The following is a 57,671-nucleotide window of genomic DNA, read 5'->3' as shown; positions in this document are numbered from 1 at the left end:
CCTTTAGCTCACCCTTTTCAATGGCTTCCATGGCAGCTAAGAGTATGGCAATCTTGGGCAGGCTGGCGGCATACATCATATGATCTCCATTGATGCTTGCAAACTTAAAATTTTCTGGATTGCTTAAATCTACCACGCCAACGGCCATCTTTTTCTCCCGAATCAATCGCTCCCAATCCGGATTGCTTTTTACCTGCGCCTCTAAACTGTATTGCAACTCGGAATCTAACAACTCTTCCAATGGTGTTATTTGCCCCTGCCCTAATAGGATCGGCAAGTCATTTTGTGCCCATATAGGTACAACACAAAAACAGGCAACAACAAAGAGGAAAAGTTGTTTCATTTCTACAAAGAATTACAAATCATTGGTTCTTCATTGTTTATATCCATTGGTATTGTTCCATTTTTTAAAGGTGGTTTATGGGCTTTATCTGTGTGCTATTTTCGTTACCTGATTCCTAATGAAATAGTTCTTTTAGTGGAAGCATTTAGATGGATACACTAAACCCTTTTATCTATGGCGTAAAGGTATTTATCGCAAAACAGCAGACAAAACCAAGGCGTGTCAAATATATCCATTTTTTGCTTCGCATACTGTTAATTTTTGAACGCAATAGAAACAGCGAAACCACACCCTATAACGCAAAACGACTTTGAATATGATATTAATTGTTAAATTTATTTTGATTGAATACTGAAATAGGGAAATAAAAATTGCTGTTAGCCGCAAAATCGCACTTTTATTATATTGTAGACATGCTTCCTTTATGATTCTTTGTACACCATAATACCCTTTTTGAAAAGTGTAAAAAGAAAGTGGGTGGTGTGCTTCTTTTTTGATAATTTTATGCTCCCGATCATTTTGACAGAGCACACATTTTCGACTCAGAAGAAAGCGTTTACTAGCACCTAAACATTATGCATAAAAACTACGCGGTTCGTATACTACCTTTAGCTCTTTTGCTTGTTTTTCAAAGCTGTGAAAAAATTGAACCTCCAACGGCTTTAGGCCCTTTGCCATCGCAACGGCAATTAGCATGGCACAATCTGGAGTATTATGGCTTTATCCATTTTAACATGAACACCTTTACCAATATGGAATGGGGTCTGGGTGGGGAATCGCCCACATTGTTCAATCCATCCGAATTAGATCCACGCCAATGGGCAAGGGTGGCCAAAGAAGCGGGTATGAAAGGAATTATCATTACCGCAAAACACCATGACGGATTTTGTTTATGGCCTTCCCAATACACCGAACACTCGGTAAAAAACGCCCCTTGGAAAGAAGGAAAAGGAGATGTCCTCAAGGAATTGGCAGCAGCCTGTGCCGAATACGGTCTTAAAATGGGCGTGTATCTATCTCCTTGGGATCGCAATCATGCCGACTATGGCAAACCAGAATATGTAACCTATTTTCACAATCAACTGCGCGAACTTCTGACCCAATACGGCCCCATTTTTGAAGTATGGTTTGATGGTGCCAATGGAGGTTCCGGGTATTATGGCGGTGCCAATGAAACACGAAAAATAGATAATAAAACCTACTATCAATGGGATAAGACGATCCAAATAGTTAGAGAACTGCAACCTGAAGCCGTTATTTTTGGCGATGGAGGCCCCGACGTACGTTGGGTAGGCAATGAAGAAGGCTGGGCAAATGAAACCAATTGGAGTCTTTTGCGGAGAGACGAAGTGTATCCGGGATGGCCTAAGTACGTAGAATTGCGCTCGGGCCATGAAGATGGCACGCATTGGGTGCCGGCAGAATGCGACGTTTCTATACGTCCGGGCTGGTACTATCATCCGTCTGAGGATCATCAAGTAAAATCCCTTTCAAAACTTATTGATATCTACTATAACTCAGTGGGGCGAAATAGCGCTTTGTTGTTAAACCTTCCGGTAGACACAAGGGGATTGGTACATGAAACCGATGTGCAACAACTCATGGCTTTGAAAACGCAATTAGATGCTGATTTTAAAATTAATATCGCTGCAAATCAAAATATCACCACCACAAATGTTAGAGGTAACAGTGACACATTTAGTGGAGCACGTGCCATAGATGGCAACAAAACTACCTTTTGGGCTACCGACGACACCATAAACGAGGCTACAATTACCCTTTCCTTTGACGCACCAACCGAGGTAAATCGGATCGTACTTCAGGAACATATCCCTTTAGGTCAGCGAATTCAAGGTTTTACGGTAGAGGCGCTCGTAGATGCGGTATGGGAACACATAGATCGGCAAACCACTATAGGCTATAAGCGTATATTGCGATTCCCAACAGTAAAGGCATCTAAAATTCGTGTGGCCATCACTGCCTCCAAAGGGGCTCCTACCCTATCCAATATCGAATTGTTCCGCGCACCGAATTTATTGACTTCGCCCGAAATTAATCGAAACAAAGATGGCTTTGTTGATATCCGGGTTCCCGATGACAAGATTGCGGTACATTATACCTTAGACGGCAGTACACCCACCACCTCATCTTCAAAATACACGACGCCCATTTTACTAGAAAATCCGACGGTATTAAAAACCAATGCGGTAGACACAGAAAGCCAAAGACAAACCGACGTTACGGCAACGTATTTTGATATTCCAAAAAAGGATTGGAAGGTTATAAAAGTATCTTCAGGTAATTTGGAAGAAGCATATGCGTTGATAGATGAAAACCCCAACACCTACTGGGCAACAGCTGAAAATGAAAAAGTACCTCAGGAAATTGTGATCGATCTTGGCAAAGCACACAACCTAAAGGGTTTCACCTATTGGCCCATTCAAGAACGCTATCCATTTGGCATCATCACGGATTATGCATTTTCTGTAAGCACAGACCTAAATTCTTGGAAATTGGTTGCAGGAGGAGAGTTTGGCAATATTACGAACAATCCTATACAACAATCCATTCTATTTAATGCAGTGCAAGGGCGCTATATAAAATTAAAGGGCGTAAAGGTACATGGCTCCGATTTTAGAACTTCTTTTGGAGAAATTGGGGTAATTACCCTACCATAGGAATTCTAGATTGATTTCTGGGATTGTTGTGCTGCAATTGCTTAAATATGCCGTACTATGAATACCAAAAAGGGGCATACGAAACCAGAAAGTAATCAAAAAATTTTTATTAAAAATTCTTGAAACTGACTATCCCCAAGGCACACCATAGGGGTATACTTCTACTGCGCTCTGTACGGGTTTCGCCAGTTTCATTTTGGCCTTAGGGCCAAAACCGAAATTTTGTATTTTACCTCACCCGGAACTGCCTTTTTGCAGTTCCGACCTCTCCAAAGGAGCCATAAATAGGAAACCCTGACCCTAAGGTCGGGAAATCCTTAGATTGAAAAGCTAAAAATTGCAATCAAGACGAGTTCTCTTTTGCGAAAAAGTGTAAAAGCAAAGAGGTTACCGTAAAAAATTGCCCTACTTTCCTTATATTTAAACAAATCAGAATGATTTTTTGGCATAAAACAGCGGTAAGCAGGATCTATATTCGCTATGAAAATCTTCGGAATTAACAGAAATAATCCAATGTAACGTACTGAATACTAGATCCTTTAATGGCTTAGCACTTTAAAACACCCAAAATAAAATAGGTAATCTAAATTAAATGATGCGCATGAAAAATATCCTTTTGGCCTTTGGCATCTTGGTTTTGTCAAGCCAACTAAGCTGGTCTCAAAAAAAGCGATCTGCAAAAGAAATTGAAAAACTGAAGTCTGAAGTGGCTGCCGTTGTAGCATCTCAGGAAAAACAGACACAAGTGATGATCGATAAAATTTTCAGTTTTGCAGAGCTCGGATTTCAAGAATACGAATCGTACACCTATCTTACCAACATCCTTCGCAAAAACGGCTTTGAAATAGACAGTGCAGTTTCCGGCATACCCACGGCTTGGTTTGCCAAATGGAGCAATGGCAACGGACCGGTAATTGCCTTAGGAAGCGATGTGGACTGTATTCCTAAAGCATCGCAATATCCCGGGGTAGCCTATCACAAACCCATGGTAGACGGTGCTCCGGGACACGGAGAAGGCCATAATTCCGGGATTCCGCTCAACATTACTGCTGCATTGGCGCTTCAACAACTCATGGAACGCGAATCTATAACAGGTACTTTGGTTATTTGGCCCGGTATTGCAGAAGAGTTGGTAGCCGCCAAAGCTTGGTATACTCGGGACGGATTATTTAAGGATATCGATATATGTATTTTTACCCATGTGAGTAGTAATTTAGAAGTTTCGTGGGGGCAAGCACAAGGTACAGGACTCATTTCCGTTGAATACACCTTTGAAGGCGAAGCTGCACATTCTGCCGGATCTCCATGGCGTGGTCGCAGTGCTTTGGATGCCGCTGAACTCATGAATGTAGGCTGGAACTACAAAAGGGAGCACTTACATCCCCTAAAAAGATCGCATTCCATTTTTACCGATGCGGGAGACCAGCCCAACGTTGTTCCGTCCAAAGCCTCTATTTGGTATTATTTCCGGGATGTAACCTATGAAGGTATTATGGAGATGTACAATGAGGCTAATAAAGTGGCTGAAGGAGCTGCGCTAATGACCAATACCGATGTAAAATCTAAAATATTGGGTACCGCATGGCCGCGTCATTTTAATAAAGTTATTGCCGAAAATATGTATGAAAACATTAAAAAAGTGGGCTTACCTACTTGGTCCGAGGCCGATCAACAATTAGCCAAAGCGGTACAGCGAGAAGTAAAATCGAAGGATACCACAGGTCTAAGTTCGGAATTGAAGCCCTTAGGTATTCCGTCCGAAGAAATTAAAAGTGGCGGCTCCGATGATATTGGCGATGTATCGTGGACCGTGCCCACAGTAACCCTACGATTTCCTTCTAATATTCCCGGATTACAAGGACATCACTGGAGCAATGCTATTGCCATGGCGACCCCCATTGCGCATAAAGGAGCAACCGCCGGCGCCAAGGTCGTAGCCATGACGGTTATGGATTTATTTCTAAAACCAGAACTCATCACAAAGGCATGGGATTACTTTACTACTGTTCAGCTAAAGGAAACCAAATACCAACCTATGATTTCCACTAGTGATGCACCCCCAACCTACCTGAATACCGACATCCAAAAGCAATTTAGACCTCAGCTAGAAAAATTGTATTACGATGAAACAAAATACGACACGTATTTGCAACAATTGGATATTGCCTATCCTACCTTAAGAGATTAATACAACAAACTAAAAATGATAAACCGACCTTTAAACCAAAAAAAACACCTAAACATGAACATCTGTTGATAAAAAAAAGCCCTAAAAGGGCTTTTTAAAAATGAATTGAGTTGAGTTTAAGAGAAATGTAATTTTAAATCTTGTAATAGTGCGTAATACACGGGGCTGCAAAATTCGGCAACGCCCCCATTCGTAGTAGAATCCCAGTCCGAAGTCCACAACACAAAAGCCGTATCATTTTCAGAAACCGAATACACGGTTACTTTCCCCACATAGCCAGAAACATTGTCTTTAGAAACCGCTCCCGGACCATCATCAATACTATATGTAAACGTTTTTGCTTCTTCGTTAAATGAAAGCAATGTCTCTTCAAAGGCATCGTTTAAGATGCGCCTTGCGCCAACTTCTGTCGCAGCCTTATCGCCAACGACGGTTACTTTGGATACCACATTTTTACTCCAAGATAAATCGTGAAAATCTTTTAAAACATCCCAAACCCTATCGGCTGGAGCATTTATTACCACCGAGTTATAACATCCCATAGATTTATATTCTTTATAATTTATATTATTTTAAGCACTGTAAAATGCTGATTCGTTTCTCTTTACCCTCAAGTAAGGCAATCCTCATTGTTACCAACAGTCATTAGATATACTTGAAGACATGAGACCCAAAATAATGGTCGAGCTATTTGTGTGTACCTTACAAAAAAACTTAAAATGGACGATGTCTATATTGTTTTGGAATAACTTAAACCTCAAAACCAGGCCTATAGGTTCTCCCAACAAACTGATTGGCTTCTTCCTGATTGGTAATGCGCATATTTTCACCGTCCCATAAAAGTTTCTTACGGGCAAAAAACTCCATGTTACCCTCACTGTTTTCACGTCGCAACATATAACTTCGAATGGCCAAATTCCCCATCAATACAGTCTCTGTCATAGGGCCTGCATAATCGAAAGACGAGGTTAGTCCAAGATGCTCCGGACTGTTAAACCCAGCCTTACAGGCATCTACCCATTTTATCTGGTGACCGTATTCGGGAATTGTATTATCCTCTACCTCCGGACCGAAATCCGTAGATCCATCATTGAGATACAACTTAGGCATGAGCGGAGAACTATCGTTTATATTGGTTGAGATGATGCCCTTTTCGCCAATTATCAATACTCCATTATTGCTGTTAGTACCTCCAATGTTATGATCGGCAGGAATAATTTCGGGGTGAGAAGGACGAATACCGCCGTCACTCCAAGTCATTTCTATGGGGGATTGACTTTTTTCGGTTGCGCCAAAATGTAACGTTATAAAGGAAGAATTTGGACAACCTTCCGGATGATAATCAGGAGTCCACATTTTGGTGTACACCGTACCCACACTACATTCTGCATCGGTAGGATATTTTAACCCCAATGTTCGAAAAGGAATATCGATAAGATGGCAGCCTACATCGCCCAAAGCGCCTGTGCCATAGTCCCACCAACCCCGCCAATTAAACGGATGTAAATTGGGTGTAAAAGGGATTTCTTTGGCGGGGCCGAGCCATAAATTCCAATCCAAATCTTTTGGCTTTAGTGCCGGATCGGGTGCTTGCATCGCAAATCCTTGAGGCCACACAGGTCGATTGGTCCACACTTGTACTTTCGATATTTTACCCAATACCCCCGAATCTACCCAATTTTGTACCATTGCCAAAAGTGGGTTAGAGCCCCCTTGATTCCCCATTTGGGTTACGATCTTATTTTTTCGAGCCATTTCGGTAAGCAAGCGCGCTTCTCGAATATTATGCGTCATGGGTTTTTGCACATACACATGTTTTCCTCTTTCCATGGCATATGCCGCGGCAGGCCCATGCACATGGTCCGGTGTAGAAATAGTCACAGCGTCGATATCCTTTTCTTTGTCAAGCATTTCCCGATAATCGCTATATAATTTTGCCTTCGGGAAGCGAGTAACGGAGGTAGCCGCCGAACCCGAAAAATCAACATCGCAAAGGGCAACTACCCGTTCGCGCCCATTAACCGACGCATTGGCAATGTCGCTGGCTCCCTTACCACCTGCGCCAATAGCAGCCAAATTTAATTGGTCACTAGGTGCCGTATACCCTACACCTCCTAATACATGACGGGGCACAAGGACAATGGACGAGGCTATAGCGCCTTTTTTAATAAATTCTCTTCGGGAATTCCTACGAGATAAACTACTTTTTTTCATGGTTTATGAGATTTTAGACGTGTAAAAGGGGGTGCTATTTTGGGTTGCAAACAAAGGTGTAACGTTTGTGATCCTGAGTTTGATGTTCCAATTGCTTCGTATTTTTATTAAAAAATTCACAGTCCGTAAGATACGGTTTCTTTTGATTTTTAGAGGTAGAAATGATACGAAATCAAGAATGTGCTATTTTCTTGGATCACTGCCCAACAAACTTTTATCAAAAAGTTTATAAATGCGGGTATATTCATCGACCCAACTACTTGGTTCCACAAATCCATGCCGTTCTAGCGGGTAAATGGCCATTTCCCAATTCTCCTTACCGAGTTCAATCAAACGTTGCGATAGCCGTACCATATCCTGAAAATGCACATTGTCGTCAATCATTCCATGCAAAATAAGTAAATCGCCTTTAAGCCCCTCCGCAAAATAAATCGGCGAACTTCTCCGGTACGCCAAACTGTCGGTTACCGGGGTGTTTAAAATCCGAGCCGTATAGCCATGATTATACGCGGCCCAGTCGCCTACAGAGCGTATGGCACCTCCTGCTTTAAAAGTATCCGGAGCGGTAAACAATGCCATCAAGGTAATAAAGCCCCCATAAGAACCGCCGTAAATACCAATTTTGTTTTTATCAATACCATACTCGCTTACCAATAATTTAGCACCATCTACCTGATCAGACAAATCTTTTCCACCCATATGGCGATAAATTCCGGTGCGCCAATCTGCACCGTAGCCTGCGCTACCACGATAATCAATATCTAATACGGTATATCCATTATCTACAAGCAAGTTATGGAACATATATTCCCGGTAGTAGCTACTCCACCATTTATGCGCATTTTGCAAATAGCCAGCGCCGTGGACAAAAATTACCGCTGCGCCATTTTTTACCTCTGTTTTGGGTTGATATAGACGAGCATATACTTCGGCGTCGTCCGCTGCCTTAAAGGTGATAATTTCCGGATCTTTCCATTTATAATTCTCAAAAGCGTCTGTAGTAGAGCGCGTAATCCTTGAGGGTAATTTATCTGATTTCGAGAACATAGGGTTCGGTTGCACGTACAACTCTGTTGGCTGATTTGCGTATGAGTATAGAAACGCCATGTGCCGCTCATCCGGAGATAAGGTAACATCGTTATTACCAGTCATCGAAGTAAGTTGGGTTACTTTTCCGCCTAGAATTGGCATACTGTAAAACTGGCGATCTCCCGGATGTAATTGGTTTGCCGTAAAATACCACCTTTTTTTATCGTTTGAAATGAACGGATTATAGATCTCAAAGGCACCTGATGTAAGTGCTTTTTCTTTTTTTGTTACGAGATCTAGAGTATATAAATGAGCATAGCCGGTTTTTTCTGATTGATACCATATACTGTTATCATCTGGCATCCACCCTAAATTGCCGCCTTGAGAACGCCCAATTCCGGGGCCAGCGATCCAAGCTTCATTGTGTTGGCGGTTTAGGTTGGTAATACTTCCGTTGGTGACATCTAACAAAACAATCCATCGATCTTTATAATCATTACTGCGAATCTCTAAGATGGAATTTTTGCCGTCGGCACTCCAAACCGGACCGGATATAGAACCGATTCGACACTCATTTTTATAGGGTTTATCGGGATATTCCTTGGTGTATTCCGGAATATAATCCAAGCCTTCCAAACTGTCTAACACCACAGGATAAACCGTTCTATGAGCAAGGTCGTATATAAACATTTGGTACTTCGAGGGCTCATCACCCACCTTAGAGCGGGTGTTTTCATTTTCCGTATACCCGGATTCGGTGACATAGTGCGGCATCATCGTTCGTGCTATTTTGGGACGTTCTACGGTGATGTAGGTCACATATTTCCCATCCGGACTAAGTTGCTGGCTGTCAATAGATTTTTCTTCTATATCGATTTCTAAAGGTCGCTTTTGTGCTATGCGTTCGGTTTGTTTCTTGGCTTTTTCGCTCTTGGCCTTGCGTTCGCGAAGTACATCAAACAAAGCCAATTGGTCTTGTCGCAGCCATTCATCTTTAGCGCTTTTTTTATCGCTTTCCGTCTTCTTATTTACAAAATGGGTGACTTGTTCCGTTGTGCCTTTAGCAATATCCCATGTGTATATATTGTCGCCTTTAGTATAAGCGACCTTTGTTTCTTGGTTCGTAAAGTGTGGACTGTGCTCCTTTTCTACTGTTTTGGTAATTTGGGTAACTGCATTTGTAGCCTTTTCTAATAGGAAAATATCACCGTGTTTTTCGTATATTATTTTAGTTTTATTTTTACTGTACATCCTTTTGGAGGGTGGCAACTGCAAAACTGTTTCAAAGTCGAGTTTCTCCGTGGAAGCACTTTTTAAGGAATAAGCATACAATGAATCGCTGTCTGCGCCAACGGGATTCCAATTAAAATAAATAGCCGTTCCAGTAACCGACCAATAAGGTTCCGAAGGGAGATGACCTACAAAATCGTACCCCTTCATAATTTCCTTGATCGTTAGGGGCGAGCTATTGTTCTCTTGAGCGAACTGACAAAAGGTGCCTATAAAAAATATACCACTGTAAAGTAAAACTTGCTTCATATCTATTAAACTGTTTTAGACCTATAAGATGCCCGTAAATAAGAGAACAGCGCAGCATAGTTTGCGAATTAAAAACATATACGCGCATCTAAGGCAACGAAAATTGAAGATACGGATAAGATTTAAAAGATGGCAAGTGATTTTCAAAAGTTGCCCAAAAATAAAATAGGAGAAGGCGCATTAGGCAGGCACTATTACATTTTTTGACAAAAAAATAAATCCCTAACAATCATACGATTAATAGGGATTCCTGTACTCGAGGCGGGACTTGAAACCTTAGATTTGTACATTTTGTAAAGCGGTGGAAATACTTGTATAAATATCATATTTTATAGGGGTTCACAGGTTTTAACTAAAAAGGAGCAATCTAAAATAATCTAAAATAATCCATACAAATCTAAGTCAATCGTACAATAATCGTACAATTTTTTATAGTTTTGTTATGTTCAGATTTACACTATGGCCACTGTTAATTTTCTTTATCGTTCCAAAAAGGAACGTGCACCACTATCATTACGGCTACTTTATACCATAGATGGTATCGATTATGTTTGGGCTGCCAATTCAAAAGAGGAAGTTTCAAAGGAGTATTGGAAAAAGCGATTACAGGGAACAAAAGATAATAATATACTAACCTATCGAGCTGAGGTTAACATTAAACTGCAGTATTTAAGAGATCATATCTTAAAACACTTTCACAAAACAGATAAATCCAAAGTAGGCAAGCATTGGTTAATTCAAGTGGTGCATGAATATTATAACCCTCCACAGCCTGACTATGTGGATGAAAGGGTGCTTTATTGGATAAACCATATAATCAATACAGCTGCCACCAGGGAGAATGCAAAAAAGGGGATAGGTCTTAGTCAAAGCCGTATAAATTCTTATAACAACCTACTTAAAATATTCACCCGGTACCAAAAGAAAAATGAATACTTAATTCACCAGCTGGATAAGGCGTGGTTTGATTCTTTTAGAAGTTGGCTTTTAGAAAGTGAAAAATATTCCGTTACCTATACCAATAAAAAGGTTTCAGATTTAAAGACCGTTTGTAAGGAAGCAAAATCAAAAGTTGATGTTGCCAGAGATTTAGATAAGGTAAGTTCCAGCAAAGGCACTGCATACGATGAAGATATGGACGTAATATATCTTTCGTTTGAAGATTTAGAAAAAATTGAAAAAGCGGAATTGAATAATCCAGCCTTGGAAAATGCAAGAAAGTATCTCATTTTATCATGTTACACCGGACAAAGAGGTAAGGATTTAATTGATAGAATAATCCCGGATAACTTCAAAAAAAGAGGTGCCCATTACGTAATTAAATTCATTCAAAAGAAAGTAAATAAGTCCGTTACTATCCCTGTTTTGCCAAAGGTATTGGAGATTTACGAGAATGGACTGCCTTACAGGGTAAGTATTCAAAAACTGAATAAGCATTTCAAGACCGTTTGTAAATTGGCTGGTATTGATGAAATGATCATGGGAAGGCTAAGAGACAAGGAAACCGGTAGAGGCTTAAAAAAGTTACGGCCTAAATGGCAGTATATAGGCACTCACTCAGGCCGTAGAAGTTTTGCAAGCAATCATTATGGGAAATTGCCCACACCATTGATTATGGCTGTTACAAATCATAAAAAAGAATCTTCCTTTTTGACCTACCTAAATACTGACAATGAGGACCATGTAGACATGTTCATGGATTATTACGCCAAAATGGAACTAAAGGCAAAAAAGCAAAGTAATCTAACCGTGGTAAAGAATGCAGCCAATGGAAAATAGAAGTCTTAGGTCAATTCAATACATCGAACTAACTAAAATGGTTTCAGAGTTTTTTGAAATAATAGAAGATCCACGGAATATTTCTCCACCTGATTTTAATTATTTCTGTCAAGGAACGTTATCCAATGAAAATTTTGAAAATATTCAAAAAATAGATTTTGGTAGTTCATGGAACGGATATAAAAAATTAAGACCTTTAATTGTTAACTTACTTATTGGATGTGAGTATTTGAATTATGAAGAATTTCAAAATTTAAGTACTTATTACATTACACAATACAACTCATCACATAATTTTAGAGCACGGTATATTCTTCAAAATAATCCGATTGAAGAAAAGGAAAAGTATGAATTATATTCTGCATACACAGCATTCTTCTTTCATATTAAAACATCGATTCTAGATCAAATGAATGATACTTTTAAATCCAAAAAACCGGATTTAGATAATCTACCAGAACCAAAAAAAGAGTTTCATCAGAAAAAAACGGAAACATTTACCGAGGTAGGCATTTTATTTGCCCAAGGATTAATATTTCCGGATCCTTTCAAGAAAGAAAAATTTAAAAATAAGGTTGTTTTTGATAACATTGAATGGCATAAAGTCCTACCAATGGTAAAATACTTAGAGAATAAAACAAACTTGAAAAACCTATACCCTTACATAAATAATACGTTGAAGGGAACTGAAGAAAGCGATAAAAATTTACTTTTAATTCCTTCACAAATTAAAAAAGTAATGAAAGAATGTGTAATTCGGAGGCTATCTGTTACACATGAATTTAAAGCACTTCACGACAATTTATAAAATTAAACAGTAAAATAAACTGTTTAGCACTAATGTTCAATTTAAACTAAAGGACTTTTGACATATAATCAAAAATATATGTCATGTCCGGAAGTATTCAATTTGTAAACTTAGACCCAGAGGAGTTCATATCAGAACTTGACAAACGGTCCGAAAAAAGACTGGCCGAAATGGCCAAACATTTCGAACCGAAAAAACCCACAGAATATTTAACCAGATCGGAAGTAGCTGCACTTTTGAAAGTAAACGTGAGTTCGGTTCATAATTACACGAAGCGAAATCTATTGGTCGCTTATGGCCTTGCTGGTTCAGTACTTTACAAACGGTCGGAGGTAGAGGCTGCCTTAATTCAACTAAAAAAATAACAAATCAAAACTAAAAAATGATGGTAGTAGTAAAAGACGAATTTAAGAATAAACAGTTACTATTTAAGGATGACTATGCCATCCAAAAAAGGAAAAAGGAAGTAACGGTAGAGACTGTAGAGGCGTACAAGTCAATAATTGAAGCAGCCACTAACTTCTTAGGCTTTGACCTTTCACCTGCTCAGAAAAAGGAAGTAATTAGGGGTAAGTACCCCACAGTATTACGCCTACTAAAAATAAAAATGAACCTTCCAAATGCTACAGATGACGCAATTATTGGGTTGCACGGTCGGGACCCATTGCACCTCATAAAGTTGATGAACGAACACAGGAACGTGCGCACGTCTGATTTAGATAGTTTCGAGATTACGGAAAGTGACTTTTTGCCATCCTCAGAATTGAAAAAGGACATAGAGGCCTTTTATACATACTATACCCGTAATGAACGACAAAACATTGTACTAAAGCATGCCCAGACCATTTCGGATGCTATTAACAAAGCCCAGAATGAGAATATAGTTACCATTCCATCATTAAGCGATAGTGTACGGTTAGGCATACAAGCATCCGAAATCTATGGCATTCTCAAACCCATTATAAAAGGCGTACCTCATGGAAATGGTTATATGGCTGCACCGAATTGGGAAAATATTTATCAATTAAAGGAGTAAAACAAAAACACCGCTATGGCGTAGCGGTGTTGCTTTTTTGAATTGTTCAGATTCGAGGATATAAGAAAAGTGAACCCATATCCATAACCCAAAGGTACTAAAAAAAATTGTTGGACTTCTTAAAGATAATCGTTTTTGATAAGGATGAAGTACAGCAAATTTGGAACCATCCAGATCTTATCTGGTATGATCACCAGGAAAGGTTATCACATATCGATTACACCACGATTATTGTTAAGGAAACCAAGGAATTTAAGAAAATATTGTTCTGCTTACATAAAAACAAATTGGAGATTCTTTTTTCCGTTCACCGGTACTTTAACGATAATCTTCATAATGCTAATGACTTTCATGTTGATACTTGTATCAGCGTTTTACAGACGGTTTTTAGGAGATTTGGATTAGATGTATTAACAAGTGTGAAATTAGTTGGCATGGAATACGGAATCAATTTCAGAATGCAGAATTACGCCCCTAATGTAATACTCCATACCGAATATTGGAAACGGACTAAATTTTTAGCAGATGATGAGTTGGGATTTTCAAAGAAATCATATACCACAAAAAATAACGGTCGGGCAAATGGATATAAAATTATCAAATGGTATTCTAAAGGCGTACAGTTCCCTAAATTTTGCAGTAGGGATACAGTTAGGCTGGAGATTAAAACCCGCCAATCTCAATACATAAGTAAACTCGGTATTAACACAATAATGGATTTGATGAAACCTAGTGTATATCTGGAAATGAAGAAAGAACTTCTATTGGTAGGTTCGGAAATGTTGATTTTGGACCAGACCATAGATAAAAAGTTACTATCAGAAAATGAAAGGGAGTTTTTAAATCCATATACATGGACCGGCCATTTGAATGGATATAGAAATCAGTTTGTGAGAGAAAAAGAAAAGTATATGGATTTTCTCAATAGGATTGGTAAAAATGTACATTCACTTTTACTTCAAAATATTAAGCAAAAATTAGATGAATTATTTAAACCACAGGTTGTAAAAGGTGCAGATTTGCCACCTAAAAATTTAGCTTCAAAACAAGCCTTAAAAGGTGCAGATTTGCCACCTTATATAAAGCAAATTTGCACCTATACCGATCTATCAAAAATTAGGTGTAGAGTTACCGGTTTGACTCTCGAGCATGAAGGTACCATAAAGGCAAATGCATCTATCCCAAATTACATTAGAATTAAAACTTTGAGGTACCTACAAAAGAACGATCCTAAGACCTTTGAACGTTTAAGATTGGATTTGATACCAAGCAACCGCAGTCATGGCCCAAAGTATGAAAGGTCTATACTTTCTCACATGGCAAAGCAGGTACGAAATAGATTTTATAATGCAAATAAGGTTAAGAAAGTAGGCTACCTAGCCCGTGCCCAACCCAATGAACAACTTAACATGTATGAATTATTAGGTGTTTAGAAGTAATTGAAACGCCTAAAAAAACAAACGTTTCAAAAGAGGCGTTTTAACGAACGATTGAAATCAAATGACGTTGGGATATTGGTTTAAAATAAAACTATCGCAGATAAGGGATTAGGTGGCAATTAAGGTACTGTAGACGCTTTTTGAGCTGGTCGCAGTACGTTGCGAATTCCGTTTTTTATCCCCTTGACATAGATTTGATAAGTGCAACATCAAATGCAACACGAAAACCAAATGCAACACGAATTTTAACCCAAAAAAGATATGAAACTCACTAGAAAAAATTTTGCAACCGCCCTGGGCATCGACATGAATTTGTTACGAACCCACATACACCGGAAAAAGATAATTACATCCGGGAATTACATAGAAACCACGGAAAATGAAAAGTACATTTTACAGCAAACTAACGGCAAAGGTTTAGACCTTACTTCTTATAACAGTTCTCAGGATGAAAAAATCAGGGAAATGGCTGAGGTTGTTCTGGAAGCAATAGGTAAAAAACTGATCACCGGAATACATGCCATGATTGACAAAGAAGTAGCAGATATTAAAGAAAAGGCTAGAAAAGAAGTGCTTCAGCTGGTCAACAATAATCCGGAAATCACTTCCAATTTGGTGGTCATTGAATTGAGCGATGATCAAATAAAAATAGTTTCTCGAGAACAATTAAAAAATATGGAAGCAAATGCGATGGAGTTTGATGGTTTTTTTGGGTGGAGTGAAATAGGTACCATATCAGATATTTTAAAAAGATAAACTATGTACATTGAAAGTTTAAATATTTTGTACCAAGGGGAATTTCTGATAAGCGACATCGATGATTGTATTATCTATAGTTCCATGTCCATCCGCAGACATAACATTAAAAAAACATATTTCTATTTCAACGAATCAATTTATGACGAGTTTAAACGTGCCGTTTTCCTGAGCGCACATCTAACCCCCTGGGGAAAAGAGTTTTTAAAACTAAAGCAATCATTAGAATTCAATGATTACCTACTGTTAACCGCTTCCGGAAATAGGATGGAAATCTTATGTGAGAAACTCAGTATTCCCACGTTGGACAAAATAAAAGAAAACCAAACCAATCAAATGAAAATAGATTTTTTGAATTGTATAGATACCCCTTGCATCTATGTAGATGATAAAGTTGAGGTACTAAATCAAATCAGCAACAACCTTGTAAAAACCGTATTACACAGATAGTTATCAACAATCAAATTGTTAATAAAAATCGAAATCAAGTTTCAAATCGAAATCAAAACACGTCTAAAAAGTTATAATTTTATACTAAATGTTCAGAATATGGCAGCAACTATAAAAATACCTTCCACTTTTACCGCTGTGGACAAGTTCACGGACACCGTGCAAAAAATGGTAAACTCTACCAAAGGGTTTGCCACTACAGGTGTAGCAGCCATTAAAAGATTCGATACCAAAGTATCTGCCACTTTTAATAAAATGGGTCGTCTTTCCCAGCTCGCTTTAGGGCTTGGTATAGGTGCTATTTTCACTCAGGCAATACAAAACAATTTACAATACAATGATAGCCTTGCATCGCTATCTTCTATAACCGGTGCCACGGGAAATGATTTGGCTATTTTAGAAGGGCATGCAATGGATGCCGCCAAAGCCACAAAAATGGCCGCCAAAGATATCTTTTATGGCATGGACCTGATTGCATCTGCCAAACCCGAATTATTACAGACTCCGAAAGCACTCGCAGATATTACCAAAAATGCCATTATTCTAAGTAAGGCTGCAAAGATGGAGTTGGCAGATTCTGCGGATGCCTTAACCACTTCTTTAAACCACTTTGGATTAGGTGCAGAATATTCTAAGTATGCTATAGATCAGTTGGCAGCTGGTTCTATTTACGGAGCTTCCAAAATCCCACAGACAGCAGAAGCATTGAGTAAGTTCGGTACTATTGCAGCTGCTACCGGCACCAAATTAGATGAGTCTATTGCTTTGGTACAGTTAATATCTGGTTTTGAAAAAGGCAGTGAAGCAGGTACCAAGTTAAAAAACATATTAGCCATCATGGCCAGTTCCAAAATACTTCCCGCAGGGCAATTAAAAGCCTTAAAAAAGATGGGGGTGGATCTGGATATTGTCACAGATATTTCGCTTCCATTTAATAAAAGGTTAAAAGAGTTTGCCAAACTTGGAAAAAACAACGTTGCAGTATTGCAAGTTTTAGGTCGGGAAAATGCAGCTTTAGGTCAAGCCTTATTTAACAATGTAGATGGGTTTGATGCTATGTTGGCAAACATAAACAAATCCGGTACCGCTCAGGCTCAGGCTGCAATTAATACAGGATCTTTCGGAGAGCGGTTAATGGCAATTAAAAATCAATTTTTAAACTATACAACCGTCACTAATTCCAATAATAAATCATTAGATACTATGGGAAAGGCTATGGATTGGGTAGCCGAGAATATGGATATAGTGATAGAAAGCGCAGCCTTATTGTTAGGTGGTTTCATTGCTTTAAAAAGTGCAGTGGCTATCATAACAGCCATACAAGTGGTAACTAAAATATGGACCGTTGCCCAATGGGGTTTAAATGCTGCCATGAGCGCAAATCCTATCGTTGTGGCCATAGCTGCAATTTATGGATTGGTGGTATTAATAGATACGGCAATCCGGAAATATGATACTTGGGGGGCATCTATGTTACAGGTTTTAGGTCCGTTGGGATGGATAGTTAACATCATAATGAGTTTTAAAAGGCATTGGAGTAGTATAGAAGATGCTTTTACCAACGGTGGTATTTTTGCGGGAATTAAACGTATTGGAGAAGTTCTAGCTGATGGGATACTATACCCTATGGAACAAATACTAAAATTCATGTCAAAAATTCCATTGATTGGTAGGGTTACCAAAGGGCTGGATTTTATTTCCGGAATTAGGGAAAGGAATAATTTAAAATTAGATAGTGATTTCCCTGAAGATATTTCAAAAGAACCTATAGACAGCCCATCTCAAAATTTAGCCCAAAGCAACGCGAATTTGGAAAAGGCCGTATTAGGGGGCTCTTTAAATATCAATTTAAATGATCCGGGTCGAAATGTAAAAGACACCAATTCAGATACGAAGGGTCTACCTGTGTTAATTACTCACAATCAAGGCGGTTGGTAATGAAATATCCAGATAAAGACGAATTACAAGATTGTTTTTGCTACATGATCGTTAATGTAGGAACTGCATATTGGAATCATAAAACAAAGGCCTTATATCAATTTGATATGGATGGGAACATAACGGAAAATAGCACATCCGAAAAATGCCCAGGCAAGAATGTAAATTCATATGGAAATATCTATATAAGAATAAAAGATGGTTTTGCCTATGGTCTTCCAATGGCAGGTTTGGGAATAGATTCGTTAGGCCTTGCATCCCGAACCGCTTTTAAATAGCCCAGAAAACAATATTCAAATTGAACCGATAAAAAACTATAAAATGAGTCCCGAAATTTTAAAAATTCATAATTCAGAGCTGTATAATGAGGTTTTCAACCTTGGAGTAGAACAGGAGCGCATCCGGATAAACAGCTGGATTAATTCACCCATTACCAATAAATGGGAACTTAGAGACGGCATCATGTCCGGGTTAAGTTATACTGATGCAGCCGAAAGAGAGGTTAAAAACTTCTATGGCAATGTAGATGAACGTTTAGATTCAAAACTACCTGGTATTTCAAATTCAGAGAATCCCGAGCAAAAGGAAGATTATTATACGATGCTCGAGGCTCAGGAGTTTTATTCCGAAATAGACAAAAAATTTAAAGGTTAAAAAGTCTTCGATTGTCAATTGTTGTTTATTAGGATGCCCTCTAGAGCTGCGCTAGAGGGTTTTTTTATTTTTGTTGATTGTAGAGACAAGTTCGTTGAGGTCAGAAAATGACCGTATTGGATGGTTGGTACCATTATACTCAATAAATCCATTTGGCCCTTTAGATTCAAATAATTCAACTACTTCAACATCTAAAGCGTCCGCAATGTCCTTTATGCTTTGTATGGTGGGATTTCCATTGATAATCCGGCTAAGTGTTTCTTTTTTTATACCGAGCTTATCAGCTAATTCAAATTGTTTCATATCCTTTTTTCTAAGGAAATATTTAATCTTATTCTTTATCATTTTAAAAATTTTTATTGACCATATTATGTATATATAACATCACTAAAGATATATTAATTGATAATAAGTAAGCAATAATTTTCAAATAAATTATTATAAATGATATTTTAATGTATATTTGAAACATAAAAACAACATTAAATAATTAATTATGATACTAAAAACTAATCAAGCATTACACGAAATTGTTAAGAACGAAAGAAGTTCAGATTCTGTAATGGTGCTAAATCTGGAAAACCTATATGGCAAAGAGCGGACCATATTTAAAACCTCGATGGTAGTTAAAGAAGTGATACAGCAATTCCGATGGATAAATAAACTATCAGAAGGGATGCAGTCCAAAAAAAGATTGGATTCAAAAATACTTTACACGGTGCTACAATGTGTCGATGAAGAAAATACACTATCGTTCACGGATGCAATAACCTATTTTAAGCAATTGCGGGAATATGAAAACCTGAAAGATTATTTAACTCCCTGGTGTTCTGATTTGCCCTATATCCCATGTGAAACCAATATGGCCCTTTTAGGCATAGATTTAAGCCCTTTAAAAAATAATAAGTTGTATGATAGTGACATTGCCCGTGATGAGGTGGTAAACTTCTACTTAGACATACAGGATTCTATTTATGGTACCGGCAGTATCGCCGATTTTGTAAAAAGCGCAAAAACGAAAGTTGAGGGTTTCATTAATGATCACATGAACGGTTGGATGGTGAAATAATGACCTAAAAGAAGTCAATCGTACAATAATCGTACAAAACACAATAAAAAAACCCCGTAAAGTCAATATTTACGGGGTTTTACGTACTCGAGGCGGGACTTGAACCCGCACGGACTAATGTCCATTGGATTTTAAGTCCAACGTGTCTACCAATTCCACCACTCGAGCCTTAGACTTTGATGCTTCTTCTTTTCGAAAAACAAAAAACTCCACCCGTGGTGACTGAGCGGAGTCGACGTCGAGCGAAAAACGGGATTCGAACCCGCGACCTCAACCTTGGCAAGGTTGCGCTCTACCAACTGAGCTATTTTCGCATTAAATTATGTACAAGACCGTTTCACTAAAACCCCCAGTATTTCAGAAGTTTTTTTAATACTATAGGGCATCTTCTATGATGCGGATGCAAATTTAATACAATTCTCTAAAAAGCAAAGCAAATTTCGGTAAAAGCATGAAAAAATTATAAAGAACAACTTGCGAACCTTACAACTCTAAGGGCATACGGCTACGCTTTTTTCTTTTTGGTGAGTAATCGCTTTATTTCGTTCAGTTTCATTAACGCCTCTACGGGTGTTAAGGTATTGATGTCTAAATGGGTGATTTCTTCTTTAATTTGTTCCAATAAAGGGTCATCGAGATTAAAAAAGCTCAATTGCATTTCGTTCTGAGCCGAGTGAAGTTTATCTGTTAACTCGGCACTAGAATGCGATTTTTCGAGTTTTTTAAGGATTTTGTTCGCTTTGGATATGACTTGTTGTGGCATACCGGCCATTTTGGCTACGTGGATTCCAAAACTGTGTTCGCTACCACCGGCTACGAGTTTGCGAAGAAACAGCACATTGTCTTTCAATTCTTTTACGGACACATTATAGTTTTTGATCCGCTCCATGGTCGTGGCCATTTCATTAAGCTCGTGATAATGTGTAGCAAAAAGAGTTTTTGCCCGTGCCGGGTGTTCGTGCAAATATTCCGAAATAGCCCAAGCAATAGAAATACCGTCGTAGGTGCTGGTACCGCGTCCAATTTCATCAAGAAGCACAAGACTGCGTTCAGATAAATTATTTAAGATAGAGGCCGTTTCGTTCATTTCTACCATAAAAGTAGACTCGCCCATAGAGATGTTGTCGCTGGCACCTACACGGGTAAATATCTTGTCTATAACGCCAATTTTAGCACTTTCAGCAGGAACAAAACTTCCCATTTGCGCCATTAAAACTATGAGTGCCGTTTGCCGCAAAATAGCTGATTTACCACTCATGTTGGGACCAGTGATCATAATAATTTGCTGTTCCTCCCGATTTAAAAGAACATCATTGGCAATATAGGTTTCGCCCAAAGGCAACTGTTTCTCTATCACCGGATGCCTTCCATTTCGAATATACAATTCGGTAGAGTCATTTATTTCGGGCATTACATACCTGTTTTCTTTAGCAAGTTGGGCAAATCCACAAAGACAATCCAACTGTGCAATAAGCAACGCATTGTGTTGTACAGGGGCAATATATTCTTGCATCCAAACCAAGAGCTGAGAAAATAATTGCTGTTCTAATTCTAGAATACGCTCCTCGGCACCTAAAATTTTAGATTCGTATTCCTTTAGTTCTTCGGTAATATAACGCTCGGCATTCACTAAGGTCTGTTTGCGAATCCAATCTTCGGGAACCTTGTCTTTGTGGGTGTTTCGAACCTCAATATAATATCCAAAAACATTATTAGACGCAATTTTAAGTGAACTAATACCACTCCGCTGGGTTTCTCGTTCCAGCATTTTATTGAGGTAGTCTTTTCCTGAAAATGCGAGACCCCGAAGTTCATCTAAGGTTTCTGAATAGCCTTGGGCAATAGTAGTTCCTTTAAGCATATTTACAGGAGCCTCTTCATGGAGCATTTCTTTGATTTTAGCCCTAAGCAGGTCACAACTGTGCATTTGGTCCCCTAGCTGTTTTAGTGCCTCATTCAAGGTTTTAGAGGCGTGTTGCTTGATAGGCACAATGGCTTCCAATGAATTTTTGAGCTGAATAACTTCTTTTGGATTAATTTTACCGGTAGCTACTTTAGAAATCAACCGCTCGAGATCGCCAATTTGTTTGATATGATGCTGAAAAGTGTGAAGAAGTTGTTCTTCAGATTGCAAATGCGCAACAATATGATGCCTTCTTCGGATTTTTTCGATGTTTTTTAACGGGAGTGCCAGCCATCGCTTTAGCATGCGCCCACCCATAGGCGAAATCGATTTGTCTATAACGTCTAGAAGCGTAACTGCATTTGCATTGAACGCATGATATAACTCCAGGTTTTTTATGGTAAACCTATCCATCCAAATATATTCTTCCTCGGGGATTCGCTGTAAGGTGGCAATATGCTGCAATTGGCGGTGCTGCGTGTCAGAAAGATAATGCAGTACCACCCCAGATGCGATGACACCATGAGCAAGGTGATCTACTCCAAAGCCTTTTAAAGTTTTGGTTTTAAAATGCTTGGTTAAGGTTTCGTGAGTGTAATCTTCTTGAAAGACCCAATCTTCGATAAAAAAGGTGTGGAACTGCTTTCCGAAAACCTCCAAAAACTCCTTTTTATGGGATTTAGAAACCAACACCTCGTTGGGCGCAAAATTCTGCAATAATTTATCGACCTGTTCTTCGGTACCTTCTGAGGTTAAAAATTCTCCTGTAGAAATATCCAAAAAAGAAACACCAATGCGGTGCCGTCCAAAATGTACCGCACAAAGAAAATTATTGGTTTTAGAATGAAGAAGATCATCGTTGAGTGCCACACCAGGTGTAACCAATTCGGTTACGCCTCTTTTTACAATGGTTTTTGTTTGCTTGGGATCCTCTAACTGGTCGCAAATAGCCACACGCAGACCCGCCTTAACCAATTTGGGCAAATAGGTATTTATGGAATGGTGGGGAAAACCGGCGAGTTCAGTTCTATCGCCACCATTGTTTCTATGGGTAAGAATGATACCTAATATTTGTGATGCTTTAACGGCGTCTTCCCCAAAGGTCTCGTAAAAATCGCCCACTCTAAACAGCAAAAGCGCATCAGGATACTTGGTTTTGATGGTTTGATATTGCTGCATCAAAGGGGTTAGCTTTTTTGTTTTATCTGTTGGTTTCAAAAGCGATTTTATTACATTAATTTTGCGTAGCTATTACGCCTACTAAAGTATCAATTTTACACCGGAATTATCCCAATTGTTCATATTTTGGGGATAACTTTAGTATTTGGGTTGCCCCTAAAATGGAGGGGTAGGCGTTGCCAAAAAATAAGCATGGAGCGTAGAAAATTACACAATAACGAGCTAAACAGATTAAACGTAGATGCGTTTAAAGAAATAGACAAAACACCGGTGGTGGTTGTGCTGGATAATATACGCAGTTTACACAATATTGGCTCCGTTTTTAGAACCGCCGATGCTTTTTTAATTGAAAAAATTTATTTGTGCGGTATTACCGCAACACCGCCGCATAAAGACATTCATAAAACAGCATTGGGAGCCACCGAAAGCGTAGCTTGGGAATATCATAAAGACACATGCAATCTAGTGCACAAACTGAAGTCGGATGGGTATGTCGCCGTTGCCGTAGAGCAAACCCAAAACTCGATAAAGCTCAATGAATTTAAACGGGCAAACAATACCAAATATGCCCTCGTTTTTGGAAATGAAGTAAAAGGAGTTCACCAAAACGTGGTTTCGGTCTGCGATATGGTGCTCGAAATTCCACAGCAAGGCACAAAACACTCTCTAAATATCTCCGTAAGCGCAGGTATTGTTATTTGGGACTTTTGGGCGCAACATCAAGCCATAAAAAAACCATAAAAAAGACCCGACAGTTGCCGGGCCTCCGTTATAGTTTGAGTTAGTTAGTTCCGTTAAGGGTACGCAATTACGCAAAAGCTTTTCGAATTTGCAAGGATTTTGTGAAAATTATCTTAAATCTGTTGGTTAATCACAAATTTTTGCAGCTCATCCAAGATATACGTGTAGTCTTTTTCTTCTTCTATAAAGTCCAAATTACTAACATCCAAAATCAGAACATTTTTTTCGGGATAGCTTTTGATAAAATTCATATAACCATGTTGAATCTTTTCCAAGTAGGCTTCTTCAATATTTTGTTCGTAGGTTCGCCCTCTTTTTTTTATGTTTTCTAGCAGTCTAACCGTATTTTGGTGCAGGTATACATACATTTTGGGCACAACAACCTCCTTATACATAAAACCGAAAACCTTCCGATACAGGTTAAATTCTTCTTGTTGTAGCGTTATTTTTGCAAAAATGAGCGATTTATGTACGTCGTAATCACTGATCATAAAACTTTTAAAAAGATCATATTGTGCTGTATCATCCATAAATTGCTGATACCGATCGGCCAAAAACGACATTTCTAAAGGGAAGGCATAGCGCGCTTGGTCTTCGTAAAATTTTGGCAAAAATGGGTTGTCCGCAAAACGTTCTAACACCAATTTGGCATTAAAATCGGAAGCTATTTTTTTGGCTAGCGTCGTTTTACCCGCTCCAATATTGCCTTCAATAGCCATAAATTGCACTTGGGAGAAAAGTAGTTCTTGCGATTTAAAAAGTTTAAACGAAGCCTTGTTAAGTGCGCTTTTATCCCTGCATTCCTGCACTAAATTTCGTGTGTCTTTACGTAGTACCGGGTGGTAAAATTGGGGCGCAATATCCGTGAGTGGTCGCAACACAAAAGCTCGTAAATGCATTTGAGGATGTGGAATCTGGAGATCATCGCCTTTTAAGTGTAGGTTATCGTAATACAAAATATCGATATCTATGGTTCGGGGCTGATACCCACTTTCCAAGCTTCGTACACGTCCTAGTTGTTTTTCGATAAAAAGTACGGCAGATAGCACCTCTTCCGGTGATTTATGCGTTTCTAAGGAAATACAGGCGTTTAAAAAATCGTCTCCCGAGAAGCCCCAAGCCGGACTATCGTATACCGGTGATACTTTTTGCACAACCCCTAAATGCTCCTGCATCAACAAAATAGCTTTCTGCAAAAAAAAATGTTTGTGACCAAGATTACTTCCTAATGAAAAATATACCGTATGCATTTAGAACAAAATCAATCTGCAAAATAAAGAAAAGTAACGGACATGTGTGTGCCTCATCTAAAGGTAGTATTTAATTGTACGGTTTTTAAATCCTATTAAAGTTTGTATAGAAATTTTCGTAAAGCACTGTACAAGATCATTGCAATTGGTATCTTTGTGGGTTAAAATTAAAACCTGAAACCAAAATGAATTTTCTTAGAAATTTGGTGGCATCTATCCTTGGGTCTCTTATTGCCCTTGGCATCTTATTCTTTATGTTGTTTGTTCTAATCGCCTTAATAGGAAGTACGGAAGATAGCATTTCAATCAAAAATAATTCAGTGCTAACCTTACAGATAACAAAACCCTTAGAAGATTATGTAGGTAACGATGATACGGATCCTTTTTCTGGTTTTTTTAGTGAAAATCAAGGTTTAGACGACGTCTTACAGGCCATAAAAACAGCCAAAGAGGATAGCCACATAAAAGGCATAAGCATCGCTAATAATTTTATTTTGGCAGGGCTAGCGCAAACCCAAGCGATTCGCAAGGCCTTGGCCGATTTTAAGTCCTCTGGAAAATTTATCTATGCCTACAGCGATTTTTTTATGCAAAAAGATTATTACTTGGCTAGCGTTGCCGATGAAATTTACCTGAACGCGCAGGGTGCCGTTGATTTTAAAGGACTTTCTACAGAGGTCTTATTTTTTAAGGATCTTCAAGAAAAGAGTGGGGTTAAAATGGAAGTGATCCGTCATGGGAAATACAAAAGTGCCGTAGAGCCCTTTTTGGCCAACGAAATGAGCCAAGACAACCGCAACCAGATTCAAGCATTGCTAGCGTCTCTTTGGGAAACCATTGTTACCGATATTGCTGATAGTAGAGCTATTGCTGTGAGTGATTTGAATGCCATTGCCGACACTCTAGGCGGAAGAACTTCTAAATATGCGAACCTTTCGGGTTTGGTAGATGGTACCGTACACTTTGATGAGTATGAACTGTTTCTTAAGGATAAATTAGGATTGTCTATGGAAGAGGATATTTCCTATGTCGATCTATCTGCCTACATAAAAAATAACAAACAAAAAAAAGGAAGTTCAATAAAGGACAAAATTGCGATTGTATATGCCCAAGGTGAGATTTTTTACGGCGAAGGCAATGCTAAAATTATTGGTCAAGGCATCATGCTTAATGCGCTGAAAAAGGCGCGAGAAGACGACAATATAAAAGCCATAGTGTTGCGTGTAAATTCTCCGGGAGGCAGCGCATTGACCTCCGATATTATTTGGCGCGAAGTGGCACTTACCAAAGCAGTAAAACCTGTGGTAGTTTCTATGGGTGACGTAGCTGCCTCTGGTGGCTACTACATTGCCACAGGAGCCGACAAAATATTTGCGGAGCCCACCACTATTACCGGCTCTATAGGTGTTTTTGGAACAATCCCCAACGTTGCCGAATTATCCAAAAAAATAGGCGTCAATGCAGAACAGGTAGGCACCCACAAGAATTCTATAGACTATTCTCTTTTTGAGCCTATCACCGATGGCTTTAAAAATGTAGTACAAGAAAGTATTGCACAAACCTACCGCACCTTCCTCAGCAGAGTAGCCGAGGGTAGAGGAATTACAATGGAAGAAGCCGATGAGATAGCACAAGGAAGAGTTTGGAGTGGTACCGAGGCGAAAAGAATAGGATTGGTTGATGAACTTGGCGGCTTGGAGGATGCCTTAGGCGCTGCAGCCGAAATGGCAAATTTAGATGCTTACAGCATTAAGAATTTTCCAAAATACAAATCCGGATTTGAGCAACTAATGGAAAATCTCGAGGGTTCAAGGGCTACAATTATGCAGCGTTTCATTGAAGATGAAATAGGAATAGAAACCTACCATTTGCTTAAAGAAGTCAAATTTGCTTTGGAACAAAAAGGGATACAGGCGAGATTGCCTTTTGTCCTTTCCATTAAATAATACAGAGGTACACAACGTGCAGATCATGTAGTATTTGTTGTGCATTAGGCCTCAAAAAGCGCCATTAAATCCCTTTTATGACTCAAAAAGACCGAAAGCTCGCTTATTCGATATATTTGTTCTTAGGATCACTGTTTATCACTTCTTTAGTCGTATCTAATCTCATTTTTCAGAAATTTTTCTATTGGCAACCTTTCGGAGAAGTTCGTATTTTTGGTGCCTCGCTTTTTGAATTGTCGGTAGGCATCCTCCCCTATCCCATCACTTTTTTAATTACCGACCTAATATCCGAGATTTTTGGAAGAAGAAAAGCCAATCAGATAGTTACCGTAGGCATTTTTGGCTCTTTTTTTTCCATGGGTATTGTCTTGTTAGCAAATCGTGTTCCAGCCATACCTAACTCCCCAATAGGAGATGATTTATTCAACACTGTTTTTGCGCTTTCACCTATAGCGGTTTTGGCCTCGATGATTGCCTATTTATGTGCGCAATACGTAGATATTGCTATTTATCACTTTTGGAAAAAAGCTACCAAAGGTAAACTTCTTTGGCTGCGGAATAATTTCTCCACTTTTTTATCTCAATTTATAGATACCTTTACCGTAGTGGGGCTATTGTGTGTCTTTAAAGTGCTTCCGTGGTCTATGTTTTTCGGTTTGGTGGTCAGTGGTTTTATTTTTAAGATAATTATAGCATTTATAGACACCCCTTTCCTTTATTTCTTCGTATATCTGATACGAAAGCGTTTCCATTTGGCCATGGGTCAAGAAATAGAATTGGAAACATAATAATTGATTGTGTTTGCAGTTGTAAGTACTATGAAACGGTATGCACTAAGTATATGAGGAGCCCTTTGGTGTTCACCTCGCTTACAGCGCACGTATAGGCAACCAAAAAAAACAGGTACTATAAAACACTAAAAAATGAAAAAGAAAATAGGTATTACCCTTGGAGTTGTACTACTCTTAATAATCGGGGTGTTGGTAGCCGCTCCATTTTTTCTAAAAGGAAAAATAGCCGAGATCGTAAAGAACAAAGTAAATAGTAGTATCAATGCCACCTTTAATTTTGCAGAAGCAGACCTTAGCTTGTTTCGTTCTTTTCCCAATGCCACGCTCACATTAAACGAAATTTCTGTCCTTAATAAGGAACCTTTTCTAGGCGATACGCTTTTTGCGGCTAAAGAGGTGCGACTAAACCTTTCTATCAAGGAATTATTTAAAGGAGCTGAAGAGCCCATAGCTATTAAAAGTCTTATACTGGATGGGGCTTTGGTTCATATTAAGATTGATGCCCAAGAGAACGCCAATTATGATATTGCCATAGAAAGCGCCTCGGAGGGCGGTAATGCGGATTCTGATAGCAATTTCACCCTTTCTCTAAAAGAATATGCCATCTCTAATGCGCGTATAAACTACGATGATTTTTCTTCCGGAATGCATTTAGAGATTTCAGAAATGAACCACAGTGGTACGGGCGACCTCTCCTTAGAAAAATCTGAACTTAATACTACAACAAATGCCTTGGTATCGTTTGAAATGGACAGTACCAATTACCTCAATAAAAACAAGGTTCAATTAGATGCGGTTATTGGCATCGATTTAAATGAAAGCAAATACACGTTCTTAAAAAATGAAGCCGTGATAAACCAACTTCCGCTAGTTTTTGAAGGTTTTGTAAAATTGAATGATACCAATCAGGAAGTAGCTATTTCGTTTCAGACCCCTTCGTCTGACTTTAAGAATTTTTTGGCCGTGATGCCGGAGGCCTATTCTAAAAATATTTCGGACGTAAAAACTACGGGCAACTTTGCGGTATCAGGAGAATTTAAAGGCGTAGTAGACGACACACACATTCCGACCTTCAATATCAAAATTAACTCAGATAATGCCTCTTTTAAATATCCCGATCTGCCAAAATCGGTGACCAATGTATTTATAGATACCGAAATTACAAATACTACTGGCATTGTAGAAGACACCTATGTGGACATACGCCAGTTAACTTTTATGACCGATCAGGATAAATTTAGCATGACCTCTAAAATAAGAGATCTAATGGGAAACACCAAGGTAGATGCCCATATGGTGGGCAAAATGAATTTGGCCCATCTTGCCTCTGCCTATCCTGTGCCGCCAGATTTGAATTTAAAGGGGATTTTAAATGCCGATATTAAGACCGCTTTTGACATGGTTTCCATAGAGAAAAAGCAATATGAAAATACCAAAACCAGCGGTAAACTAGATTTGTCTGGTTTTGAATACAAATCGGCCGAAATGCCAAATACCGTACAGATACAAAAAATGGCGATGACATTTAATCCAAAAACCGTTACGCTTACTGAATTTGCAGGCGTTACCGGAAAGACCGATTTTCAAGCCACAGGCACCTTACAAAACCTATTGGGTTTTTTGTTTAATAATGAGGATGTAGAAGGCAATTTTGAGCTTGCATCTAACACATTTTCCGTGAGCGATTTTATGGTTGCCGATACCCAAAGTTCTGAATCTGCTGCTTCAACAACAGCTACCGAATCAATTAAAATACCTTCCTTTTTAGATGTTACCGTAAAAGCATCAGCCAATACGGTACACTACGATAATCTGACCCTTAAAAACGTTAGTGGCAATTTACGAATTAAAGATCAAAAGGCTGTTTTAACCGATATGACCTCGTCTATTTTTGATGGAAAACTATCCTTTAACGGCGAAGTGTCTACCAAAAATGAAACGCCGACATTTGCCATGAATTTGGGAATGAACGGTTTTGATATCGGAGAAACATTTAAGGCTTTAGCCTTGTTTGATGCCCTTGCGCCAGTGGCGGCTGCGCTCCAAGGAAGGTTAAATTCGGATATTGTGCTTTCTGGAAATTTAAACGAAGATTTTACACCTAATTTAGCCACCCTATCCGGAAATCTGTTGGCCGAATTACTGTCGACCGAATTAAATCCAAACCAGACAAAAATCATGTCCGAACTTAGCGGTAAATTAAATTTTATACAGTTAGACAAATTGAATCTCTCTGGCTTAAAGACGGCCCTGAGCTTTGAAGACGGCCTAGTAAAAGTAAAACCTTTTACCCTTACCTATAAAGACATTGCCGTAAATATCTCCGGTAGCCACTCTTTTGACAAGAATTTAAATTATGCAGCCACTTTACACGTACCTTCTAAATATTTGGGCAATGAAGTAAATTCACTAATTGCCAAGATAGACGACAAATCCTTAGACAATTTAACGGTGCCTGTAACGGCCAATATTGGCGGACTGTATTCCAGTCCAACGGTTACTACCGATGTAACTTCCGGCATAAAGAACCTTACGGCTCAGTTGGTAGAAATAGAAAAACAAAAATTGCTAAACCAAGGTAAAGGAAAAGCCAATGAGTTAATTGGATCTATTTTGGCAGGGAAAACAACCGGTAATGATTCTACCACAACAAGTGGTTCGGTAAATGAAAGTGTAAAAGATGCTTTGGGCGGTCTTTTAGGGAACACTACACAACCTAAAGACACAACAACGGTAAAAAAAGACGCAACAATTCCGAAGGAAGATGCTGTTAAAGAGGCGGCTAAAGAAGTCTTGGGCGGCTTGTTCGGCAGTAAAAAAAAGAAAGAAACAACCACGACTACTAAAGATTCTGTGAATTAACGGTCAAGGAAACAAAGTACCCTTCATTGGCGCGAACATTAAAAACGGTATCGTCTTCAAAAATGAGGTATTGCCCCTTAATACCCTTTAAAGTGCCTTTATAAATTGGGTTTTTGTCCAAATTTAAACTTCGAATTTTTTGAGGATAGCGCAATACAGGAAACTCCAGATGTGTTTCTGTTCTGTGTGCCAAATAAAATTCCTCTGTTTCCGTAGGAAAATAGGGACGTAATTTGCTCCGCCAATCCGTAAGATCTTCATCTGCCACGGCATTAGTTAGCATTCTTCGCCAATTCGTTTTGTCGCTCACATGTGCCTTTAAAGCAACCTCTATCACTCCGGCGAGATACCGATTGGGTACTTCAGCGATTTCAAGCGCTTCATGGGCACCTTGATCTATCCATCTAGTAGGTATCTGTGATTTTCGGGTTACTCCTACTTTAACATTGCTTGAGTTGGCCAAGTACACCATATGTGGCTGTAATTGCATCCTCTTTTCATAATCTAAATCTCTATCGGCAATATCTAAATGCGCTGTACTTAGTTCGGGTCGCATAATCCAATCACCGGCAGAAGGAATATCAAAAAAACAAGATTTACAAAAGCCCTGACGAAAAATAGGCAAGTCCTTAGCACAATGAAGACATTGAAACTTTAAAAGTGTAATTTCCAATGATCTGTCTAGAACTTGATTGAGGTTTAAAAAATCGTTTTCAAAACTCAAATAATATTGTATAGGAGATCCTATTTCGGTTTGCATTTTTTGAAGTACTCCTTGATAGTGCATTAAAATAGTTTTTTGATGAAAATCAATTTGAAAATGGTAAATTTAAAGGCTATTTTTAGGTATTTTATTAAATGTTACCAACCTACTAATTCAGGCTAAAGATATTGAAAAATGCCCATAACCATCGTAAATTCCATAGCATCCTGGTTATTGAAAAAGCGCTACCATCAAATAGAGCTGTTTCTAAAGTACCCCGGGGAAGTTCAAGATGAGGTGTTGCATCAGCTCCTCACCATTGCTGAAGATACAGAAATAGGTAAAAAATACGACTTCGCCACGATTTCCAGCTATGAAATTTTTAAAAATCGTGTCCCAATTGTAACGTATGAAGAAATAGAACCACTCATAGAGCGCACGCGCCGAGGCGAACAAAACTTGTTTTGGCCCACAGCCATAAAATGGTTTGCCAAGAGTAGCGGCACTACGAATGCCAAAAGCAAATTTATACCTGTAAGTGCAGAAGCACTGGAAGATTGCCACTATAAGTCGGCAAAAGATTTACTGTGCCTTTATCTGAATAATAATGAGAATTCACAATTGTTTACGGGTAAAAGCTTACGCTTGGGCGGCAGCAAGGAGCTTTACGAAGACAATGGTTCTTTTTTCGGTGATCTTTCAGCCATTCTCATAGATAATATGCCCTTTTGGGCAGAATTAAGTAGTACTCCAAGCAACAAGGTGTCGTTGATGAGCGAATGGGAAGAAAAACTTAGAGCGATTATTAAAGAAAGTGCTCAGGAAAATGTAACCAGTTTGGCCGGGGTGCCTTCTTGGATGCTTGTACTTCTAAATAACGTACTAGAGGATTCGGGTAAGAGCCATCTTTTTCAGGTATGGGAAAATCTTGAGGTTTATTTTCATGGTGGGGTTAGCTTTAACCCATACAAAGCGCAATACAAAAAAATATTACCCCGAAAGAATTTTAACTATTACGAAATCTATAATGCTTCCGAAGGTTTTTTCGCCATTCAGGATCGAAATAATGCCGATGATCTATTGTTGATGTTAGATTACGGCATTTTCTACGAATTTATTCCCATGGATACCTACGGATTGCCCGAGCAGAAGAGTATTCCACTTTGGGAAGTGGCAGTAGGTACAAATTACGCTATTGTAATTACAACCAATGCCGGTTTATGGCGTTATAAAATTGGAGATACCGTTCGGTTTACTTCTGTAGCTCCCTACCGGCTTAAAATTACAGGAAGGACAAAGCATCATATCAATGTTTTTGGAGAGGAACTGATCATAGAAAATACAGATGAGGCTTTAAAAAGTGCCTGTTTACAGACCGGTGCAGAGATAAAAGATTACACCGTGGCTCCTATTTTTATGGTAGATCGAAAAAAGGGCTCGCATGAGTGGATTGTAGAATTTAGACGCCTTCCGGAACACAAAGATCATTTTGTATTCTTATTAGATAATGCACTAAAGTCCTTAAACTCAGATTATGAAGCCAAACGCTACAACAGCATTACCCTTACTATGCCCAAAATGCATATCGCTAGAGAAAACTTGTTCTATGATTGGCTAAAAAAGAAAAACAAACTCGGCGGACAGCACAAAATACCCAGATTATCTAATAAAAGGGAATACATCGACGAATTACTCCTATTAAACAAATAAATAGAGCCTTTTCAAAGATTCTTAAGATATTGCATGGCATAAGTTTAACCTACATGCTAAAAAATTAAGTATGGCAGAACGTTTAGTTATTCTATCAGATATGTGGGGCTCTAAAAAGGGGCTTTGGATTACGTCTTATCTGGGCTATTTACAGCAGTATTTTGATATCGTTTTTTACGATTGTCAACAATTAGCCAACATTACTCTTCCTGTAGACAGCTATGACAATGTGTGTAACGAATTTATAAACGGTGGTTTAGATACCGCGGTGACACATTTGTTGCGGCGAGAAACAGTCCCAAGTCATTACTTGGCGTTTTGCGCGGGAGGTACGATCGCATGGCGCGCCCATCTAAAAGGCTTACCCATGAAATCTTTGTTTGCGGTATCGGCTGGACGCATTGACGTTGAAAATCTAAAACCAAATTGCCCGGTGTCCTTACTCTTTGGCGCGTACGATGCGTATGTGCCATCTAACGAATGGATTACCCGCTTAGGAATAGACGTTGAGGTGGTTCCCGGTTTTGGACATGAATTATATACCGATGAGAAAATCATCAAAAAAGTATGTCAAAATCTATTGGGCGCAGTGATACAAAAGCAGTATCAAGTTTAAGATACTGCTTTTAGTTTTTTTAAGGTTACGAACGATAGTTTTTCTTCGGCGTACGGCTTGGTCACTTTAAATTCAGTTTCGCCGTTACTTGGCAACTCAAACATGGCATCGGTAAAAATAGCTTCGCATAGCGATCGGAGCCCTCTGGCACCAAGTTTATATTCTATTCCCTTTTGCACAATATAATCTAAGGCCTGTTCCGTAATCTTAAATTGAATACCATCCATTTCAAAGAGTTTTTCATACTGCTTTATTATGGCATTTTTAGGCTCTGTAAGTATAGCTCGTAAGGCTGATGCATCTAAAGGATTCATATAAGTCATTACGGGTAAACGACCAATGATTTCGGGTATAAGTCCAAAATCCTTTAAATCTTTAGGAACGATATATTGTAAGATATTAGAATTATCTACGCTATCTTCTGCCTTAGAGGCACTATAGCCCACAGCTTGAAGGTTTAGTCTTTTGGTAATGATACGTTCTATACCATCAAACGCACCGCCTGCAATAAAAAGGATGTTTTCGGTATTTACTTCAATAAATTTTTGATCGGGATGCTTTCGGCCTCCTTTTGGCGGTACATTTACCACCGTACCCTCTAATAATTTAAGCAACCCTTGTTGTACGCCTTCACCCGACACATCGCGGGTAATGGATGGATTATCGCTCTTGCGCGCAATTTTATCAATTTCATCTATAAAAACTATACCCCGTTCTGCTTTTTCCAAATTGTAATCTGCTGCCTGCAAGAGTCGGGTTAAGATGCTTTCTACGTCCTCACCTACATAGCCGGCCTCGGTTAAAACGGTAGCATCTACGATAGCCAAGGGTACATTCAGCATGCGGGCTATGGTCTTTGCCATTAAGGTTTTTCCTGTTCCCGTTTGCCCCACCATGACAATATTACTTTTCTGAATTTCAATATCGTCACCTTTAGTTTTGGTTTGTAACAATCGCTTGTAATGATTGTACACGGCTACAGCCATGACTTTTTTCGTTTTGTCTTGTCCTATAACGTAACCATCTAAAAACTCCTTAATCTCCATGGGCTTTTTTAAGACCAAATCCGAGCTTAAATCGTTGTTTTTAGACTGTTTAGACTCCTCGGAAACAATACCATGCGCCTGCTCTATGCAACGGTCGCATATATGGGCATCCAAACCTGCAATTAATAAATTAGTTTCCGGTTTTTTTCGTCCACAGAAGGAGCATTCTAAATTTTCTTTCGCCATTTTTTTCTGTTCTCTTTCCTTAGTTTCTCGGTCTATTTAAAGCCTTGAGATAGATAAAAAGGAAGGGGTGTAGTATCCTTTTACTTTTATTTATCTCTAACCAATATTTCATCGATCATACCGTAATTTTTAGCTTCTTCTGCCTTCATCCAATAATCGCGATCACTGTCTTCTGAAATTTTTTGAAAGGTCTGTCCGGAATGCGTCGCAATAATTTGGTACAATTCATCTTTTAGTTTTAGAATTTCGCGGGCGGTTATCTCAATGTCACTAGCCTGACCTTGCGCACCTCCTAAAGGTTGATGAATCATTACTCTGGAATGGGTTAGTCCACTGCGTTTGCCATGCGCCCCGGCACAAAGCAATACGGCTCCCATAGATGCTGCAATCCCGGTACAAATGGTAGCCACGTCGGGTTTTATAAATTGCATGGTGTCATAAATACCCAAACCGGCATACACACTACCCCCCGGGGAATTTATATAAATCTGAATGTCTTTATTTGCGTCTGTGCTTTCTAAAAAAAGCAGCTGGGCTTGCACAATATTGGCCACCTGATCGCTAATTCCGGTACCTAAAAATATAATACGATCCATCATTAATCTAGAAAAAACATCCATGGCAATGGCATTCATTTGCCGTTCTTCTATAATATTAGGAGTCATACCCATGGGATACATACTACTCATGATGCTGTCATAATGCAAACTGCTGACACCCCTGTGTTTGGTGGCGTAATTCTTAAATTCGATACCGTAATCCATGTTGAATGCTGTTTTTTAGATAAAAAAGATGCCGAAAAATATATTCTTCGGCATGTAAAGATAATTATTTTATTCTAGGTAGGCTACCCATATACTTCTTTAACGAAGTCGTCATAGGTAACTTCTTTTATTTTTAAATTGGCCTTCTCCTTGTAAAGATGAAGCAATTTTTGACTCATTAATTGCTCGGACAAACGTTTTACTTCATCCTCGTTGGCAAGTACGCGCGCAGCAATGGCTTCCAATTCCTTGTCTTCCGGATTTAGGTGACCAAATTGCATCATTTGCGACTTAATAAATCCTTTGGCATACTCCTTAAGCTCCTCAAATTGAAGCTGTACATTATTTTCTTGAATAATTTTACCTTCTATTAACTGATATCGCAACCCTTTTACCGATTTTTCATACTCCTCTGCAGCTTCCTCCTCTGTAAGTGGTTTTTCGCCCGTCATTTGAATCCATTTGGTTAAGAAACCGGTGGGCAGATCAAATTTGGTGTGTTCCAAAAAGTATTCCGTGATATCGTTTAAAAGTTTTTGATCGGATTGTTGTTCAAATTGTTTCTCGGAATCTGCTTTTATTTTTGCTTTTAGTTCTTCTTCGGTGGTGACCACATCCTTACCAAAAAGTTTGTCGAAAAGTTCTTGATCTAACGGGGCGGGTTCACGCTCGTTTACCTCTTCAATCGTAAATGTTACATCAACTTCCAGATTTTCTGCTTTTTCACGATCTATGCCCAAGGTGCTAGACAGCAAATAGTCTTCAGTGAGCAAATCTTTAGTAGCTAACACCACACGATCTCCTACCGCCTTGCCCACTAAAGCCTCAATGGCTTTTTTGTTTTTAACTTTTTCGAGTTCCAAAACCGTTTGGTGATCTATCCCTTCGTCTTCATTTTTAAAAACACCCTTAAGCTCGGCCTTCTCGCTTACCACAGAAGCACCGATTAGTTTTCCATATTGTTTTTGAATGCGAGCTACTTGCTCGTCAATCATTTTAGTATCGGCAATAATTTTATAGGACGTAATGGGTTTTTTGGTATGTAAGGCCACTTCAAAATTAGGAGCTAGTCCCAATTCAAACTCAAAAGCAAACTCCTCGCCATCCCAGTCAAAATTATCCTGCTGTTTGGGTAAAGGGTTTCCCAAAACGTCTAATTTTTCTTCCGTAAGATATTTGTTAAGATTGTCTTGCAACAATTTGTTTACCTCATCAACCAAGACCGCCTTTCCGTATTGCTTTTTGATAAGCCCCATGGGCACATGCCCTTTTCTAAACCCCGGAATATTGGCCTGTTTTTTATAATCTTTTAGAATGCGTTCTACCTTTTCCTGATAGTCGTCTTTGGTTACTGCCACCTTTACAACGGCATTTAACTCGTCTATTTGCTCCTTGGTGATGTTCATTTGGGTATCTTGTTTTGCATCTTTAAATGGGAGGCAAAAATAATACATTTTGGTAAGTCCGCCAAGTTTTTACCATAGGGAATCCGAAACCCAAACTTAGGCGTCTTTTCCATCTTTTAGCAAAGAGAATAAAATAGATTGAAGAAAAGACAACAATACGCTGAAGATTAGTGCCCACCATATTCCATTGACCTGAAAACCACTAACAAGGTTGTCTGCGAGCAAAATGATAATCGCATTGACAATTAGAAGAAATAACCCCAAAGTGAGTATAGTTACCGGCAAGGTTAAAATAACGAGTATGGGCTTTACCAGAAAATTTAGAACACTTAAAACTACGGCCACAATTATGGCACTAAGATAGGAATCTACCGCCACTCCAGGGAGCAGGTACGACAAAATTACCACGGCAATAGCACTAAGAAGCACGCGCAAAATGAGGTTCATAAGTTTCGTTTTAAATTGAGATTATACATTCGCATCATCCTACACGATTATAAAGGTATTCCATTTTTTCTTAGTTTACATAAAGTCCTGTAAAATCGAGAGGATTTACACCTGGTAAATTAGATCCGAATTTTTGATTGATCACGTCAATAAACGCATTGGCCAGTAACGCATATCCTCGGGGCGAAGGATGCACTCCGTCTAAGGAAAATCCTCCACCGGTACCAAAGGTAGCGCGTACCGTGCTCCCGTCAGATAAGGGCACTCCGGTATCGGCAACCAAAGTTAAAAAAGCATTGGCATCCACAAAGGCCAAATTAAATTGGGTGGCTAAGGCGCTTATCGTTTGGTTATAGGCAGCCGTGGCCGTAAGTACGGCTTGTTGCTCGCTAGGTGTTAGCACCCATTGATCTTCTAACGGAAACGTAATGCCATTAATTGCCAATTGACCTGCGGTAGCTGCCGGCAATCCCAATTGCTGTAAGGTAGCAAAAGCCGTTTCATTTAATTGCGCAATAACGGTCTGACTTGTTAATACAATTAAATCCTCTGCGGTAGCCTGCCTAGCCTGCCCATACAAAAACCCAAGTACCGCTGCCGTACCGGCATCTGCGCCACCTCCTTGTAGTACTGCGGTTATCTGTGCTGATAAGTTTGGCAGTGCATCATCTTTAATAACCAAAGCACTGGCGGCCGTCTCAGAAAAAGTGATGGATCGTTCCGGAACGCCCAAAAAGGCAAACACTTGATTTAACTGAGCAAAAGTGGCATTTAAGGTTGGTATTTGAGGACCAAAGGCCGGATTTGCAGGACTTAAAGGCGCAAAAGGAACTGTCGTAAAAAAGGGCAATTTGGTTACATTCGGGATATTGGCAACCACGCCATCCGCACCATTTGCAGTTAAGCTTTGCAGGAGTCCATTATACACATTGGCAAATACATTGGGATCGGTAATGTCGTTTCCACCATAGGTACTCGGATCTAAGTTCCCTGTTTGGTCTACTCCTGAACCACCCGAAAGGGCATAGCTAAGCACATCGTTATTGCCAATCCACAACGAGAAAAAAGTGGGATTTTGCGCAACTGCATCACCCAGTACAGTAGCATTTGGAGAGGATGCAAAACGGACATAAAACGGATTGGCCTGTCCTAGAGCTACTCCGGCCACATTGCCAAATCCGGGTGCTAGTAAATGAAAACTTTTAGCACCCGGTACGCCCATATTGTTAAAAGGACCCGTTAATATATTGCTAATCTCGGTGGTTCCCGTACCACTTACAGGTGTTGGTGCCGGGGATCCCGACGCAAAGTTCAAAAACAAGCGGTTGCCCAAAATGGGTTGGCCACCCAAGGTGGCACCCCCCAAATTATCGGCCATAAAAGGGATCGTAAAAGGCCCGCCGCCCACCAATGCAAAATTACCGGCTAACATATTGGGAAAGGAAGCGGTTTGTCCGTCTATAAAAAGAGCGTTATCCGAAAAACCAGCGGTTAGCGAATTGCCCACCGCTACGTAGTTTGAAAAGTTCGCAGAACCTGCCGTGAAATCTGTTGGTTCCGGGTTTGGATCCACAACAACCACATCATCATCGTCACTACAGGAAACAAATAAAAGTCCGAAAAGCGCCACATAGGCTACATATTTTTTCATTGAGTACTAGTTTGAGTTAGATAACGCTTCCGCAACTCGGAAAACCTTATTTTCAAAATTAAATAAAATTATGACACTTGCAATCTAAAGGCGAAAAAAATTATGCATGCATAATAAATAAGTGCTGATTTTTACGATTTCATAAATGACAACGACTTTTCAAAAAACTGTTTAGGGTTCTCTGCATGAAGCCAATGTCCGGCTTTTTCTATCGATTGCACCGTGGCGTTGGGAAAATGCCGTTTAATTTCCGGGTAATCTGTCTGAGTTACGTATTCAGATCTTTCACCAACAAGAAACAGGGTAGGTCCTTCGTAAACTGCCGTTCCCGAAATACCTTCTCCAATTTCTTCCATTTTGGTAGCCAAGACTTTTAGATTAAATCTAAATCCTAATTTCTCTTTACTAACCCAATACAAATTTTTTAAAAGAAATTGTCGCGTGCCCCAATCCGTGATATAGTTCCCCAACTGGGCATCTGCTTCATTTCTACTTGTAAGCGTATCCAAGTCCAATTGGTTAAGCGCATCTAAAATGACCTTGTGGTGTGGCGGATAATATTTAGGTGCCATGTCGGCCACCATTAATTTTTCTGTAAAATCCGGGAAGGTACACGCAAATTGCATCGCTGTTTTGCCTCCCATAGAATGGCCTAATACCATGGCTTTATTCAAGCCTTTATGTACCATATAGTTGTGCACGTCTTTGGCCAGCCACTCATAGGTAAATTCTTCCGATTTAAAACTTTTGCCATGGTTTCGCTGGTCTATCAGATGCACTTCAAAGCCCTCTTTGGCATATTGGTTTCCCAAGGTCTTCCAATTGTCTGCCATCCCCAAAAAACCATGCAGAATAAGCAAAGGTCTTCCGTTGCCTAAAACAGATGCGTGAACTATTTTCATGACTTTAATTTATGAAGGTACATTTGCACTACATTCTCTAAACCTAAATACAAAGCTTCGCAAATAAGGGCATGGCCTATAGAAACTTCCAAAAGGTTTGGAATTTGCGTTTTAAAGAAGTGTATATTTTCTAAACTTAAATCGTGTCCGGCATTAATCCCAAGCCCTAATTGATGTGCTAATTTCGCCGCCTCCACAAAAGGCGTAATGGCCTTTTCCTTATCGGCATGGTAGGCTTTGGCATAGGTTTCGGTATAGAGTTCGATGCGATCTGTACCAGTTTCAGCAGCTCCTTCAATCATGGCCAATTGTGGATCAACAAAGATAGACGTGCGTATGCCGTTGCCTTTAAAAACAGCTATAATCTCCTTTAAATAGGTCTTATTTTTTACGGTATCCCAACCGGCATTAGAGGTAATGGCATCTACGGCGTCTGGCACCAAGGTTACCTGCGTTGGTTTTACCTCCAAAACTAAATCTATAAACTGCGCTTGCGGATTGCCTTCTATATTAAATTCGGTAGTAACAATTCTTTTTAAATCTGTGGCATCTGCGTAGCGGATATGACGCTCGTCCGGTCTGGGATGTATAGTGATGCCTTGAGCACCAAAACGTTCAATATCCTGAGCTACTTTTAATACATCCGGCACATTTCCGCCACGGGCGTTCCGCAAGGTGGCTATTTTATTAATATTGACACTAAGTTGGGTCATTTTTTAAATTGTTATATTCCGATGCAAAAATACAAATAAGGCATACCTTTTGATATTTTAAATTAGTATTTTGCGTTATATTTCAGAAACATGCTTATTCAATCTCACATAGTTACGAACATTCCGATCTTTAAAGGATCAGATTCGCTTAAAAAAGTGATCCGATTCTTTAAAGGGAATGCCTATTCCCACGTGGCTGTAACCGAAGGAACGCATTTTTTAGGTCTTTTGAGCGTACAAGATTTGGAAAGTTTTGAAAGTGATAAAAAGGTAGCATCGCTTCGCTATCAATTTGAAACTTTTTTTGTGCGTGAAGAAAGTATGTGGTTGGATGTATTTGAAGCCTTTGCCCGAAATGAATGTAATATTTTGCCTGTTTTAGATAAAAATGATCTTTTTAAGGGGTATTATGACCTGTCTGAGGTCATTGATGATTTTATAGATACTCCTTTTTTTACCGAACCGGGTAGCATTGTGGTCGTAGAAAAAGGAATAAAAGATTATTCGTTCAGTGAAATAGCACAGATTGTAGAAAGCAATAACGTAAAACTATTGGGGGTTTTTATCACGGAAATACGAACCGATGCTGTCCAAATTACCCTAAAAGTGAGTGCTGCCAATTATAATGAGGTACTTCAATCCTTCCGACGCTACAAGTACACCATTATATTTGGTAACAACGACGATCAGTTCTTAGAAGATTTAAAACAACGGTCTGCTTATTTAGACAAATACCTTAACGTTTAGGGCCAATGAAGGTTGCAATTTACGGTCAAACTTATCAAAATGATGCGTTAGATCATGTCATGGAGTTTTTGAAAGAGGCGCAACAACATGGCATCGACGTTTTTTTTGAAGAAGATTTTTTACACTTTCTGCTTACAATTCAGGTTTTTGACACCTATCCCACTTTTAGCCTAACCCATGGCCTTGATACTTCCTTTGATATGTTTGTTAGTTTTGGTGGCGATGGCACAATTTTAAGGGCTATTACGTATATTAAAGACTTGGGCATTCCTATTGTAGGCGTAAATACGGGTCGGTTAGGGTTTTTATCTACCTTTAAGAAAGAAGAAGTACGCAAAGTTATTACAGAGTTTTTAGCAGGTGCGTACACTTTGGTAGACCGAAGTCTATTGCAAGTGAAAGCCGACCTTGCAGAACCCGATTTTGGAGCTTTAAATTTTGCCTTAAACGAAATTGCGGTTAGCCGCAAAGACACTACTTCGATGATTACGGTAGAAACTTACCTGAATGACGAGTATTTAACATCCTATTGGGCCGATGGTCTTATTGTAGCCACTCCAACCGGCTCTACCGGATATTCTTTAAGTTGCGGAGGCCCTGTAATTATGCCTACTGCAAAATCCTTAATTTTAACCCCAATTGCCCCGCATAATTTAAACGCCCGCCCTTTGGTTATAGACGACCAAACGGTAATTCGTCTCAAAGTTTCAGGTCGGGAAGATCATCATTTAGTTTCTTTAGATTCCAGAATTGCCGCATTAGAGAATGGAAAAGAAATTATCATAAAGAAAGCGGGGTTTACAGTGAAGATGATAGAATACACTTCCGGCAGTTTTCTTAAAACACTTCGAAACAAATTATTATGGGGCGAAGATCGCCGGAATTGATTGGTGATTGTAAACAATAAATAAGGCTAAAAGCTGTTTTACACATGGGGAATAGCATACCCAATATGCCCTCCCTAGAAATACTGGAATTGTTATATTTGCAAACTTTTGGCCTAAATGAGATGTATTTTTTTAATGCTTTTGCTATTCGTTTTTGGAAAAATGAATGCCCAAACCTATGAGGTTGGTATTTTTGCCGGTGGCACCAATAATATTGGGGATGTAGGCAGAATGAATTTTGTGCTCCCTTCCGGACCCGCAGTAGGGGCTTTGTTTAAATGGAATAAAAGCAAAAGATATGCGTGGCGCGGAAGTATTATTTATGGCGAATTTACGGCCGACGACACCAAATCTAACCTTTCTTCTAGAGTGCAGCGCGGTTTTGTTATGGACAATTCCGTATTAGAATTCTCTGCCGGACTAGAATTTAATTTTTTAGAGTACAATCTACACAAACTGGGGCCTGCGTTTTCGCCCTACCTCTACACCGGTTTCACCTATTTTAGATACGATTTTAATTATTTTGATGCCGCACAATTACAAGATTTAGATCAAAAAGATGGAAGTTTGGCCATTCCTATGGTGGTTGGCTTTAAAATTAGATTGAATACATTTTTTATTCTCGGTGCAGAAATTGGTGCTCGGTACACTTTTACTGATAATTTAGATGCTAGTAATCCGGAAAACTCTAACTTTGAGGATTTTAAATTCGGAAATATATTTAGCGACGATTGGTATGTTTTTTCAGGAATTACCCTAACCTACACTTTCGGTAAAAAGCCCTGCTACCAATGCTTTCAGTAAATTACCTCGGAGCAAGCCCAAGAGGCATGGAAAGGAATCTTTACATTACCTTTCGACGCAAGTACCGGAGCATTTAAATCTCGATTATCGAGTAAATAAGTATGAACACTATTGAAGCTTTAGACAAAAGCAAATTACCACATCATGTAGCCATCATCATGGATGGAAATGGCCGATGGGCCAAAAAAATGGGCAAAATGCGTGTGTTTGGCCATCAAAACGGCGTTACCGCAGTAAGGCAAACCGTAGAAAATTGTGCCAAAATGGGAATAAGATTCCTTACGCTATACACCTTTTCTACAGAAAACTGGAATAGACCCAAAAACGAAGTAGATACGTTAATGAAGCTGCTAGTAACTTCATTAAAAAAAGAACTACCGACCTTAAATGAAAACAATATTCAGCTGGACGCCATTGGGAATATTAACGTATTACCCAAAAAAGCCTTAGAAGAGCTTAAAGAAGTGATGGCTAAAACCGAAAAAAATTCGGGAATGACCCTAACACTGGCGCTTAGTTATGGGTCTAGAGAAGAATTAAAAAATGCCATTCAGCAAATTAGCATCAAAGTTAAAAATAATATAATTTCGCCCGATAATATTGACGAAACCATTATTAATGATCATCTTTACGCGCCAAAATTGCCAGATGTAGACCTATTAATACGGAGTGGTGGCGAACACAGAATCAGTAATTTTTTACTTTGGCAAATTGCATACGCCGAATTATATTTTATTGACGTATTTTGGCCCGATTTTAAGGAGCACCATTTGGTGGAGGCAATCATAAATTACCAGAACAGAGAACGACGATTTGGAAAAACTAGCGAACAACTTAACTAGCACTATGAAAAGGTTCATATGCTATGGACCAATAGTAACACTTTTATTCCTTTTACATATTAATTTTAGCGCCGCTCAAGACATCTCCTATGCAGATGGCCAAAAATATATTTTAGGAGGATTAACGGTTACCGGGCTTAAAAGCTATAATGAACAAACCGTAAAAACCTATACCGGTTTGCGCGAAGGACAACCCATAACACTGCCCGGGGAAGAAATCAGCGCCATCATTAACAAACTTTGGGGTCTAGAGTTGTTTAGCGATATCTCCTTTTACATCACCAATATTGAAGGGGAAAACGTGTTTCTAGAATTGAACATCATAGAACGCCCTACCCTTTCCAATGTAACTATTTACGGCGTAAAAAAAAGAAAGGTAGACGATATCATTAAGGATACTGACCTAAAAAAAGGTAAAAAAATTACAGAAAGCCTTATTGCCAACACTAAGAATTACCTTCAAAATAAATACAAGAAACAAGGTTACCTTAATGCCGCAGTAACGATTGCCACGGCAAAAGACACCGCCGAAACCAATGCCGAACGCATGGTGGTAAATGTAAAAAAAGGAGATAAGGTAAAAATAAAGGATATTGTCTTTGAAGGAAATGAAATGATATCTTCCAAAAAGTTGCGGAAGGCAATGAAGAAAACCAAGAAGAAGAAAATCTATCGGTTTTGGAAAAAATCCAAATTCATCCCCGAAGAGTATGAAAAAGATCTAAAGGCGGTGATGGACAAATATGCAGAAAACGGATACAGGGATGCGCGCATTATTTCGGATACCACAACCAATGTAAACCAAAATAATATCAAAATAAAAATAGCCATAGAGGAGGGTGAGAAATATTTCTTTGGGGATATCGATTTTGTAGGCAACACCGTATATACAGACAGGCAACTAAGCCAAGTGCTGGGTATAAAAAAAGGAGCTACGTACAACGGCGTATTACTGCGTAAGCGTATTGCGGACGATACCAAGCCAGATGGTGCCGACATTACCAATTTATATCAGAATAACGGTTATCTTTTTTCGAGCATCAACCCGGTGGAAGTTTCGGCAGAAAATAATACCATAGATTTTGAAATTCGTATCATAGAAGGAAAGGAAACTTTCTTAGATCATGTTATTGTAGCCGGAAACGACAAAACCAATGACCATGTTATTTTTAGGGAATTGCGTACCCGTCCCGGACAAAAATACAGTAAGGATAATATCATCAGAAGTATCCGAGAACTGGGTGCACTGGGCTTTTTTGATGCAGAACAAATAAAACCGGACATTCAAAACCCAAATCCCAACGAAGGTACGGTAGACTTAAAGTATGATTTGGTAGAATCAGGATCTAGCCAGATTGAGCTACAAGGTGGTTATGGCGGTGGTGGTTTTATTGGCACCTTAGGACTATCTTTTAATAATTTTTCTATTGGCAACATTTTTAAAGGAGAAGCGTACAAACCCGTACCAATGGGCGATGGCCAAACCTTTGCCATACGCTTGCAGGCCAGTAGAACCTTTAGAGTATTTAGTCTTAATTTTTCCGAACCCTGGTTGGGTGGTAAAAAACCCGTGCGGTTTAATATGTCCTTGTCTAGAACGCAACAGTTTGCTACACAATTTAGTCAAAATGGCCGGTTGGATATAAACAAAGATCAGCAGTTTTCTATAACGGGAATTTCTCTTGGTCTAGCGAAGCGTCTGCAATGGCCCGATGATTTCTTTACCCTATCGCATGCAGTGAGCTATCAACTGTATAACTTCCAAGATTTTAACTTAGGGCTATTCAATTTTGGGAACGGCAAATCCAATGCCCTGTCCTATACCATAGGCATATCTCGAAGATCTTCCGGACCCAACCCTATATTTCCTATGGGAGGCTCTAATTTTGAACTTACAGCGAAATTTACACCCCCATTTTCATCCTTCAACAACGTAGATCATAAAAGATTAAGAGCAATAAGTGAAGAATTAACTCCGCTAGCTGTCAACGGAACCATTACTGCGGTACAACAAGCTGAATTAGAGCGTGTAGAAGCAGAGCGTTTTAATTGGCTAGAATTCTATAAGGTAAAATTTAAAGGCGATTGGTACACCCAATTGGTAGATAAGTTGGTATTGCGCACCAACATAGAGTTTGCTTTTTTAGGAAATTACAATCAAGATATAGGCAATGTGCCCTTTGAACGTTTCTTTTTAGGGGGCGATGGCCTTGGAAATAATTTTACCTTAGACGGCAGGGAAACCATACAACTTAGAGGGTATGAAAACTCTTCCTTAACTCCGGTAGATCCGCTTACCGGAAGACAGGAAGGTGCCGTAGTCTATAATAAGTTCTCTATGGAAATGCGCTATCCCCTTACCTTAAAGCCGTCTGCATCTATTTTTGGGTTGGCTTTTTTAGAAGGTGGTAACTCCTTCAACAATTTTCAGTCCTTTAATCCGTTTGAATTAAAAAGATCGGCCGGATTAGGGTTGCGGATATTTATGCCAGCCTTTGGCCTTTTGGGCATCGATTTCGGATATGGTTTTGATGAAGATCTAAGACCACAATCTGCAGGACAAGGCCCAAGCGGTTGGCAAACCCACTTTATTATTGGGCAGCAATTTTAATCCATGACAGTTATTTTTATATGATTTTATTTTCAATCTATTCATTTTAAAATAATTAGTTATTTTGGCACGATATTTTCTATTGGTAAAAACGCAATAAAAATGGAATCAATATCAGCTTGGCATCGCAAACTTCCAAAAGGGAACATCGTTTTAGTGTGTGCGCTATTCCTATGCGCTTCGGGACTATTTGCCCAAAGAGGGGTTAGAATGGCGTACGTAGATATGGAGTATATCTTAGAAAATGTAGAGGAATATAGAGACGCTACCGCCCAATTAGAAAACAAAGTTCAGAAATGGAAGCTAGAGATTGAGCAAAAACAACAAGTGGTAGCGCAAATGAAAAAGGATTTGCAGGCCGAAAAAGTGCTTTTAACCGATGAGTTAATTGCAGAGCGAGAAGAAGAAATACAGGTGCAGGAAAAGGAAATGTTAGAATATCAACAAAACCGATTTGGTCCAAGAGGCGATTTGGTGATACAGAAACAGACCTTGATACAACCCATACAGGATCAAGTATTCAATGAAGTACAAAAAATTGGAGCAAATAAAAAGTATGATTTTATTTTTGATAAATCGGCAGATGTTGTAATGTTGTATTCTGAAAAAAGGCACGATATTAGCGATCAGGTTTTGAGAGGCATTTCCAGGACTAGAAAAATAAGTGCCCCAAACAAAAAAGCAGCGCCCCGAAGTAGGTTGGATGATTTTGAAGGAGACCCGGATGAGGATGCCATTAGCGATGCATTATTAGAAAGACAAGAAAAAGCTAAGGAAGCGGAAGCTGCCAGAATAAAGACAGCAGAAGAGAAACGATTGGAGCAATTACAACTGCGGGAGGAGCGCAAAAAAGCCTATGAGGAGCGCAGAAAAAAATTGCTCGATGAACGAGAGGCCAAAAGAAAAGAAAAACTACAAGAAAGAGAAACAAATAATAAGGATAATCCTATAAATAACTAAACATTAAAATTAACGCTCAACAATAATTAAACATCATGAAACACGTAAGAAGGATAGTAAGTGCTATTGTACTATTAGTAGCAACTACAGGTTTTGTAAATGCCCAAAGTAAAATTGCCCATATTAATGTGCAACAGTTGCTTTCGGAAATGCCGGAGATGAAAGCCGCGGAATCCGAACTAAAAAAATTGCAAGAAACCTACAGAGCCGATATTGAAGGCTCTATGACCGAATTGAAGAATAAATACACACAGTATCAAAATGAGGCTGCTTCTAAATCGGAAGAGGAAAATCAAAAACGTGCGGTAGAGTTGCAAGGTTTTGAGAAAAACATTCAAGAAGCACAGCAACGCGCACAACAAGAGTTGCAAAAAAAGCAGGGAGAACTCTTAGGTCCTATTAGTGAAAAGGCAAAAACAGCCATTGAAAAGGTAGCGGCTACATTGGGTTATGACTATGTGGTAGATTCTACCGAAGGTGGCGGTATTATTGTAGCCAAAGGAAAAGATATCTTACCCGATGTTAAAAAACAACTCGGTTTTTAGTAGCAATGCCCTAACGTATAAAAACCACTCTTCTCCGGAACGAGTGGTTTTTTTATGGCATTACAGCAATTTTAGAACACCGCATTGCTATTATTCCAATATATTAGGATATTTACACTCACAAAAGCAAGCGAAAAACAATCATGCATACCGGCCCTATTGGCATATTCGATTCGGGTATAGGAGGAACTACCATCTGGCGCGAAATTCGCAAAATCTTGCCGCATGAAGACACCCTGTATTTGGCAGACAGCCTACATGCACCTTACGGGGAAAAGAGTGCGGCAGAAATACTCCGGTTAAGTATTAAAAACACCGATTTTTTGTTAGAACGCGGCTGCAAACTCATTGTGGTGGCTTGCAATACCGCGACCACCAATGCCATCTCATTTTTGCGAGAAACCTATACGGTGCCCTTTATTGGCATAGAACCCGCCATTAAGCCGGCCGCCTTACGATCTTATGCTAAAAAAGTGGGGGTTTTGGCAACTAAGGGTACGTTAGCAAGTGATTTGTTTCACAGCACCGCTAAAAACCATGCCAGCGGTATTTCTATTATAGAAAAAGATGGCGCAGGTTTGGTTCCATTAATTGAGGCCGGAAAAATACATACCGAGGAGACAAAAAACGTATTGCAACAGTTGCTGCAGCCTATGATACAGCAAGGAATCGATTATTTGGTGCTCGGCTGTACCCATTATCCCTATTTAATTCCGGTTCTCAAAGAAATTCTTCCCCAAAATGTAGAAATCATAGATTCCGGCGCAGCGGTAGCAAAGCAAACCCATGCTATATTGCAACAGAAAGAACTGTTGAATCCTTCACAGAAAATGGGGCGATCTGTTTTTTATACCAATTTAGACCTTGCTATCTTAACGGCTTTTCTAAAAGAGGATCAACATCCTTTAGAAATAAGTAGGTGTCCGTTTTAGTACCGCCATCGCTTTCTAAAGGAAACAGACGTATACCTGTACTGTCTCTATTTTTTAGGCTTTTGAAAATAATTCCGTAACGCCATTTTACAACTAAGGCCTACACGACTTACCTACACTTAGAACCGGGTCTTTTTAGGTAACAAATTGTTATTTATCAGGCTGTTACGCACACAGAATACAATATAAGCCGCTAAAAAAAGTTATTATAAACCAACCATTTTTGTAATAGCATGCTTAAAAGGTCCATTTTAGTAGAAAAAAAGGCGGCAATAACCTGTAAAAATCAACAACTTGTTATTGAAACACAAGAACGGAGTGCCACAATCCCTATTGAAGATATTGGGTTTATTGTGATAGACCATCCGGAGACCTATATGAGTGTGCCGGCGCTGAACTTTCTTATCGAAAACAATACATCCATTATTCTTTGCAACAAGCTTCACATGCCTAGTGGCATGTTTTTGAATTTGAATAGCCATCATATTCAACAGCAATTGTTTCAATACCAAGTAGAGGCCAGCGCCCCGCTAAAGAAGAAACTATGGCAACAGACCATTAAGGAGAAAATAAAGAATCAAGGCGCACTGCTAGAACGTATTACGAATAAGAAAAATCAGTTCTCTTACTTATCCGAAAAAGTGCGTAGCGGAGACACTTCCAATATGGAAGGGGTGGCTGCCAGTGCCTATTGGAAAGATTTTTTTGATTTGCCTTTTAAAAGAGAACGTTTTGGAAATTATCCCAATAATTTTCTAAACTATGGGTATGCCATTCTTAGGGCCGCCACCGCCAGGGCACTTTCGGGTAGTGGCTTGCTAAATACACTAGGTATTCATCATAAAAGCAAATACAATGCCTTTGCACTTGCCGATGATATCATGGAACCGTATAGGCCCTTAGTAGATGAGTTGGTATATGCTTTAATGGAAACACATGACGCACAAGAACTGAACACTACTATAAAATCTGAACTATTGAACCTGCTCACTAGAACCGTCTATTTTAAAGATGAAAAAAGTCCTTTAATGGTAGGGTTGCAAAAAACCGCCAGTTCTTTGCAGCAGTGCTTTACCGGCGAACGAAAGAAGATTAAGTACGCTCAATTATGGAATTAAACGGATACAGGATCATGTGGTTATTTGTTTTTTTTGATTTGCCCACCGAAACGGCTACCGACCGAAAAAATGCCGCGGGTTTTAGAAAAGATCTATTAAAAGATGGTTTCACCATGATGCAGTACTCGGTGTATATGCGGCATTGCGCCAGCAGCGAAAGTGCCGACGTGCATGAAAAACGAATTCATCGTTTGCTACCGCCTTTGGGGAAAGTTAGCATACTGCGCATTACCGACAAACAATTTGGCAATATTCTTAATTTCTGGGGCAGGCTCGAAGTTCCTAAAGAACCGCAACCCACCCAACTGGAATTATTTTAAGCCTCCTAGAATTTAAAACCAAAAAAATGCTTCAATCTAGCCTTATCACTGCTAAAAAGAAGCATTTTTTATCACGATATGTTCCTTTAGTTTGCTAGATACCAGCAGGAAACAAGCCAACTGATATCGTGAATTCTAATGCTTCGACTGCGCTCGGCACAAGTCTTTAATCAAATCGAGTATAGCGAGATTCACAAACACACCGCTAAAAAATAAAATGAAGTGTTTGTAAACCACAACGCTCAAAACCAAAAAATGCTTCAATCTAGCCTTATCACTGCTAAAAAGAAGCATTTTTTATCACGATATGGTCCTTTAGTTTGCTAGATACCAGCAGGAAACAAGCGAACTGATATCGTGTTTTCTAATGCTTCGACTGCGCTCAGCACAAGTCTTTAATCAAATCGAGTATAGCGAGATTCACAAACACACCGCTAAAAAATAAAATGAAGTGTTTGTAAACCACAACGCTCAAAACCAAAAAATGCTTCAATCTAGCCTTATCACTGCTAAAAAGAAGCATTTTTTATCACGATATGTTCCTTTAGTTTACTGACTACCAGAAGACAACACGCCAACTGATATCGTGAATTCTAATCTTTAATCAAACCACAACTCCCCTGCATCTTTGATGCCCCAACGACCCGATATCGTGAATTCTAATCTTTAATCAAACCACAACTTTAATATTCGTTTCAAACGGGGTGTAAGTGATATCGTGAATTCTAATCTTTAATCAAACCACAACCGAAAAGTCGCCTATTAAATGGTGCTGGCCGATATCGTGAATTCTAATCTTTAATCAAACCACAACCAAAGGATATATGGCTTTTAGAGAAATTAGATATCGTGAATTCTAATCTTTAATCAAACCACAACCGCGAAAAGGAAAAGATGGAGTGGGAGCGTGATATCGTGAATTCTAATCTTTAATCAAACCACAACTTTCTGGAGGTGGATAAGATCCAGCTTCGAGATATCGTGAATTCTAATCTTTAATCAAACCACAACTTACAGCGTACTTTAATGTATCCTCCTTTGGATATCGTGAATTCTAATCTTTAATCAAACCACAACTACGCTGCTATGATTCCGTCTTCTCGTTTGATATCGTGAATTCTAATCTTTAATCAAACCACAACCCCAGCTTTGCGATCTTTTGCCTACGTACCGATATCGTGAATTCTAATCTTTAATCAAACCACAACAGAGAGATGAGCAGGAAACAACGATCGAAAGATATCGTGAATTCTAATCTTTAATCAAACCACAACAGTCCGGCTTCTTTGAGCATTTTAATTTGGATATCGTGAATTCTAATCTTTAATCAAACCACAACACGTACGTGGTTAGGTCTAGTATTCTTCCGGATATCGTGAATTCTAATCTTTAATCAAACCACAACTTGATGTATCTTGCCATGCCATTTGTTCTGATATCGTGAATTCTAATCTTTAATCAAACCACAACTTGCACCGTACTTTAATGTATCCTCCTTTGGATATCGTGAATTCTAATCTTTAATCAAACCACAACGGTATTGCATTTAAATCGAATGTTACTTGTGATATCGTGAATTCTAATCTTTAATCAAACCACAACACACATTCAAATACCTCGATGAAAGAGGCGGATATCGTGAATTCTAATCTTTAATCAAACCACAACGTACATTACGCTCTGCGTTCTCGGTCTCCCGATATCGTGAATTCTAATCTTTAATCAAACCACAACAAGCTGCGTCTCGGTGTAAGCTTCCCGGAGGATATCGTGAATTCTAATCTTTAATCAAACCACAACGATGGAAAGACCTACGAGATAACTCCGAACGATATCGTGAATTCTAATCTTTAATCAAACCACAACGGTGGGCATATAGGAACGGCACAAGGAAAAGATATCGTGAATTCTAATCTTTAATCAAACCACAACCAAACAGTTGAGCAAGCCGAAAAGAAAAAGATATCGTGAATTCTAATCTTTAATCAAACCACAACATACGTACATTGTCTCTACTGGTATGCCATGATATCGTGAATTCTAATCTTTAATCAAACCACAACCCATTTTACTTTCTCTTTTTTATTTCCGAGATATCGTGAATTCTAATCTTTAATCAAACCACAACCAATCGACCTTCCCATACTATCGTAACCGAGATATCGTGAATTCTAATCTTTAATCAAACCACAACCATTGATATTAGGTTTGATGATATGTTAAAGATATCGTGAATTCTAATCTTTAATCAAACCACAACATACGTACATTGTCTCTACTGGTATGCCATGATATCGTGAATTCTAATCTTTAATCAAACCACAACCACAACAGCCAACAACTTTATGGATGTCACGATATCGTGAATTCTAATCTTTAATCAAACCACAACGGAAAATCCGTTGGCAGAAAATCGGAGGTGATTTTCCGTTGTGGTTTGGCTGTTTAAGACAAAGCCATCAATGTCAATGAACTTTTTAAAAATCTTGCCTGCCTATGATGGTAATAATTTCTACATCATAACCATTTATATTGTAATAAATAGTATCAACCCCACATACACAGAATCGTTCAATATCATTATATTTCGTTTCAACCGGAAACATGAAAGGGTTAGATGCTATTTTATTAAAACATTCAAATAACATTGCATAATATTTGTTTGCTTGATCCAGTCCAAATTTACGCAATCCAAACTCAAATATTCTTACAATATCCTGTTCTGCCTCAATTGATAGGTGATACCTATACATTTAATCTACTTTTTATCTCTGCTAAAAGTTCTTCTTTGGTTTTTGTACTGAAACCACTTTTTAAGCCCCTATCTATTTTCATTTGAACATAATCGCGATAGTCATCTCGCTCACGAGCTTGTTTTATTAAATAATTGACTGCTTCGCTTTTACTGTTAAATTCTTCTTTTTCAACTTGCTGTTTTAACCACTCATCATTTTGTTGGGCTAAGGTGATGCTTTGTCGTGCCATACTACAATTTCTTTAAGTGGTGTAAATATACACCAAATAATTTAAAATTTAAAATCGATTTTTCCTGCTGGATGCAAAATGAAATCTTTTCCTTCAAAAACGGCTTGTATATTACTTAAGCTTATTCTAAGTTTTTGAGCTGATTTATTAAAGTCTAATGATGATTCTTTTTTCAAATCTTTATCTGCGCCTCCTTGTGCGTGATGACGGAATTGAATGCGACCATCACTTTCAAACTGTGTAATTTTAAACAGTCGCTTACTTAAGGCTTCATTAGAAATTTTCTTTAGTTCATTTGGTGTATTTTCATAAAAAATAGCCATTTGATTTACTTTTAAAATCTTGGCTAATGGAATTAAAATTTCACTTTTTTTGCCTTGATTTTTAATGATGTTTTCTTCAACTGGTATTTCTAATTTTGAATTTCCTTGATTATGTTGAGCTAAATCAAATGCTGATATTGTCTTAAAAGCCAACTCCTTTTTACCTTTATCATTATTTGTCTCATAAATTGCCATTGCAAAAATATTTTCTAAAGTAGCATAATAATGTTCTTTGTACTGTTTTCGTTTTCCTTGTGTTAAGTGGCTTTGTGATTTGATTTTTGGCAAATTTTTGTTACTGGTTTTTACTCTAATTTTTTTAATCAGCATTTCTTTGATTCCATTTCCCTTTTCGTCTTTTTCACTTGGAAGTAAAATCCATCCTTCTGGTGTTTTAATGTTTTTAAACCCGTGTTTTAGAATTCTTGCTTTAATACCTTCATCAACAATATTGTTTACATCTGCATCAGTAAAACTACTATTCACAGGCTTTCTTAGAACAAACCAAATCTCTTTTTCATTGTTTTCATTTTCTCGTTCTATGGCACCATAAAATGTGTCTTTATGAAGTGAACCTCTGATGCCTTGCCCTTTTTCATAAATGATATTTCCCGATTTGTCATATTGAATTTTATTGCGTTTACGTAACTTTCTCTTAGTTTGCTTAGCAATTTTATCTTTATGATTATGAACTACAATGATGTTGTCTTTTAGTTTATTGACATCTTCGGTAAATGTTTTCCAAGGTTTTTTGATTTTGAATTTGTCGCTATATCTGTTTTCTTCAGATTCTTTGAATGCTTCTGCCAAACCATCTCGAATACTTTTATCCATACAGGTTAAAACCACGGCATCAATAGCGTGATGGTAATGATAGTTTCTGTCTTTAGCATCTAATCCCCACGATTTTCTAACATCTGCAACCATTGTTCCTTTTGCAGGAAAAACGCGGTGAAATAATGATTTTAAAAATAATTCGGAATATTTGGTAATTATACCTGTATCCACCAACTGACTATTTTTAAAATTAGGTTTGATTTCTGTTGCAGTAAAACGATATAATTTCTGTTTCCAGTAATCTAGTTCTAGTTTTAAATAATGGCGTTGCTGAATGGCTCTGTTTTTTTGTTCAACTGTGCTTGCTACTTTTGAAAAGTATTTTTGTTGCTCAATCTTTTCTTCTAATTCTTCAATTTTGGTTTTCCAATGTTTTGTATTTAGTGTAAAATGCTGCATATACTCATCTTCTAATTCTTGTGGAATTCTATTCCCTTTTATTTGATTAAAAGCTTTATCAGCCAAGGTTTTATTGGCAAGTGAATTGTCAAAAGATTTACTTCTTGGGAATGTATGCTCAATATCAAATTGCGGATTTGACCCTAAAAGCTTTTCGCAATTAATGGTTTTGCTTGTATATAAACACACGCCATTTTGCTCTTGACATAATCTATATTTAATAACATCCATTTCTGTAACTACTGAATTGGTGTCTTTTGCAAATTCTTCAAGTTTTTCTCTAAACTTTTTGTTTTCATTTTCTCGTTCTCGTTGCCATCTTTCTATCGCTAACCGTTTGTTTTTATCGTTTAATTCTCTAGCTAATTCGATAATTATTTCGGTATCTGGCTCAATTTTGTTTTCTTTTATTAAAGTGTTTACCAATTTTCGCAAATAAAACAATGTGCGCATTGCCATTGGGTTTTTTATTGCATTGGTAAACGGCAATCCTAAAAATCCGTCTTGGCTTTGCGGATAGGCATCTATTGCTGAAGGATGGTATAACTTATCGGCTTGTTCACGGGTAATTTTGAATTCACTTATTAGAAAATCTTTGATGATTTCATCAACTCTTGGTTTTGATAAAAAATAACCGCCTGTTCGTCTTTTTTGAAGTTGTTCTTGATAACTGGTTTCAATGTCTCTTTGCAAAGTTTCTTTAAAAGAATCAGACATTTGATCCCAAAGATACTTACCGTAAAAAAGTTTAATTTTTTCTGTTACGTTCTTTTTATCTGTTTCATCAAGTTTGTAATCATAATTGGAGTTGTCGTATTCCTTAATAAAATCGCCAACCAAACCATTGACTATATCAATTTTTAAAATATCATCTTTATAATTAGAAATGATTTCGACAATAGTATCTTGAATAAGTTGCTTGTTATCTTCCCATTTTTCTTTTCCGATAATGGCATCAATATTAGCAAAGAAAACAGCATAAGGATAAATAATTTTATCTTTTAAGAATGGCAAAATCTTTCCAATTGCCTTTTTGCTTAATGACGAATAACCTTGCTTTAAGTTTATTTTTTCATAATAATCTACTTTTTCATCAGAAATATCATATCTATCAGCTATAAACTTTTTCACTTTATCTGAAGTGATATCGTTAACAAAATCTCCTGAGAAAAACAATGTATGCCAAAGCTCATCGACTAATTCTTCGACACTTTTATTATCCTGTTTTTTATATTTAGATTGAATATTTGCTTTACAGTCTTCCCAGTCATTAGCGTCAAAAACCTCAATGAATTTACTAATGGTTGGGCTTCCAACTATTGGGTATTTATCGTTATAATTGAAATCAAAAAGTTGATTATTCTTTTTAGCAGCCGTATTGATACTTTTAGAAATATCTAAAAACTTAAAATTCTTTGCACTAATTCTGTAAAATTTATCTTCTGCAATTTTATAATATTCTGGATATTCAGATAAAAAAACAAAACTATCACTGCTTCTTTCCTTAACTTTTATGGAGTTTAAATACTGAAACATTCTAAATTCTTCAAAAAGTGGATGGCTTACGGCACATCGTGACTTTGATTTTTCTAAAGTACATTTACCAACAGAACCTTTTTGAGATTTTAAAGGTCTTTGAAAAAAGATGGCATCAAAAAATTTGTCGGCTAATTCTTGAGATATATTTTGAGTTTTCATCAAAATATTAAACTCTTGAACATAACTAATTCTTGAAGAATTGACTTCTTGGTCGTCTGAACTAAACTTGGTTTTTCTAACTTTTTTGTCGTTTTGCAATAAGTCAAAATAATATTCTCCTAAAGTTTTAAAACCATTATCCTGTAAAATTATTTGTTCTTTCCTGTATTGCTCTAAATCCTTTCCAGCATCCGCATCTTTTCTACCGCTTTTAAAACCTCTTCTTTGACACATATGATACAACGCTCTACCAAGTTCAAGTTTAGAAACCAAGCTATTTACTGCTTTTGCTCTTACTTCATAAGGGTTGATTTTTAACCATTCTGAAAATTCATAATTTTCAGTTGGATATTTCATCTCTTGTCCTTTTCTATAAACTGACCAAATCAACAGCTCGTCATTTGTTAACGGACAGAAACCATTATCGATTAATAACTTTAATAAGTCTGTTTTTCTTTTTTTTCGTCTTCTATATAGTTTTCTTGAAGCTCTATGCTTTGTTCTTTCAGAGGCTAAAGAAAATTCCACCCCTTTTTCTTCGCCAACGCCTTGCGGGAAAACCAAAACATTGGCATCAATAATTTGATTGCCATCTTTGTTTTTATCTCTGATTGCCCACCCAATACTATTCGTCCCTAAATCCAATCCTAATACTTTTGCCATTTTTTCCTACAATTTTAATCCCATTAAACTTAAGCAAAATTATTTTAACATTTAGACGCCTATCGGTAATGTTCTCCGAGAGAATTTTGCTATATTCGTTACAGATTAAACTTTCTAATCTTTAATCTTATCACAATAATCCGCCATAGGCGGAGTAGGTGAAAACCTTTAGTCCTGCTTCGGTGGGACTTTTTTTTTAGATTATCACAATAATCCGCCATGGGCGGAGTAGATGAAAACCTTTAGTCCTGCTTCAGTGGGACT

General features: G+C 38.4%; 47 protein-coding genes, 2 tRNA genes and 1 CRISPR repeat array (1 of these 50 cut by a window edge). Of the genes, 29 read left to right on the top strand and 20 right to left on the bottom strand.

Features of this window, described 5'->3' with window-relative positions; all coding sequences use genetic code 11:
* Positions 1–343 carry the beginning of a serine hydrolase gene (locus tag U1E44_RS01440; RefSeq protein ID WP_322929132.1) on the bottom strand. It extends 575 nt beyond the left edge of the window, so only the first 343 of its 918 coding nucleotides appear in the window; its start codon is at positions 341–343; its stop codon lies off the left edge, out of view.
* A gap of 575 nt (positions 344–918) precedes the next feature.
* Between U1E44_RS01440 and U1E44_RS01435 the strand changes: the two genes are divergently transcribed.
* Positions 919–3,021, top strand: coding sequence for an alpha-L-fucosidase (locus U1E44_RS01435; protein ID WP_322929131.1), 2,103 nt, complete (start codon positions 919–921; stop codon positions 3,019–3,021).
* A 601-nt stretch (positions 3,022–3,622) separates the two neighbouring features.
* Positions 3,623–5,209: an amidohydrolase gene (locus U1E44_RS01430; RefSeq protein WP_322929130.1), complete on the top strand. Its 1,587-nt coding sequence runs from the start codon at positions 3,623–3,625 to the stop codon at positions 5,207–5,209.
* Between the two features lie 116 nt (positions 5,210–5,325).
* Here U1E44_RS01430 and U1E44_RS01425 read toward each other — a convergent pair whose 3' ends face one another.
* The 3 genes from U1E44_RS01425 to U1E44_RS01415 all read right to left on the bottom strand — a co-directional run bounded on the left by U1E44_RS01425 (position 5,326) and on the right by U1E44_RS01415 (position 9,991).
* Positions 5,326–5,751: an SRPBCC family protein gene (locus tag U1E44_RS01425; protein ID WP_322929129.1), complete on the bottom strand. Its 426-nt coding sequence runs from the start codon at positions 5,749–5,751 to the stop codon at positions 5,326–5,328.
* 208 nt (positions 5,752–5,959) lie between these two features.
* The gene (locus tag U1E44_RS01420; protein ID WP_322929128.1) at positions 5,960–7,423 is read right to left on the bottom strand and encodes a Gfo/Idh/MocA family protein; all 1,464 of its coding nucleotides are present in this window, start codon (positions 7,421–7,423) and stop codon (positions 5,960–5,962) included.
* Between the two features lie 183 nt (positions 7,424–7,606).
* The gene (locus U1E44_RS01415) at positions 7,607–9,991 is read right to left on the bottom strand and encodes a S9 family peptidase (RefSeq protein WP_322929127.1); all 2,385 of its coding nucleotides are present in this window, start codon (positions 9,989–9,991) and stop codon (positions 7,607–7,609) included.
* A 459-nt stretch (positions 9,992–10,450) separates the two neighbouring features.
* On the opposite strand from U1E44_RS01415, the gene U1E44_RS01410 reads away from it, so the two are divergent.
* The 10 genes from U1E44_RS01410 (at position 10,451) to U1E44_RS01365 (ending at position 18,851) form a co-directional block, all read left to right on the top strand.
* Positions 10,451–11,770: a phage integrase SAM-like domain-containing protein gene (locus U1E44_RS01410; protein WP_322929126.1), complete on the top strand. Its 1,320-nt coding sequence runs from the start codon at positions 10,451–10,453 to the stop codon at positions 11,768–11,770.
* Positions 11,760–12,578, top strand: a complete 819-nt coding sequence (locus U1E44_RS01405) for a hypothetical protein (RefSeq protein WP_322929125.1) — start codon at positions 11,760–11,762, stop codon at positions 12,576–12,578. The genes U1E44_RS01410 and U1E44_RS01405 overlap by 11 nt, the downstream gene beginning before the upstream one ends.
* An 83-nt stretch (positions 12,579–12,661) precedes the next feature.
* A complete protein-coding gene (locus U1E44_RS01400; RefSeq protein WP_322929123.1) occupies positions 12,662–12,943 on the top strand; it encodes a helix-turn-helix domain-containing protein in 282 nt (93 codons plus the stop codon).
* Positions 12,944–12,960: 17 nt separating this feature from the next.
* On the top strand, positions 12,961–13,614 hold the full coding sequence (locus U1E44_RS01395; protein WP_322929122.1) for a hypothetical protein: 654 nt from the start codon (positions 12,961–12,963) through the stop codon (positions 13,612–13,614).
* Between the two features lie 110 nt (positions 13,615–13,724).
* Positions 13,725–15,047: a hypothetical protein gene (locus U1E44_RS01390; protein WP_322929121.1), complete on the top strand. Its 1,323-nt coding sequence runs from the start codon at positions 13,725–13,727 to the stop codon at positions 15,045–15,047.
* Positions 15,048–15,314: 267 nt separating this feature from the next.
* Positions 15,315–15,809 (top strand): hypothetical protein, encoded by a 495-nt coding sequence (locus U1E44_RS01385; RefSeq protein ID WP_322929120.1) that lies wholly within the window; start codon positions 15,315–15,317, stop codon positions 15,807–15,809.
* A gap of 3 nt (positions 15,810–15,812) precedes the next feature.
* The gene (locus U1E44_RS01380) at positions 15,813–16,259 is read left to right on the top strand and encodes a hypothetical protein (RefSeq protein WP_322929119.1); all 447 of its coding nucleotides are present in this window, start codon (positions 15,813–15,815) and stop codon (positions 16,257–16,259) included.
* A gap of 99 nt (positions 16,260–16,358) precedes the next feature.
* Positions 16,359–18,197 (top strand): phage tail tape measure protein, encoded by a 1,839-nt coding sequence (locus tag U1E44_RS01375; protein ID WP_322929117.1) that lies wholly within the window; start codon positions 16,359–16,361, stop codon positions 18,195–18,197.
* Complete coding sequence (locus U1E44_RS01370; RefSeq protein WP_322929116.1) at positions 18,197–18,475, top strand: hypothetical protein; 279 nt, start codon at positions 18,197–18,199, stop codon at positions 18,473–18,475. The genes U1E44_RS01375 and U1E44_RS01370 overlap by 1 nt, the downstream gene beginning before the upstream one ends.
* A 43-nt stretch (positions 18,476–18,518) precedes the next feature.
* Entirely contained in the window at positions 18,519–18,851 is a 333-nt protein-coding gene (locus tag U1E44_RS01365) for a hypothetical protein (RefSeq protein ID WP_322929115.1), read from the top strand.
* Positions 18,852–18,902: 51 nt separating this feature from the next.
* Here the strand turns inward: U1E44_RS01365 and U1E44_RS01360 are convergent, their stop codons facing one another.
* The gene (locus U1E44_RS01360) at positions 18,903–19,196 is read right to left on the bottom strand and encodes a helix-turn-helix domain-containing protein (protein WP_322929114.1); all 294 of its coding nucleotides are present in this window, start codon (positions 19,194–19,196) and stop codon (positions 18,903–18,905) included.
* Positions 19,197–19,347: 151 nt separating this feature from the next.
* Between U1E44_RS01360 and U1E44_RS01355 the strand changes: the two genes are divergently transcribed.
* Positions 19,348–19,920 (top strand): hypothetical protein, encoded by a 573-nt coding sequence (locus U1E44_RS01355; RefSeq protein WP_322929113.1) that lies wholly within the window; start codon positions 19,348–19,350, stop codon positions 19,918–19,920.
* Positions 19,921–20,004: 84 nt separating this feature from the next.
* Here U1E44_RS01355 and U1E44_RS01350 read toward each other — a convergent pair.
* From U1E44_RS01350 to mutS, 3 genes are all read right to left on the bottom strand, one after another.
* Positions 20,005–20,088 (bottom strand) — tRNA-Leu (locus U1E44_RS01350).
* 73 nt (positions 20,089–20,161) lie between these two features.
* Positions 20,162–20,234: transfer RNA gene (locus U1E44_RS01345), tRNA-Gly, on the bottom strand.
* 191 nt (positions 20,235–20,425) lie between these two features.
* The gene (mutS, locus tag U1E44_RS01340) at positions 20,426–23,002 is read right to left on the bottom strand and encodes a DNA mismatch repair protein MutS (RefSeq protein WP_323673830.1); all 2,577 of its coding nucleotides are present in this window, start codon (positions 23,000–23,002) and stop codon (positions 20,426–20,428) included.
* Between the two features lie 192 nt (positions 23,003–23,194).
* Here mutS and U1E44_RS01335 point away from each other — a divergent pair, with 192 nt between their 5' ends.
* Entirely contained in the window at positions 23,195–23,743 is a 549-nt protein-coding gene (locus tag U1E44_RS01335; RefSeq protein WP_322929110.1) for an RNA methyltransferase, read from the top strand.
* Between the two features lie 113 nt (positions 23,744–23,856).
* Here the strand turns inward: U1E44_RS01335 and folK are convergent, their stop codons facing one another.
* Positions 23,857–24,993, bottom strand: a complete 1,137-nt coding sequence (folK, locus tag U1E44_RS01330; protein ID WP_322929109.1) for a 2-amino-4-hydroxy-6-hydroxymethyldihydropteridine diphosphokinase — start codon at positions 24,991–24,993, stop codon at positions 23,857–23,859.
* Between the two features lie 185 nt (positions 24,994–25,178).
* Between folK and sppA the strand changes: the two genes are divergently transcribed.
* From sppA to U1E44_RS01315, 3 genes are all read left to right on the top strand, one after another.
* A complete protein-coding gene (sppA, locus tag U1E44_RS01325; protein ID WP_322929108.1) occupies positions 25,179–26,939 on the top strand; it encodes a signal peptide peptidase SppA in 1,761 nt (586 codons plus the stop codon).
* 77 nt (positions 26,940–27,016) lie between these two features.
* Positions 27,017–27,727 carry a queuosine precursor transporter gene (locus U1E44_RS01320; RefSeq protein WP_322929107.1) on the top strand — a complete coding sequence of 237 codons (711 nt, stop codon included), beginning with the start codon at positions 27,017–27,019 and terminating at the stop codon, positions 27,725–27,727.
* 135 nt (positions 27,728–27,862) lie between these two features.
* Positions 27,863–30,592, top strand: coding sequence for an AsmA-like C-terminal region-containing protein (locus U1E44_RS01315; RefSeq protein WP_322929106.1), 2,730 nt, complete (start codon positions 27,863–27,865; stop codon positions 30,590–30,592).
* On the opposite strand, the gene U1E44_RS01310 is transcribed toward U1E44_RS01315, so the two are convergent.
* Complete coding sequence (locus tag U1E44_RS01310; RefSeq protein ID WP_322929105.1) at positions 30,573–31,379, bottom strand: DUF2797 domain-containing protein; 807 nt, start codon at positions 31,377–31,379, stop codon at positions 30,573–30,575. The two genes, U1E44_RS01315 and U1E44_RS01310, sit on opposite strands and share 20 nt — an antisense overlap.
* A 111-nt stretch (positions 31,380–31,490) precedes the next feature.
* On the opposite strand from U1E44_RS01310, the gene U1E44_RS01305 reads away from it, so the two are divergent.
* Both U1E44_RS01305 and U1E44_RS01300 read left to right on the top strand, forming a co-directional pair.
* The gene (locus tag U1E44_RS01305; RefSeq protein ID WP_322929104.1) at positions 31,491–33,005 is read left to right on the top strand and encodes a GH3 auxin-responsive promoter family protein; all 1,515 of its coding nucleotides are present in this window, start codon (positions 31,491–31,493) and stop codon (positions 33,003–33,005) included.
* A gap of 70 nt (positions 33,006–33,075) precedes the next feature.
* A complete protein-coding gene (locus U1E44_RS01300) occupies positions 33,076–33,621 on the top strand; it encodes a dienelactone hydrolase family protein (RefSeq protein ID WP_322929103.1) in 546 nt (181 codons plus the stop codon).
* Here the strand turns inward: U1E44_RS01300 and clpX are convergent.
* The 7 genes from clpX to U1E44_RS01265 all read right to left on the bottom strand — a co-directional run bounded on the left by clpX (position 33,618) and on the right by U1E44_RS01265 (position 40,736).
* A complete protein-coding gene (gene clpX, locus U1E44_RS01295) occupies positions 33,618–34,853 on the bottom strand; it encodes an ATP-dependent Clp protease ATP-binding subunit ClpX (RefSeq protein ID WP_322929102.1) in 1,236 nt (411 codons plus the stop codon). The genes U1E44_RS01300 and clpX overlap by 4 nt on opposite strands.
* A gap of 86 nt (positions 34,854–34,939) precedes the next feature.
* Complete coding sequence (gene clpP / locus U1E44_RS01290) at positions 34,940–35,617, bottom strand: ATP-dependent Clp endopeptidase proteolytic subunit ClpP (RefSeq protein WP_322929101.1); 678 nt, start codon at positions 35,615–35,617, stop codon at positions 34,940–34,942.
* Positions 35,618–35,700: 83 nt separating this feature from the next.
* Entirely contained in the window at positions 35,701–37,023 is a 1,323-nt protein-coding gene (gene tig, locus U1E44_RS01285) for a trigger factor (RefSeq protein WP_322929100.1), read from the bottom strand.
* 96 nt (positions 37,024–37,119) lie between these two features.
* Positions 37,120–37,470 carry a phage holin family protein gene (locus U1E44_RS01280; protein WP_322929099.1) on the bottom strand — a complete coding sequence of 117 codons (351 nt, stop codon included), beginning with the start codon at positions 37,468–37,470 and terminating at the stop codon, positions 37,120–37,122.
* 70 nt (positions 37,471–37,540) lie between these two features.
* Positions 37,541–39,121 carry a hypothetical protein gene (locus tag U1E44_RS01275; RefSeq protein WP_322929098.1) on the bottom strand — a complete coding sequence of 527 codons (1,581 nt, stop codon included), beginning with the start codon at positions 39,119–39,121 and terminating at the stop codon, positions 37,541–37,543.
* A gap of 131 nt (positions 39,122–39,252) precedes the next feature.
* Entirely contained in the window at positions 39,253–40,023 is a 771-nt protein-coding gene (locus tag U1E44_RS01270; protein WP_322929097.1) for an alpha/beta fold hydrolase, read from the bottom strand.
* Positions 40,020–40,736 (bottom strand): pyridoxine 5'-phosphate synthase, encoded by a 717-nt coding sequence (locus tag U1E44_RS01265; RefSeq protein ID WP_322929096.1) that lies wholly within the window; start codon positions 40,734–40,736, stop codon positions 40,020–40,022. The genes U1E44_RS01270 and U1E44_RS01265 overlap by 4 nt, the downstream gene beginning before the upstream one ends.
* Before the next feature lie 90 nt (positions 40,737–40,826).
* On the opposite strand from U1E44_RS01265, the gene U1E44_RS01260 reads away from it, so the two are divergent.
* The 10 genes from U1E44_RS01260 to cas2 all read left to right on the top strand — a co-directional run bounded on the left by U1E44_RS01260 (position 40,827) and on the right by cas2 (position 50,502).
* Positions 40,827–41,483, top strand: coding sequence for a CBS domain-containing protein (locus U1E44_RS01260; protein WP_322929094.1), 657 nt, complete (start codon positions 40,827–40,829; stop codon positions 41,481–41,483).
* Positions 41,484–41,488: 5 nt separating this feature from the next.
* Complete coding sequence (locus tag U1E44_RS01255) at positions 41,489–42,370, top strand: NAD kinase (protein WP_322929093.1); 882 nt, start codon at positions 41,489–41,491, stop codon at positions 42,368–42,370.
* Positions 42,371–42,487: 117 nt separating this feature from the next.
* Positions 42,488–43,174 (top strand): type IX secretion system protein PorG, encoded by a 687-nt coding sequence (porG, locus tag U1E44_RS01250; RefSeq protein WP_322929092.1) that lies wholly within the window; start codon positions 42,488–42,490, stop codon positions 43,172–43,174.
* Positions 43,175–43,275: 101 nt separating this feature from the next.
* Positions 43,276–44,016, top strand: coding sequence for an isoprenyl transferase (locus U1E44_RS01245; RefSeq protein WP_322929091.1), 741 nt, complete (start codon positions 43,276–43,278; stop codon positions 44,014–44,016).
* Between the two features lie 4 nt (positions 44,017–44,020).
* Positions 44,021–46,627, top strand: coding sequence for a BamA/OMP85 family outer membrane protein (locus U1E44_RS01240; RefSeq protein ID WP_322929090.1), 2,607 nt, complete (start codon positions 44,021–44,023; stop codon positions 46,625–46,627).
* Between the two features lie 102 nt (positions 46,628–46,729).
* The gene (locus tag U1E44_RS01235) at positions 46,730–47,587 is read left to right on the top strand and encodes an OmpH/Skp family outer membrane protein (RefSeq protein ID WP_322929089.1); all 858 of its coding nucleotides are present in this window, start codon (positions 46,730–46,732) and stop codon (positions 47,585–47,587) included.
* A 35-nt stretch (positions 47,588–47,622) separates the two neighbouring features.
* Positions 47,623–48,132: an OmpH/Skp family outer membrane protein gene (locus U1E44_RS01230; protein WP_322929088.1), complete on the top strand. Its 510-nt coding sequence runs from the start codon at positions 47,623–47,625 to the stop codon at positions 48,130–48,132.
* A gap of 143 nt (positions 48,133–48,275) precedes the next feature.
* Positions 48,276–49,064 carry a glutamate racemase gene (gene murI / locus U1E44_RS01225; protein WP_322929087.1) on the top strand — a complete coding sequence of 263 codons (789 nt, stop codon included), beginning with the start codon at positions 48,276–48,278 and terminating at the stop codon, positions 49,062–49,064.
* Positions 49,065–49,297: 233 nt separating this feature from the next.
* Complete coding sequence (gene cas1 / locus U1E44_RS01220; protein WP_322929085.1) at positions 49,298–50,182, top strand: type II CRISPR-associated endonuclease Cas1; 885 nt, start codon at positions 49,298–49,300, stop codon at positions 50,180–50,182.
* On the top strand, positions 50,173–50,502 hold the full coding sequence (gene cas2, locus U1E44_RS01215) for a CRISPR-associated endonuclease Cas2 (RefSeq protein WP_322929084.1): 330 nt from the start codon (positions 50,173–50,175) through the stop codon (positions 50,500–50,502). The genes cas1 and cas2 overlap by 10 nt, the downstream gene beginning before the upstream one ends.
* 580 nt (positions 50,503–51,082) lie before the next feature.
* Positions 51,083–52,894: direct repeats of the CRISPR family, unit length 36 nt; unit sequence GATATCGTGAATTCTAATCTTTAATCAAACCACAAC.
* An 85-nt stretch (positions 52,895–52,979) separates the two neighbouring features.
* Here cas2 and U1E44_RS01210 read toward each other — a convergent pair.
* From U1E44_RS01210 to cas9, 3 genes are read right to left on the bottom strand one after another with little or no spacing between them, the layout of a single operon-like run.
* Positions 52,980–53,255: a type II toxin-antitoxin system RelE/ParE family toxin gene (locus U1E44_RS01210; protein ID WP_322929083.1), complete on the bottom strand. Its 276-nt coding sequence runs from the start codon at positions 53,253–53,255 to the stop codon at positions 52,980–52,982.
* The gene (locus U1E44_RS01205; RefSeq protein WP_322929082.1) at positions 53,248–53,487 is read right to left on the bottom strand and encodes a ribbon-helix-helix domain-containing protein; all 240 of its coding nucleotides are present in this window, start codon (positions 53,485–53,487) and stop codon (positions 53,248–53,250) included. Before U1E44_RS01205 ends, U1E44_RS01210 begins: the two co-directional genes overlap by 8 nt.
* A gap of 41 nt (positions 53,488–53,528) precedes the next feature.
* Positions 53,529–57,407 carry a type II CRISPR RNA-guided endonuclease Cas9 gene (gene cas9, locus U1E44_RS01200; protein WP_322929081.1) on the bottom strand — a complete coding sequence of 1,293 codons (3,879 nt, stop codon included), beginning with the start codon at positions 57,405–57,407 and terminating at the stop codon, positions 53,529–53,531.
* Between the last annotated feature and the right edge of the window lie 264 nt (positions 57,408–57,671).

Source organism: Aurantibrevibacter litoralis (assembly GCF_034651555.1).
Lineage (GTDB): Bacteria > Bacteroidota > Bacteroidia > Flavobacteriales > Flavobacteriaceae > Aurantibrevibacter > Aurantibrevibacter litoralis.
The sequence above is the reverse complement of the archived record's forward strand: the minus strand, read 5'-3'. Positions and strand labels throughout refer to the sequence as shown.

Bases quoted from the DNA above. Each gene is read 5' to 3' on its own strand.
- U1E44_RS01435 (WP_322929131.1), top strand. From the start codon at position 919: ATGCATAAAAACTACGCGGTTCGTATACTACCTTTAGCTCTTTTGCTT.
- U1E44_RS01380 (WP_322929119.1), top strand. From the start codon at position 15,813: ATGTACATTGAAAGTTTAAATATTTTGTACCAAGGGGAATTTCTGATA.
- U1E44_RS01405 (WP_322929125.1), top strand. From the start codon at position 11,760: ATGGAAAATAGAAGTCTTAGGTCAATTCAATACATCGAACTAACTAAA.
- cas2 (WP_322929084.1), top strand. From the start codon at position 50,173: ATGGAATTAAACGGATACAGGATCATGTGGTTATTTGTTTTTTTTGAT.
- U1E44_RS01320 (WP_322929107.1), top strand. From the start codon at position 27,017: ATGACTCAAAAAGACCGAAAGCTCGCTTATTCGATATATTTGTTCTTA.
- U1E44_RS01410 (WP_322929126.1), top strand. From the start codon at position 10,451: ATGGCCACTGTTAATTTTCTTTATCGTTCCAAAAAGGAACGTGCACCA.
- mutS (WP_323673830.1), bottom strand. From the start codon at position 23,002: ATGCAGCAATATCAAACCATCAAAACCAAGTATCCTGATGCGCTTTTG.
- U1E44_RS01315 (WP_322929106.1), top strand. From the start codon at position 27,863: ATGAAAAAGAAAATAGGTATTACCCTTGGAGTTGTACTACTCTTAATA.
- U1E44_RS01260 (WP_322929094.1), top strand. From the start codon at position 40,827: ATGCTTATTCAATCTCACATAGTTACGAACATTCCGATCTTTAAAGGA.
- murI (WP_322929087.1), top strand. From the start codon at position 48,276: ATGCATACCGGCCCTATTGGCATATTCGATTCGGGTATAGGAGGAACT.
- U1E44_RS01230 (WP_322929088.1), top strand. From the start codon at position 47,623: ATGAAACACGTAAGAAGGATAGTAAGTGCTATTGTACTATTAGTAGCA.
- U1E44_RS01255 (WP_322929093.1), top strand. From the start codon at position 41,489: ATGAAGGTTGCAATTTACGGTCAAACTTATCAAAATGATGCGTTAGAT.
- U1E44_RS01365 (WP_322929115.1), top strand. From the start codon at position 18,519: ATGAGTCCCGAAATTTTAAAAATTCATAATTCAGAGCTGTATAATGAG.
- U1E44_RS01430 (WP_322929130.1), top strand. From the start codon at position 3,623: ATGAAAAATATCCTTTTGGCCTTTGGCATCTTGGTTTTGTCAAGCCAA.
- folK (WP_322929109.1), bottom strand. From the start codon at position 24,993: ATGCATACGGTATATTTTTCATTAGGAAGTAATCTTGGTCACAAACAT.
- tig (WP_322929100.1), bottom strand. From the start codon at position 37,023: ATGAACATCACCAAGGAGCAAATAGACGAGTTAAATGCCGTTGTAAAG.
- U1E44_RS01305 (WP_322929104.1), top strand. From the start codon at position 31,491: ATGCCCATAACCATCGTAAATTCCATAGCATCCTGGTTATTGAAAAAG.
- U1E44_RS01275 (WP_322929098.1), bottom strand. From the start codon at position 39,121: ATGAAAAAATATGTAGCCTATGTGGCGCTTTTCGGACTTTTATTTGTT.
- U1E44_RS01235 (WP_322929089.1), top strand. From the start codon at position 46,730: ATGGAATCAATATCAGCTTGGCATCGCAAACTTCCAAAAGGGAACATC.
- U1E44_RS01280 (WP_322929099.1), bottom strand. From the start codon at position 37,470: ATGAACCTCATTTTGCGCGTGCTTCTTAGTGCTATTGCCGTGGTAATT.
- U1E44_RS01355 (WP_322929113.1), top strand. From the start codon at position 19,348: ATGATACTAAAAACTAATCAAGCATTACACGAAATTGTTAAGAACGAA.
- U1E44_RS01420 (WP_322929128.1), bottom strand. From the start codon at position 7,423: ATGAAAAAAAGTAGTTTATCTCGTAGGAATTCCCGAAGAGAATTTATT.
- porG (WP_322929092.1), top strand. From the start codon at position 42,488: ATGAGATGTATTTTTTTAATGCTTTTGCTATTCGTTTTTGGAAAAATG.
- U1E44_RS01395 (WP_322929122.1), top strand. From the start codon at position 12,961: ATGATGGTAGTAGTAAAAGACGAATTTAAGAATAAACAGTTACTATTT.
- cas9 (WP_322929081.1), bottom strand. From the start codon at position 57,407: ATGGCAAAAGTATTAGGATTGGATTTAGGGACGAATAGTATTGGGTGG.
- U1E44_RS01425 (WP_322929129.1), bottom strand. From the start codon at position 5,751: ATGGGATGTTATAACTCGGTGGTAATAAATGCTCCAGCCGATAGGGTT.
- U1E44_RS01415 (WP_322929127.1), bottom strand. From the start codon at position 9,991: ATGAAGCAAGTTTTACTTTACAGTGGTATATTTTTTATAGGCACCTTT.
- U1E44_RS01400 (WP_322929123.1), top strand. From the start codon at position 12,662: ATGTCCGGAAGTATTCAATTTGTAAACTTAGACCCAGAGGAGTTCATA.
- U1E44_RS01240 (WP_322929090.1), top strand. From the start codon at position 44,021: ATGAAAAGGTTCATATGCTATGGACCAATAGTAACACTTTTATTCCTT.
- U1E44_RS01335 (WP_322929110.1), top strand. From the start codon at position 23,195: ATGGAGCGTAGAAAATTACACAATAACGAGCTAAACAGATTAAACGTA.
- U1E44_RS01205 (WP_322929082.1), bottom strand. From the start codon at position 53,487: ATGGCACGACAAAGCATCACCTTAGCCCAACAAAATGATGAGTGGTTA.
- U1E44_RS01360 (WP_322929114.1), bottom strand. From the start codon at position 19,196: ATGATAAAGAATAAGATTAAATATTTCCTTAGAAAAAAGGATATGAAA.
- U1E44_RS01300 (WP_322929103.1), top strand. From the start codon at position 33,076: ATGGCAGAACGTTTAGTTATTCTATCAGATATGTGGGGCTCTAAAAAG.
- clpX (WP_322929102.1), bottom strand. From the start codon at position 34,853: ATGGCGAAAGAAAATTTAGAATGCTCCTTCTGTGGACGAAAAAAACCG.
- U1E44_RS01245 (WP_322929091.1), top strand. From the start codon at position 43,276: ATGAACACTATTGAAGCTTTAGACAAAAGCAAATTACCACATCATGTA.
- sppA (WP_322929108.1), top strand. From the start codon at position 25,179: ATGAATTTTCTTAGAAATTTGGTGGCATCTATCCTTGGGTCTCTTATT.
- U1E44_RS01385 (WP_322929120.1), top strand. From the start codon at position 15,315: ATGAAACTCACTAGAAAAAATTTTGCAACCGCCCTGGGCATCGACATG.
- cas1 (WP_322929085.1), top strand. From the start codon at position 49,298: ATGCTTAAAAGGTCCATTTTAGTAGAAAAAAAGGCGGCAATAACCTGT.
- U1E44_RS01265 (WP_322929096.1), bottom strand. From the start codon at position 40,736: ATGACCCAACTTAGTGTCAATATTAATAAAATAGCCACCTTGCGGAAC.
- U1E44_RS01370 (WP_322929116.1), top strand. From the start codon at position 18,197: ATGAAATATCCAGATAAAGACGAATTACAAGATTGTTTTTGCTACATG.
- U1E44_RS01270 (WP_322929097.1), bottom strand. From the start codon at position 40,023: ATGAAAATAGTTCACGCATCTGTTTTAGGCAACGGAAGACCTTTGCTT.
- U1E44_RS01375 (WP_322929117.1), top strand. From the start codon at position 16,359: ATGGCAGCAACTATAAAAATACCTTCCACTTTTACCGCTGTGGACAAG.
- U1E44_RS01210 (WP_322929083.1), bottom strand. From the start codon at position 53,255: ATGTATAGGTATCACCTATCAATTGAGGCAGAACAGGATATTGTAAGA.
- U1E44_RS01310 (WP_322929105.1), bottom strand. From the start codon at position 31,379: ATGCACTATCAAGGAGTACTTCAAAAAATGCAAACCGAAATAGGATCT.
- clpP (WP_322929101.1), bottom strand. From the start codon at position 35,617: ATGGATTACGGTATCGAATTTAAGAATTACGCCACCAAACACAGGGGT.